The organism is Halalkalibaculum sp. DA3122, assembly GCF_043951865.1.
Lineage (GTDB): Bacteria > Bacteroidota > Rhodothermia > Balneolales > Balneolaceae > JAMQKA01.
In genome coordinates this window covers 115343-173013 of sequence record NZ_JBINJF010000004.1, presented here as the reverse complement: position 1 = coordinate 173013, position 57671 = coordinate 115343, and the positions used below count along the sequence as shown (strand labels likewise).

The 57671-nt window shown below is 49.7% G+C and carries 37 protein-coding genes (2 of these 37 running past the window's edge); 22 read left to right on the top strand and 15 right to left on the bottom strand.

From position 1 onward, the window contains the following. The 6 genes from ftsH to folE2 form a co-directional block, all read left to right on the top strand. Positions 1-1802: the 3' portion of an ATP-dependent zinc metalloprotease FtsH gene (ftsH, locus tag ACG2F4_RS04345; protein WP_395258859.1), read on the top strand. 256 nt of this gene lie to the left of the window's left edge; the window shows 1802 of its 2058 coding nt (coding positions 257-2058); its start codon lies off the left edge, out of view; its stop codon occupies positions 1800-1802. Between the two features lie 255 nt (positions 1803-2057). Next, entirely contained in the window at positions 2058-4805 is a 2748-nt protein-coding gene (locus ACG2F4_RS04340; protein WP_395258857.1) for a TonB-dependent receptor domain-containing protein, read from the top strand. 103 nt (positions 4806-4908) lie between these two features. Beyond that, positions 4909-6549, top strand: a complete 1641-nt coding sequence (locus tag ACG2F4_RS04335; protein ID WP_395258855.1) for an IPT/TIG domain-containing protein — start codon at positions 4909-4911, stop codon at positions 6547-6549. Positions 6550-6817: 268 nt separating this feature from the next. Then, complete coding sequence (locus ACG2F4_RS04330; RefSeq protein WP_395258853.1) at positions 6818-7426, top strand: protein-tyrosine-phosphatase; 609 nt, start codon at positions 6818-6820, stop codon at positions 7424-7426. Between the two features lie 236 nt (positions 7427-7662). After that, positions 7663-8097 (top strand): 6-pyruvoyl trahydropterin synthase family protein, encoded by a 435-nt coding sequence (locus tag ACG2F4_RS04325; protein ID WP_395258851.1) that lies wholly within the window; start codon positions 7663-7665, stop codon positions 8095-8097. A 30-nt stretch (positions 8098-8127) separates the two neighbouring features. Then, positions 8128-9033 carry a GTP cyclohydrolase FolE2 gene (gene folE2, locus ACG2F4_RS04320; RefSeq protein ID WP_395258849.1) on the top strand — a complete coding sequence of 302 codons (906 nt, stop codon included), beginning with the start codon at positions 8128-8130 and terminating at the stop codon, positions 9031-9033. Positions 9034-9618: 585 nt separating this feature from the next. On the opposite strand, the gene ACG2F4_RS04315 is transcribed toward folE2, so the two are convergent. Then, positions 9619-13278: a multifunctional oxoglutarate decarboxylase/oxoglutarate dehydrogenase thiamine pyrophosphate-binding subunit/dihydrolipoyllysine-residue succinyltransferase subunit gene (locus tag ACG2F4_RS04315; RefSeq protein WP_395258847.1), complete on the bottom strand. Its 3660-nt coding sequence runs from the start codon at positions 13276-13278 to the stop codon at positions 9619-9621. Positions 13279-13505: 227 nt separating this feature from the next. Here ACG2F4_RS04315 and ACG2F4_RS04310 point away from each other — a divergent pair, with 227 nt between their 5' ends. The 8 genes from ACG2F4_RS04310 (at position 13506) to ACG2F4_RS04275 (ending at position 26149) form a co-directional block, all read left to right on the top strand. Then, positions 13506-15314, top strand: a complete 1809-nt coding sequence (locus tag ACG2F4_RS04310; RefSeq protein WP_395258845.1) for a M3 family oligoendopeptidase — start codon at positions 13506-13508, stop codon at positions 15312-15314. A 10-nt stretch (positions 15315-15324) separates the two neighbouring features. Beyond that, on the top strand, positions 15325-16827 hold the full coding sequence (locus tag ACG2F4_RS04305; RefSeq protein ID WP_395258843.1) for a GAF domain-containing protein: 1503 nt from the start codon (positions 15325-15327) through the stop codon (positions 16825-16827). Then, positions 16828-17997 carry a phosphopentomutase gene (locus ACG2F4_RS04300; RefSeq protein ID WP_395258841.1) on the top strand — a complete coding sequence of 390 codons (1170 nt, stop codon included), beginning with the start codon at positions 16828-16830 and terminating at the stop codon, positions 17995-17997. Between the two features lie 481 nt (positions 17998-18478). Continuing rightward, on the top strand, positions 18479-19333 hold the full coding sequence (locus ACG2F4_RS04295; protein ID WP_395258839.1) for an RNA polymerase sigma factor RpoD/SigA: 855 nt from the start codon (positions 18479-18481) through the stop codon (positions 19331-19333). 103 nt (positions 19334-19436) lie between these two features. Continuing rightward, positions 19437-22304, top strand: a complete 2868-nt coding sequence (locus tag ACG2F4_RS04290) for a two-component regulator propeller domain-containing protein (RefSeq protein ID WP_395258837.1) — start codon at positions 19437-19439, stop codon at positions 22302-22304. Positions 22305-22454: 150 nt separating this feature from the next. Further along, positions 22455-23090 (top strand): response regulator, encoded by a 636-nt coding sequence (locus ACG2F4_RS04285; protein WP_395258835.1) that lies wholly within the window; start codon positions 22455-22457, stop codon positions 23088-23090. 187 nt (positions 23091-23277) lie between these two features. Next, entirely contained in the window at positions 23278-24588 is a 1311-nt protein-coding gene (locus tag ACG2F4_RS04280) for a hypothetical protein (protein ID WP_395258833.1), read from the top strand. A 73-nt stretch (positions 24589-24661) separates the two neighbouring features. Further along, positions 24662-26149, top strand: a complete 1488-nt coding sequence (locus ACG2F4_RS04275) for a hypothetical protein (RefSeq protein ID WP_395258831.1) — start codon at positions 24662-24664, stop codon at positions 26147-26149. Between the two features lie 185 nt (positions 26150-26334). Here the strand turns inward: ACG2F4_RS04275 and ACG2F4_RS04270 are convergent, their stop codons facing one another. The 5 genes from ACG2F4_RS04270 to ACG2F4_RS04250 all read right to left on the bottom strand — a co-directional run bounded on the left by ACG2F4_RS04270 (position 26335) and on the right by ACG2F4_RS04250 (position 32114). Further along, positions 26335-27231 carry a universal stress protein gene (locus tag ACG2F4_RS04270; RefSeq protein ID WP_395258829.1) on the bottom strand — a complete coding sequence of 299 codons (897 nt, stop codon included), beginning with the start codon at positions 27229-27231 and terminating at the stop codon, positions 26335-26337. 42 nt (positions 27232-27273) lie between these two features. Then, entirely contained in the window at positions 27274-28377 is a 1104-nt protein-coding gene (corA, locus tag ACG2F4_RS04265; RefSeq protein WP_395258827.1) for a magnesium/cobalt transporter CorA, read from the bottom strand. Between the two features lie 197 nt (positions 28378-28574). Beyond that, positions 28575-28739 (bottom strand): hypothetical protein, encoded by a 165-nt coding sequence (locus ACG2F4_RS04260; RefSeq protein WP_395258825.1) that lies wholly within the window; start codon positions 28737-28739, stop codon positions 28575-28577. Between the two features lie 102 nt (positions 28740-28841). Continuing rightward, positions 28842-31385 carry an ABC transporter permease gene (locus tag ACG2F4_RS04255; protein WP_395258823.1) on the bottom strand — a complete coding sequence of 848 codons (2544 nt, stop codon included), beginning with the start codon at positions 31383-31385 and terminating at the stop codon, positions 28842-28844. A 3-nt stretch (positions 31386-31388) separates the two neighbouring features. Next, positions 31389-32114, bottom strand: coding sequence for an ABC transporter ATP-binding protein (locus ACG2F4_RS04250; RefSeq protein WP_395258821.1), 726 nt, complete (start codon positions 32112-32114; stop codon positions 31389-31391). Between the two features lie 575 nt (positions 32115-32689). Here ACG2F4_RS04250 and ACG2F4_RS04245 point away from each other — a divergent pair. Both ACG2F4_RS04245 and ACG2F4_RS04240 read left to right on the top strand, forming a co-directional pair. Further along, complete coding sequence (locus ACG2F4_RS04245; RefSeq protein ID WP_395258819.1) at positions 32690-33325, top strand: arylesterase; 636 nt, start codon at positions 32690-32692, stop codon at positions 33323-33325. A gap of 192 nt (positions 33326-33517) precedes the next feature. Further along, the gene (locus ACG2F4_RS04240) at positions 33518-34432 is read left to right on the top strand and encodes a PIG-L family deacetylase (protein ID WP_395258817.1); all 915 of its coding nucleotides are present in this window, start codon (positions 33518-33520) and stop codon (positions 34430-34432) included. Between the two features lie 75 nt (positions 34433-34507). On the opposite strand, the gene ACG2F4_RS04235 is transcribed toward ACG2F4_RS04240, so the two are convergent. Beyond that, the gene (locus ACG2F4_RS04235; RefSeq protein ID WP_395258815.1) at positions 34508-34849 is read right to left on the bottom strand and encodes a hypothetical protein; all 342 of its coding nucleotides are present in this window, start codon (positions 34847-34849) and stop codon (positions 34508-34510) included. A 516-nt stretch (positions 34850-35365) separates the two neighbouring features. Here ACG2F4_RS04235 and ACG2F4_RS04230 point away from each other — a divergent pair. From ACG2F4_RS04230 to ACG2F4_RS04215, 4 genes are all read left to right on the top strand, one after another. Next, on the top strand, positions 35366-36388 hold the full coding sequence (locus ACG2F4_RS04230; RefSeq protein WP_395258813.1) for a threonine aldolase family protein: 1023 nt from the start codon (positions 35366-35368) through the stop codon (positions 36386-36388). Positions 36389-37249: 861 nt separating this feature from the next. Further along, complete coding sequence (locus ACG2F4_RS04225; RefSeq protein ID WP_395258810.1) at positions 37250-37552, top strand: hypothetical protein; 303 nt, start codon at positions 37250-37252, stop codon at positions 37550-37552. 53 nt (positions 37553-37605) lie between these two features. After that, positions 37606-37842 (top strand): hypothetical protein, encoded by a 237-nt coding sequence (locus ACG2F4_RS04220; protein ID WP_395258808.1) that lies wholly within the window; start codon positions 37606-37608, stop codon positions 37840-37842. 619 nt (positions 37843-38461) lie between these two features. Then, entirely contained in the window at positions 38462-38776 is a 315-nt protein-coding gene (locus ACG2F4_RS04215; RefSeq protein WP_395258806.1) for a hypothetical protein, read from the top strand. 379 nt (positions 38777-39155) lie between these two features. Here ACG2F4_RS04215 and ACG2F4_RS04210 read toward each other — a convergent pair whose 3' ends face one another. From ACG2F4_RS04210 to ACG2F4_RS04175, 8 genes are all read right to left on the bottom strand, one after another. Next, positions 39156-42224, bottom strand: a complete 3069-nt coding sequence (locus ACG2F4_RS04210) for an efflux RND transporter permease subunit (protein WP_395258804.1) — start codon at positions 42222-42224, stop codon at positions 39156-39158. Between the two features lie 12 nt (positions 42225-42236). Further along, the gene (locus tag ACG2F4_RS04205) at positions 42237-45509 is read right to left on the bottom strand and encodes an efflux RND transporter permease subunit (RefSeq protein ID WP_395258802.1); all 3273 of its coding nucleotides are present in this window, start codon (positions 45507-45509) and stop codon (positions 42237-42239) included. A gap of 50 nt (positions 45510-45559) precedes the next feature. Then, the gene (locus tag ACG2F4_RS04200; RefSeq protein ID WP_395258800.1) at positions 45560-46765 is read right to left on the bottom strand and encodes an efflux RND transporter periplasmic adaptor subunit; all 1206 of its coding nucleotides are present in this window, start codon (positions 46763-46765) and stop codon (positions 45560-45562) included. A gap of 952 nt (positions 46766-47717) precedes the next feature. After that, positions 47718-48902, bottom strand: a complete 1185-nt coding sequence (gene uxuA / locus ACG2F4_RS04195; RefSeq protein ID WP_395258798.1) for a mannonate dehydratase — start codon at positions 48900-48902, stop codon at positions 47718-47720. Positions 48903-48931: 29 nt separating this feature from the next. After that, positions 48932-49600, bottom strand: coding sequence for a bifunctional 4-hydroxy-2-oxoglutarate aldolase/2-dehydro-3-deoxy-phosphogluconate aldolase (locus ACG2F4_RS04190; RefSeq protein ID WP_395258796.1), 669 nt, complete (start codon positions 49598-49600; stop codon positions 48932-48934). Between the two features lie 164 nt (positions 49601-49764). Continuing rightward, on the bottom strand, positions 49765-50802 hold the full coding sequence (locus ACG2F4_RS04185) for a PfkB family carbohydrate kinase (RefSeq protein WP_395258794.1): 1038 nt from the start codon (positions 50800-50802) through the stop codon (positions 49765-49767). 28 nt (positions 50803-50830) lie between these two features. Continuing rightward, the gene (gene uxaC / locus ACG2F4_RS04180) at positions 50831-52231 is read right to left on the bottom strand and encodes a glucuronate isomerase (RefSeq protein ID WP_395258792.1); all 1401 of its coding nucleotides are present in this window, start codon (positions 52229-52231) and stop codon (positions 50831-50833) included. Positions 52232-52356: 125 nt separating this feature from the next. Further along, a complete protein-coding gene (locus tag ACG2F4_RS04175) occupies positions 52357-53382 on the bottom strand; it encodes a LacI family DNA-binding transcriptional regulator (RefSeq protein WP_395258790.1) in 1026 nt (341 codons plus the stop codon). A 563-nt stretch (positions 53383-53945) separates the two neighbouring features. On the opposite strand from ACG2F4_RS04175, the gene ACG2F4_RS04170 reads away from it, so the two are divergent. Together ACG2F4_RS04170 and ACG2F4_RS04165 are read left to right on the top strand one after the other, a co-directional pair. Beyond that, entirely contained in the window at positions 53946-57119 is a 3174-nt protein-coding gene (locus tag ACG2F4_RS04170) for a SusC/RagA family TonB-linked outer membrane protein (RefSeq protein ID WP_395258787.1), read from the top strand. A 36-nt stretch (positions 57120-57155) separates the two neighbouring features. After that, positions 57156-57671, top strand: partial view of a RagB/SusD family nutrient uptake outer membrane protein gene (locus ACG2F4_RS04165; RefSeq protein WP_395258785.1) — the beginning only. It continues 1395 nt past the right edge of the window; the window shows 516 of its 1911 coding nt (coding positions 1-516); its start codon is at positions 57156-57158; its stop codon lies off the right edge, out of view.

Below are 57671 nucleotides of genomic sequence, written 5' to 3'. Positions count from 1 at the left end.
CGGAAAAAGCGATCCAGGACGGAATCGTAAATCCTCCCGAGCAGGAGCAGGACTGGCAGCTGACGGGTGAAAGTGGACAACCCGCCTTTACTACCACCATGCTTGAGGGAGACCAGATCCGTTCGGTGCTGGATGCGAATAATGTAGAGTATGACGTCCGAATCGAAGAGGACTGGTTCAGCGGCATCCTGATCTGGTTGATTCCCATCGGTCTGGCGATAGCCTTCTGGATCTTTATTTTCCGGCGGATGAATCCTGGCCAGCAGGTACTGAATATCGGCAAAAACAAGGCCTCACTATACGATAAGCAGAGTGAGAACCAGGTCTCCTTCAAGGATGTAGCCGGTCTGCAGGAGGCTAAAGCTGAGGTGGAAGAAGTGGTGGAATTTCTGAAAAATCCCCAAAAGTTTACAAAGCTTGGTGGCACTCTTCCCAAAGGGGTCTTGCTGGTCGGCCCTCCCGGTACCGGGAAAACACTTCTTGCCAAGGCAACAGCGGGTGAGGCAGATGTACCGTTCTTTAGCCTCAGCGGCTCTGATTTTGTTGAGATGTTCGTTGGAGTAGGTGCGGCCCGCGTGCGTGACCTGTTCAAGCAAGCCAAAGAAAAAGCGCCCTGCATCATCTTTATTGATGAAATTGATGCCATCGGCCGAAGCCGGGGTCGGGGCATGGCGATGGGTTCCAACGATGAGCGGGAAAACACCCTGAACCAGCTTCTGAGCGAGATGGACGGCTTTAATTCCGATAAAGGGGTGATTATCATGGCGGCGACCAACCGCCCGGATGTGCTGGATACCGCATTGCTGCGACCCGGAAGATTTGACCGCCAAATCCTGATTGACAAACCGGATCTCAACGGTAGGGTGCAGGTTCTTGAAGTGCACTCCCGGAAGCTGAAGCTATCGGACGATATCGACCTGAAACTGCTGGCATCCCAGACTCCAGGATTTGCAGGAGCTGAGCTGGCCAACCTCTGCAACGAAGCCGCACTCCTGGCGGCCCGAAGAGGCAAGGAATCGGTGGAGATGGTCGATTTTCAGGATTCCATTGAGCGGGTAATTGCAGGACTTGAGAAAAAGAACAAGTTGATCAGTCCCGAAGAACGCCGTATCGTGGCCTATCACGAAGCCGGACACGCCATCGTGGGCTGGTACCTCGAGCACACCGATCCGGTGCTGAAGGTGAGCATTGTGCCAAGAGGGCTTGCTGCCCTGGGTTATACCCTGCAGACTCCCCTGGAAGATCGCTACCTGATGACCACCGAGGAGCTGGACGACAAAATTTGTGCACTGCTCGGGGGACGTGTGGCTGAAGAGCTCACATTTGGAAAAATATCCACCGGGGCACAAAATGATCTCGAGCGGATTACCAATATGTCGTTTGCCATGGTAGCTGAGTACGGGATGAGCGAGGAGCTGGGGTATATATCGCTCAAGGATTCGCAAAATCCTGAAAACAGTTACGGGTTCAACAAAAAATATTCCGAGCAAACCGCAGAACGTATCGATGAGGCGGTTCACAAGATAATACGCACAAACTACGAGCGTACTAAGAAACTCTTGACAAAGCACAAGGACAAGCTGGAAAAAATGGCGAAAACGCTCCTTGACAAGGAGGTCCTCAACCACAACGATCTCCGGGAGCTGTTGGGTGAACGACCCCAGGGGCGCTATCCCGAAGGCATTTTTGATTCTGATGAATCACCGGAAAAGGTAAATGGCAAACCCGGAAATCGTTCTCTGACCCCGGGAACGGATTATTCGGCGCCGCCAGATTCGAAAGCTGATTCCGAAGAAGAATAAGTACAGTTCGTTTGTCACAAAAGAGGAACCGATCCTGGTTCCTCTTCTGTTGATATACCGCCTTTCTATGTGCACCGACCCTCCCAAATTTAGCTACTGTTGTTAACAATAAGTTAACATTCACGCCATTCTGTTAACATTACCGTAAAATTACAGTAACCAAACCGTAAAAATGAATTAATACTGTTGCAATGTGAGTGTGCTATCCTTCGGGTGCAATGAAAGTTGAACCTTCAACAAAATCAGCACACAAACGTGATCAATAATAAAAGAAGCACACTTATAAAGGTTTGGCCCCTTTTTATTGCATGTATCTTCATTTCTCAACTCAGTTTTGCGCAGACAAAAAAAACAGCTACCGGTAAAATATCCGGCAAGGTTGTCGATGCTCAATCTGGGGAGACAATAATTGGGGCGAATGTAGTTATTGCAGGAACCAGCCAGGGAGATGCCACTGACATCGATGGTACATACACCATTAGCGGGATCAAACCGGGTATATATTCAATTTCTATCTCATACATCTCTTACTCTAAAAAAACGGTAACAGGGGTGGAGGTTAGTGCCGGTGAAATAACCCGGCTTAACGCCGCCTTACAGCCAGAATCAGTTGAAATGGGAGAGGTTACCGTAACAGCCGAAGCCTCGGGAAGCAGTGAGGCAGGGCTGTTGTCAATACAGCGAAAGTCGGTTCCCATGCAAGATGGCATATCGTCTGAGCAGATTTCAAAGATCGGGGCAGGAGATGTGGGAGAAGCAATGAAAAGGGTGACCGGGGTGACAGTCCGGGAGGGTAAGAACATCTACGTAAGAGGACTTGGAAACCGCTACAGCAATATTCAGCTAAATGGCTCACAGGTGCCTTCAACAGATCCCAATAAAAAGGAGGCGCCAACTGATTTATTTGGCAGTGGACTGATTGAAAATATTATGGTTCAAAAAACCTATACCGCTGACCAAATGGCTGAATTTTCCGGGGGGTCGGTTAAAATTTTGACCAAACAGTTCCCCAGTGAGAGGAATTTTACCGTGGGCTATTCAACAAGTTATAACACCTTGTCAACGTTCGAAAATACATATACGAGTCCCGGCAGCTCGACCGATTTTTTGGGATATGATGACGGCAAACGGAGTCTGCCTTCCATCCTGAACAATCAACGGGCCAGTCAATCGAATGCAAATAGTATTATGCAGGACTTGCATAACGACTGGAACATCAGCAACAGTTCGCAGGTTATTCCCTCGCAAAGCTTTAGCGTAAATTACGCAAACCAGTTAAATCAGGATGCGATGCCCATCGGGATTGTGAGCAACTTCTCCTACAAGTTTGATCGTAGCCTGGAACCCGGTAAAACTGAAAAATTTGTTCAGGATTTTAGAGATGACGGTACTCCTAATTTCAACTCAAATTTTGACAAAAGCGAAGGGCTGGAAACGGCAGTGCTGAGCGGTATGCTTAATGTCTTCATTAAACCATCTCCGGTAACCAAGTTTGGGCTGAAGACGCTGTATTCCAATTCGGCAACAGATCGTAATACAATCGTTGAGGGAGATGCCTTGAACTTTACAACGCGCCAGACGGTCTCGGATTTTGACCGCCGCACCGTATTTTCAGCTACACTGGAAGGCGAGACTTATTTTAAAGATTTCCTGCGGTCAACGCTTGAAGGTCATATCGGGTACAACAAAGCTCAACGTGTTCGTCCGGATCGACGCAGTACGCAGTACAATGAAGTAGCTACTGGAGATTTCCAATTTAGTCCGTTTGGGGATAATAACGGTCATTTTTTCTCCAATCAGGACGACAATAACTACTCGGGTGAGCTTAAATACAAGCTCAACCCGGCGAAATTCCTGGATGTTTCAGCCGGCGGAAATGTGACACTCAAGGATCGTAGGTTTACCTCGCGCCGCATTGCCTATCGAGATGTACTCTCCCCTTATGTTCCTGATGATCTAGCTGGACAAAGTCCCGGTACTTTGTTCAAGGATGATAATGTACTAGAATACCTGGAGTTGACAGAGACCACCCAGTTTGATGCAGATTGGTATGATGGGACACAAAATCTTTACGCTGCCTTCATCAGTACCAAATGGCAGGCACTTGATAATCTTTCGTTTGAGGTTGGATTGCGAGCCGAGCAGTCTACCCAGACGATTGAGACCCCGGACGGTCTGAATGGGGAGTATGAAGAAGTGTCAAAAGTTGACAGTACCAACTTTTTACCCGCCGTTAACGTCACGTATGGTATTGCTGACAGAACCAACCTCCGGTTTGCTTATTCTCGGACCCTGGCGCGGCCTGAGTTTCGAGAGATCTCCAACTTTTCTTTCGCCGATTATCTGGGAGGCCAGCGTGTGTACGGGAATCCGAAGTTGACGCAAACCAATATCACCAACTATGATATACGCTTTGAGAAATATCCCAGGGGCGGACAAATGATTGCAGTGAGCCTTTTCTACAAACAGTTCGAAAAGCCTATAGAAAAGTTTTACCGGCTGACAGAAGCCAATGAAGTTAGGTTTGATAACGCCAAAGAAGCAGATCTTTACGGAATTGAAGTGGAGGGACGTAAAAATATCACTGATCATCTTCAATTCGTGGCCAACGCTTCATACATCTATTCAGAAACCCGAATGAGTGAAACTGAACAAAACAGAGTTGCCAACATTGAACGACCGATGGTAGGGCAATCTCCATACATTATTAATGCATCGGTTTTTTATTCCATGCCCGATTGGAGAACGGACGTCTCTGTGAGCTATAACACCTTCGGAGAACGGATCGTAACCGTCGGGAAACGTGCACAGCGCAACGACGAATACGAGCAACCGTTTCATGACCTGGCTGTTAAGATAGATCATTCTATAGGTCGGTATGGTCTTAGCCTGGAGGTGAACAACTTGCTGAATGATACACGTAAATATTCGCTCGGTGATGTTACAACTTTTAAGTACAGTCCGGGTATTACCTTCAAACTTGGAGCTACGCTGACACTCTAGCAGAAAATAATTGTTTCCTTATTTCCGCTTAACTTTTTGTTAATGAACATCTTTTATCATCAACCTTCACTCAAATCAATCCAATACTCTAATCAACAATCATATGATTAAGTTTAATTTTACTAAAGCCGCAAGTTTACTAATACTTGCCTTTGCCCTGACCTTTGCCGGTTGCGGTGACGACAACCCAACTGGTACCAACGGAAACGGCAATGGTAACGGTAACGGAGAGGAGGGCACACCTTCTATCAATTCCTTTGAACCTGCCTATGCCGATTTTGGCCAGGAGGTAACCATTACAGGCGAAAATTTTGCCTCTGCTGCTGATGAAAATACGGTTACTTTTGCAGATGGTGTAGAAGCTACCGTCGAGTCCGCTTCCTCAACTGAACTGACCGTGACCGTTCCTGAAGGAGCTGTAGATGGTCCCATTTCGGTAGAAACAAATGGGGAAACGGCTACTTCAAGTGCTTCCTTTGCCATTGTTCCTCAGCTATACCAGGATTTCCCGGGTAACAAAACGCTCATATATGGCGACGAAACCTGGTCTAATGACACTACAGTTGCAGGTCCCCACTTTGTGCTTCCGGGCGCAACGCTTACGGTAGAACCGGGAGTAATCGTTGAGTTTGAGTATCACAATAACAATGCGGATGACGTGGGAACCATTATTACCATACCAGGAGACCAATCCAACTACACGAATGAACGTCCCTCCGGCAGGTTAGTCGCCGATGGTGAACCGGATGCTCCAATTGTCTTTACCTCTACCAGGAAAGAAGTTGCGAGCTGGGGCGGAATTATCCTGGCTGGCGAAGCCAGCAACAATGTTCCCGGCGGACAGGGTGAAATTGAAGGTCTCTCAGAAGGTGTGCAGTTTGGGGCCGACATTGACGGGGGACAATCCTTTAAAGACGACGATGACAGCGGTGTATTGAGTTATGTCCAAATCAACTATTCAGGATACAGTATTGCCGCGGGCAGTGAGCTGCAGGCACTTACCACGTATTCTGTGGGCAGCGGAACCCAGATCGATCACATCAGCATTTTCAGATCAGTAGATGATGGCATTGAGCCTTTCGGAGGCACGCATGATATCAAATACCTCGTTGTAGTAGACGCCCAGGACGACACCTTTGACGGTGATCTGGGATGGACCGGAAGAGGCCAGTTTTGGTTGGGGCTCACCACCCCGGGAACGCCATCAAACCGTGGGTATGAAAATGATGGTTGTGCCGATACCGGAGATTGTGACGGTGGAAATGGGCCGACGGAATACAAGGTCTATAACACAACTGTTTGGGGTAATGACAATGCCAATGGTGAAACAATCTATGGCACGATGCTCCGAGAAGGTCTTACCGGATCGTACTCAAACACCATTATTGCCAACTATGGGAACGCGGTTGTACCCATTTATGTGGAAACGGATGGTACAGAAGCTAACATTGGCAATACCTTAACTTTCGGTGGTAACTTCTCCTATAATAATGCATCCAACGACTACTCTGGCTTGCCGTATACACAAGAAGATGTAGGTCTTACTGTCGTTGACAGTTCTCCGTTCACCGATGCTGCAAGCTTTGACTTTTCACTGGTAGAAGGATCTGCACCTGCTACTGCTGGAGTCTCTGTTCCCAGTGACGACTTCTACACCCAGGTAGAATTCAGCGGTGCTGTTGGAGTTAAAGGGTCCGAACATGACTGGATCACTGGTGCTGAATGGATTAAGTGGACCGAATAATTTCACAGACTTCCTACACGATACGTCTCACGTAAGTGTGAGGTGTGCTGATCACAAAAGGGGACTCCGGGGAGCCGGGGTCCCTTTTAATTTGTCAGGTAAAATATGGAAGATTACGAGACTCAAATCCGGTATTTTCTGCATGCCCAGACGATGCCATTATTAAAACATTTTTGCCAGATATGATATTCCCAAGTTGCAACTTCAGCGTTCGGTGACCTGAAAATTTTTCAATTTCATTAATTTTATAATTTGTAGCCTTTTTATAATGTATTTAACACTACAGTCGTATATTAAATCTATCGAAAACGAGAAGCCCAAAATCGATGAAAAACGCAGGACGAAGCTGACCGCAATCGCCGAGTATATCCGGGAAAAAAGGGATTCCGGTTCCCCGGCCAGGCTTACCTTTATTTGTACCCATAACAGCCGCCGCAGCCATCTATGCCAGATTTGGGCAGCGGTAATGGCCGAACACCTTGGAGTGAACGAAATCGAAACCTATTCGGGGGGGACCGAAGCAACGGCTTTTAATCCCCGTGCCGTTGCAGCCATAGAACGGGCCGGGTTTAAAGTGCAAGGTATGAATGGGGAAAATCCCCGGTATAATGTATTTTTCGACGAGGATAAGGAACCGCTGGTTTGTTTTTCTAAAACGTTTGATGATGATTATAATCCCCAGGAACATTTTGCAGCTGTTATGACCTGTACCGATGCCGATGAGAACTGCCCATTTATTCCGGGGGCAGAAAAGCGTTTCTCTATACCGTACGTCGATCCCAAAGAGTCGGACGGTACTGCTCGAGAGAAAGAAACCTATGATGAGCGTTGCCGGCAAATTGCAATCGAAATGTATAACCTGATCTCTCAGGTTTGAATATTCCGCACAAATAATTACAAATAAAATGGTTGGAATACCGAAGTATACCGTTTGTTGCAGGTATGTGATAAAATAAGACGAGAGAATGCCGGGCATGTGAGTATATGCAGCTTTGGCTGAGAGGCAAAACAGCCTGATGCGATAACCTTCAATCAATATTTGGGTAGCAGGAACCCTGTATTTTGTAGAATCGTTATAGGTGGGCAATATTATAATCTGAAAAAAATAATCCATTGGTTTTTGTAAAAAGGAAAGCACACTTTAACGCCGCACACCGCCTTCACAATCCTGATAAGTCCAAAGAGTGGAACAAGCGGGTTTTCGGGAAGTGCAACCATCCAAACTGGCATGGGCACAACTACATTATTGAGGTAGTGGTGGCCGGAGAACCGGACACGGAAACCGGGTACGTAATCGATCTTTCAGAACTGAAAGAGATTATTGATCAACAGATTATTGAAAAGTGCGACCACAAAAATCTGAACCTGGATGTCGATTTTCTGGACGGTATTCTGCCGTCTACTGAAAATTTGGTGAAAGCTTTTTATAATGAGCTAAAAGAACCCATAGAAGAAACGTGTGTCGCGGGCGGCATTCTCTACGCTGTTATACTGCATGAGACCGAACGAAATTCCGCTAAATATTGTCCATATCTTCTGCAAAAGTAAGTTATCGATAAACGATTTTAACGAATTGTTATGAGCACAATTTCAACAAAACTGAAGCGCGTGTACGATCCCACATTTACAATATCTGAGGACTATAAAGCGAGTCTTCCGGATCTGCAAAATGGTCCCGCTTCCCTTATTGAAGGAGCAAATGTACCGATTCAGCAGGTCGGTATCTCCAATTTTAAACTTCCGCTGAAGTATCCACGACCGGATGGCGAACTGATTACTCTTGAAACCTCGGTTGACGGCTATGTAGGTCTGGAAGCCGACAAGAAGGGGATTAATATGAGTCGCATTATCCGTTCGTTCTACAAGTATGAGAAGGATGTTTTTCATCTTGAGAAGCTAAAAGAGATATTGACAACCTATAAAGAGGACCTGGATACACAATCGGGGTATCTTCGCCTTTCATTTAACTATCCCATTATGCAGGAAAGCCTGCGTTCTGACCTGGAGGGCTACCAGTATTACAGCATGGCACTGGAGGGAGCGCTGGACGGGAATAACAATTTTCGGATGTTCATGCATCTCGATTTTGAATACAGCAGCGCGTGCCCCTGCTCTTATGAGCTTTCGGAACATGCAAAAGAATCGCGCGATGTGGCTGCAATTCCCCACAGCCAGCGCAGCGTGGCCAGTCTTACCGTTGAACTTGATGAAGAACTGTTCGTTGAGGATCTGGTCAAGCGCTGCCGCGACGCACTGCAGACCGAAACACAGGTGATGGTAAAGCGGGAAGATGAGCAGGCGTTCGCTGAAATGAATGCGGCCTACCAAAAATTTGTAGAGGATGCCGCCCGCCTGATTTATGAGGAGCTGGATGATCACGAGAATATCCGGGATTTTGTAGTTCGCTGCGTGCATATGGAAAGCCTGCACAGCCACGATGCGGTCAGCCGAATTTGCAAAGGAGTTCCCGGCGGACTCCGATGAGTGTTAAGTCGTGCATTGATTTCAACCCTGCCAGGTACAACAACCTGGCAGGTTTTTTTGTTCTCCTCGGATATGACGATTTCCCCCCCTGTTCTATATTGACAGAGCTACTAAGCTGACCACCCCGCAAATCGCCTAGGTGTAATAGGTTATCGGGATATATATTTTTAAGTATATCTTATTATCAATAATTAGGTATAATATTTAGTTGTTATTAATAATGGTAAAACTTACCATTTTAAACAGGAGGTCTTTGTCAGGCCTTAAATAGAATTTTGGGGTTACAACAAATTATCAGACAATGAACGTGAGTAACAGCGATGAGTATGAACTGCTCTCACCAATTCTAAAACGTCTGCTATCTATGCGCAAAAGCAAACAATGTCCGGAGTGCGGGCGAATAATGATGCGGATTCATCGCTAATGGTGGCACCGGCTTGTAAGTAGGCTGATACATCCCGTCACGCGATGGAGGTGCTGCGGAAAAGTGGTTGGTGCTCTCAAAAAATCCAAAGGCAAAAGGAAAAAGACTGTCTCTCCTGAAAAAAGACAGCCCCTGACCGATCTGGAAATAAGTCGTTTCCCCTAACTTTCCAGGGCATTTTTGACAAGTCGATCCTGCTCGGCCTGGTGAATTTTCATTTGTCCGGCGGCGGGAGAGGCTGAAGCCTGCCGGCCTACATATCGAAGACTCTGGTTCTCCTCGAGTTGCTCCATAATCCGGGGAGCGATAAACATCCAGGCGCCCATGTTTTTAGGTTCTTCCTGGCACCAGACGATATCCTCCACATTTTCATATTCTTTCAGCGTACTGCTGACATTCTGGTCCGGGAATGGGTAGAACTGCTCCAGCCGGGCAATCGCAATATCCTCGATTTCATTCTCTTCACGGTATTTATATAGATCGTAGTACACTTTTCCGGAACAGATGACCAGCCTTTTGACGGTGGAGGTATCCCCGATTTCCTGGTCCGGAATGAACGGGCGGAACCGGCCGTTGACGAGGTTATCCGTTGACGAGGTAGCCATCGGGTGGCGCAGCAGGCTCTTGGGAGACATAATAATCAAAGGTTTCTTGTTTTCCTGCATCGCCTGCTTGCGAAGAATGTGGAAATACTGGGCCGGGGTGGTCAGGTTGGTAACCTGCATGTTGTCTTGCGCGCAAAGCTGAAGGAACCGCTCGAGGCGGCCAGAGGAGTGCTCGGGTCCCTGACCTTCATAACCGTGCGGTAGCGTCATTATCAGTGAGCTTTTTTGTCCCCATTTTGCCTCGCTGGCTGATACATACTGGTCTATCGGGATCTGGGCACCGTTTGCAAAATCGCCAAACTGGGCTTCCCAGATCACAAGTGCATCTTTTTTGGCAGCGCTGTATCCGAATTCAAAGCCCACGCAGGCAAATTCGCTCAACAGGCTGTTGTAGGGATAGAAGGTGGCCTGTCCCTCCTCAAGGTTGTTAAGGGGAATATATTTTTGATCTGTTTGGGTTCCATGCAGGATGGCGTGGCGGTGGGAAAATGTACCCCGTTCCGCATCCTGGCCGGTCAGCCTTACGGTGGTGCCGGTTTTGAGAAGAGAGCCGATCGCCAGCGCTTCAGCAAAGCCCCAGTCGATCTTGCTTTCGTTTTTTTCAACAATTTCGGCCCGTTTAGCCAGCTGTTTCAGCAGCTTTGGATTGGCGTCAAAATCTTTGGGAACCGTATTGAGCTTGAGGGCAATATCCTTGATCTCCTCCTCGGGGTAGGAGGTATCCGGAAATTCAGGCCAGTCTTTCTGCCTGGTCTCCCTGCGATTGATCATATCGTCGGTTACCTCCAGCGGAGAAGAGTTTTTGGCGTCCTCAAACGCCTCCTGCAGCAGCTGATCAAATTCTTCAAAGAGTTCCTCCGTCTCCTCTTCCGAGAGTTCCCCTTTGCGAAGCAGTTCTTCGGTGTAAATATCGCGTACGCTTGGGTGGTTGTCGATCTCTTTATACATGCCGGGTTGGGTAAAGGCGGGTTCATCGCCCTCGTTATGCCCGTGCTTGCGGTAACAAACAAGATCGATGACGACATCCTTGTTAAATTTTTGCCGGTATTCAAGTGCCATCTGAATGGAATGGACCGCCGCTTCCGGGTTATCCCCGTTAACGTGAAAAATCGGGGCCAAAATCATCTTGGCAAGATCAGAGGCGTATTCAGTGGAGCGCCCGTCTTTCGGCAGCGTGGTAAACCCGATCTGGTTGTTAATGATAATATGGATTGTGCCCCCGGTTTTATAGGCCTCGAGCTGCGACATGTTAAGGGTTTCTGCAACTACGCCCTGCCCGGAAAAAGCTGCATCGCCGTGAATAAGCACGGGTACGATCCGGTTGTTGGGATCATCTTTGTCAAGATGATCCTGCGTGGCCCGCGCTGAGCCTTCCACCACCGGATTGACAGATTCAAGGTGACTGGGATTTGGCAGTAGTTCCAGCTGAATATTCCGGCCGGTCTCTGATTTATGCTCGCCGTTGGCTCCAAGGTGGTATTTTACGTCGCCGGATCCCTGGATGCTGTCGGGATCGAGATTTCCCTCAAAATCGGCAAATACCTTGCGATATGGCTTGTTCATGATATTCACCAAAATATTCAGGCGGCCCCGGTGTGCCATGCCCATGAATATTTTCTCAATTTCGTGGTCGCCGGCCTGCTCCAGCATAAAGTGCATCATCGGGATCAGCGTGTCGGCCCCCTCCAGCGAAAAGCGCTTGTGCCCGATATATTTTTTGTGCAGAAACTGCTCAAATGCCATCGCCTGGTTCAGCTTGTGCAGAATCTGTTTCTTGTCGTCTTTGTCGAGCTCCGGGGTATTGGTGGTCGACTCCATCCGCTCGCGGAGCCACTTGCGCTCGTCGAGGTCGAGCAGGTGCATGAATTCGGCCCCGATTTTCCCGCAGTAGGTGTCGCGCAGCAGCTTGATAATAACGCGGAGCGGAGCCTTTTCATAACCGCCCAGCCCGGCACAGTAGAATTCACGGTCGAGATCCCAAAGCGTAAGCCCGTAGTAATCGAAATCGAGCTCGGGGCTGTGGCCGGGTTCGTCACTCAGCGGGTCGAGGTCTGCCAGCACGTGCCCGCGGGTCCGGTACATGTTAATGAGCCGCATAACGGCGATGGCCCGCTTGTTATCTTCGAGCGTGGCCCCGCGCCCGTCAAGCTGGCCCACGTAATTGTCTTCCCCAAAGGGAATAGGTTCATATGGAATCTCGAGATCGGCAAAAATCTGGTCATAAAAATCCTCTTCGCCGTTTAGCAGGGTATGCATCTTTTTGAGGAAGGCACCCGATTCAGCACCCTGGATCACCCGGTGATCGTAGGTGGAGGTGACGGTCATTATTTTACTGATACCCAGCTGGTTGAGCACCTCCTGCGACATCGACTGGTATTCGGCCGGGTACTGAATGGCCCCGGTGGCGATGATGGTGCCCTGGCTCTTCATTAATCGCGGGACCGATTGTACCGTGCCGATCATTCCGGGATTGGTGAGGGTAATGGTCGTTCCCTGGAAGTCTGAAATTTCCAGGTTGCCACTGCGCGCCTTGTCGATCAATTCTTTGTAGGCATAGAGAAACTCCTTGAAATTCATCTTATCTACGCCCTTGATGTTGGGAACCAGCAGGTTCCGGGAACCATCCTTGTTTTGAACGTCGATCGCCAAACCCAGGTTAACCTGATCCGGTTTCACCTTGTAGGGGCCGTCATCCCTGCGCAGGTAGGAGTTGTTCATGTTCGGGAATTCCTCGAGCGCGCGTACGATCGCCCATGCGATAAAATGGGTGAACGAGGCTTTCGGATCCCCCCGCTGCAGCAGGTGCCGGTTGATGATTGTCCGGTCTTCGATAAGCATTTTCATTGGCAGGGTGCGTACTGAGGTAGCCGTGGGTACCTCAAGACTCTCATCCATGTTTTCGGCGATCTTCTCGGAAATGCCCTTTATTTTTTCGAGGCTGGCACCCTTGGGAATATCTGCTTCCGCTTCTTGCTGGTCCTTCTTCGGCTTCTTTTTAACTTTTTGCTTTTTGGGAGCTTTTTTGGCTACAGCGGGCTCCCCGTTGGTCGGTACCGAAGGTTTCTCTTCTCTCTTATCAGTCGTGGTATCCTCTTCGGTCTCATCAAAATATTGCTTCCAGTGATTCGGAACAGATGAGGGATCTTCCTTGTATTGATTGTAGAGTTCCTCGACAAGAGCAGAATTGGGACCAAATACAGCTTCTAAAGACTTCAAGGCGATGCGGATATATAAGTTCTAATTAATGTGTTAAATCGCTTATCGTATTAATAAACAGATAAAAAATTATTTAATTTAGGCAAGTTCAACAGCGGTTAAAATTAACCATTGTTTTGGTAAAATACGATCCTTGAAAAAGGTTTATTTTGATACGATAAAATCAGTATACTTTTAAAATAAATTAGAAAATTCCAACACGAACTATATAAAAAAGGTTTCTTTAAATGCCTGATACGAAAAAAAAGAAACAATCTGGAGCCGAAGAGGTCAACTGGGATCTTTCGGACCTCTACAACGCTATCGATGATCCCCAGCTGCAACAGGATATGCAGAAAGTGGTTGAGCTTGCGGACCGGTTTGCGAACACCTACAAGGGGAAGATCGCCCAGCTGCCTGCCGCCCAGCTGTGCTCCGCCCTTGAAGAGTACGAGGAAATTCTGGAACTCATGGGAAAGATCGGATCTTTTGCCCACCTGACATGGACCACGAATACGGAAAAGGCTGAATATGGCAAGTTGATGCAGCAGACGAAAGAGCTTTCTTCCGACATCAGGCAGAAGCTGGTGTTTTTTGATGTGGAATGGCTGCAGATCGGGGAAGAGGAGGCTGAAAAACTGGTGGAGGCTCCGGAACTCTCGCACTACCGGCACTACCTGGAGAGTTCGCGCAGGTACAAAAAGCACGTGCTCGGAGAGAAAGAGGAGCAGGTGCTTTCCGCAAAAAATGTAACCGGCCGCAGCGCGTGGAATCGCTATTTCGAGGAGACCCTGGGGGCAGCGCGATTTGAGCTGGATGGTGAAGAGCTGACGCAGCAGGAGATGCTGAGCAAACTTCACGAGAGCGATCGCAATCTGCGGGAACGGGCTCATGCAGGCCTCACAAAGAAGTTCAGGGAACTGAGCAGAACGCTTACCTTTATTTTTAACACTCTGCTGGCCGACAAGCACACCAACGACAAGCTACGGAATTACGACAGCTGGATCTCTTCCCGTAATCTCGCGAATGAAATTGACGACCAGACCGTCGAAACGCTAATCGCAGCGGTGACTTCTAGATATTCACTGGTGCAGCGTTTTTACGAGCTGAAACGGAGCCTTCTGGGGTATGAACAGTTGTTCGACTACGATCGCTACGCTCCGCTGCTTGAAAGCCAAAAGAAAGTGAAGTGGGATCGGGCCCGCCAGATGGTCACAGGGTCGTATTCGGAGTTTCATCCCGAGATGGGTACTATAGCCGACCAGTTTTTTGAGAAGCGCTGGATCGATGCCGCAATCAAACCGGGCAAGCGCGGTGGGGCCTATTCGGCCAGTACGGTGCCATCGGTCCATCCCTATGTGTTTATGAATTATGACGGCAAGCTCAGGGACGTGCAGACGCTGGCCCACGAGCTGGGCCACGGCGTCCACCAGTACCTCTCGCGGGAACAGGGGGCGCTCCAGGCCGGAACCCCGTTGACCACGGCGGAAACGGCCTCGGTATTCGGAGAGATGCTGGTGTTCCAGAATTTGAAGAAGCAGCTCAAAGATCCCAAAGAAAAGCTGGCCCTGTTGATCAGTAAAATTGATGACACCATCGCTACGGTTTTTCGCCAGGTTTCGATGAACCGGTTTGAACACGCCATCCATACCAAACGTCGGGAGGAGGGGGAGCTGACCACGGCCGAATTTTCAGAACTCTGGCGGGAACAACAGGAGGCGCTGTACGGCGATTCCGTCGCCCTCACGGAAAGTTATGACTTGTGGTGGTGCTACATTCCCCATTTTTTGCATACCCCGGGATATGTATACGCGTACGCATTCGGGGAACTGCTGGTACTGGCCCTTTATGAAGAGTACCGGCAGCGTAAAAATGGGTTTGCAGATCAGTATATTGAGATGCTCAGGGCCGGGGGTTCTGAGTGGCCGGAAGAGATCGTTGGCAAGGTAGGGCTGGATATCACGCAGCCGACCTTCTGGTACAAGGGACTGGAAGTCTTCAGGCAGATGATAGAAGAAGCGGAAGCTTTGGCGGAAGAAATTAATAAATCCAACTAATTCAAAGGAAATGGAATCATACGCAGAGGCACGCCAAAGAGATCGTTCTAACGCCGAAATTATGGGACAGAAGCGGCAGGAGAAGTCGCTCAGGGAATTTAAGCAGGTGTTGAACGACCTGATTTTTTTACTTCGGAATTCATCGGGTGTAGAGACCTGTTACCTGTACTGGGTGAATCGGTCACGAGAACAGTTTGTACTGGAAACCAAGGCGACGGTGCTTTCCAACGTGATGTTCCAGGATCGGGTGTCGTTTTACGACCATTTCCTGAACCAGTACAAGGACATTGCCGATCCGGTGAGTCTGCGGCTGGGTGAGCATATCGATCCCAATGAGTTGTTGCACTACTACAACCAGATTCCGATACGCCACATCACACTGTTGCCTTTTATAAACAACGGCGAAACGGTTGCCATTACGGTTATGGAATCGAGTGAAGATACCCTGGATGAGGAAAAGAGTGAGATCGTATACTCCTACTCCGATGCTCTCCGGAATGTGCTGAATACCTATCTCGAGATTAGTGATCTCTATGAAAGCCAGGAGGAGTGGGTTGATTATGAAAAAAGCCTGGAACAACTTGATATACGGTCGCACCGCGGAGAGCTGGTCTACCAGATGGTCAGTGAAATGCAGAAGTATGTTCAAACCGGCGGTGTCTCTTTTGTCGGGCAGGGCATGCAGGGGTGGAACAACCTGCTTAATGCAGCCGGTGCCCGGGGCGCTCCTCCCGTGGGCATGCCGCTCAAGGAGGGCACTATGGCGTACGAGGCACTGCAGAAAGGTCAACCTGAATTTGCCATCCATTTTAATGACAACCCGAAGCGGATTTCGCCCCGCGAGCAGAATACGGAAGGGGCCACGCTGGCCGTTCCGCTGAAGTTCCACGACCATCGGCAGGGAGTGGTGCTGGTGTACGACAAAAACCCGCTGCTGTTTAAGGAATCGACCAAGCACAAGTTTATTAATTTTGTTCGCCAGGCCCAACTCAAAATTTTGGCCAACAATCCGAAGCTGGATAAAACGGCCCCGTTCCTGAATAACCAGTACCACGCCCTGCTGCCCGATATATGGGAGCGCGTGGTCGATTGTGAACTTGAAACAATTGCCGGCCACTCAACGCAATACCACACCTGGTTCGGATTGGTTACGATGGAAAATCTGCCCGCGCTTCGTACGCAGCTTCGTATCGAAGATCTCGAACACATGCAAAAAGACCTGGTGAGCTTGTTTAACCCCGTGCGGTACGGAAAATCGGGTTTTATCGGGTCCCACTCCGATTACGTTTACACCTTCCTGATCCAGAGCCGTGCGGAAGATGCGGCAAAAGAGTGGATTCAACTGCTGGAACAGCGACTGCAGGAGCCTGTGGAACTTACAAATGGCGTTCAGATCGAAACGTCGATCAAGGTTGGGTTTACTAAGCTGAATGCGGATCAGGAAGACAGCTACCAGGTCTTGAGCCAGGCAAAATCGGCACTTTCAGAAGCTATGAAGGGGAGCTCAGTATAAATGGGCAATTTTTATCTGCTGGTTGTTGACGGTTTGGGAGTCGGGGCCCAGGAGGATGCCGCGGAATATGGGGATGAATCTGCCAATACGCTGGTCCATGTCTGTGAACAGACAGGCTGCCGGCTTCGCAACTTCCAGAAACTGGGTCTCGGGAATATTGTTGATTTGAAGACCGTCGCCCCGAACGAAGCTCCCCTGGCTGCCACCGGAAAAATGCGTGAGGTTTCTGCAGGAAAAGATTCCACAACCGGACACTGGGAACTTGCGGGCCTCCGGCTTGACCGGCCATTTCCTACCTATCCGGAGGGATTTCCTGATGAAGTGATCGACTCTTTTTGCCGTCAGATCAACGTGGAGAAGGTCTTATGCAACAAGCCGATCTCAGGTACAACAGCCATCGCCGAGTTTGGAGCGGAGCATCTGCAGACAGGATCTCCGGTCGTGTATACCTCCGCCGACAGCGTGTTCCAGGTGGCCGCCCATATAGAGCAGGTACCGCTGGAAAGATTATATGAGTGGTGTCGACTTGCACGGAACCACGTGATGGTGGGTCAACACGGGGTAGGGCGGGTCATCGCACGGCCGTTCCGGGGACCGCCCGGAGCGTTTGAACGCATTTCTGAACAGCGGAAGGATTTTTCGCTCTCCCCTCCGGAGCATAACGTGGTTTACCAGCTCTATCGAAACGGGATTAAGACCTACGGCATCGGCAAGGTAATTGACCTGTTTGCCGGGAAAGGATTTACCCAGTACCGCAAAACCAGGGCAAATGCCGAGGGTATCTCGCAGATGCTGAGCCTGATGTCGGCTGCCGAAGATAGTTTCGTATTTGTCAACCTGATCGATACGGATCAAATTTACGGCCACCGGCTGGACCCCGACGGCTACGCCCGCAGCCTGCAGGAGATCGACCGGGCCATCCCCGCCATGGCCAGTAAAATTAAGGATGATGATCTGCTGGTCATTACTGCTGATCACGGCAACGACCCCACGGTCCAAAGCACCGATCACAGCCGCGAATTTGTTCCACTGCTGGTCTTCCCGGGTGAAAATGCGAAACGACTGAATCTGGGAATCCGGGCCACCCTTGCTGATGTGGCAAGTTCAGTCGCAGAATATTTCGGATTGGAACAAAACTATCCCGGAAGTTCTTTTATTAAGGTGAAGTAATATTACAATGGATCGAAGAGGGCTTTGCAGAACCTTTAATTCCTCGTTTTGAGGGAGTAATATTCCCGTTTAAAAGATTAGTAAGGTCTATGGTACAACCACTTCCCAGTGAAAGAGGAGGCGCTGAAAAGGTCCCTCAAAGATTATGGCTTCTTCAGGAAGATCTTGTTCAGGCCCGCGTATTGTGCGCTCACTAATTTTACTACATGGCGAGGTCAGCGTTGTAGTTGCATAAAATATCAGCCTGCACAACTGCCTGAGGAGGGGAAACAAATTATTGATTAGAATTCCTGGCTAGAAAATGATATATTATAGAGATTTGTTGACTAGCCTAAGCAACAAAATTTTAACGATCCCGTTATCATGACGTACAAAGAAGGTAACAGGCATACGAATTAAACATACTTGTTATTATTTCTTTATAGCATTTCTTCATTGAAATCATCACAAATGTTAATCCCAATTTAACCCAGCAAACACCGTGGCAAGAAGTTCAGGAATTTCTACCAGAGAGTCAGAGTCATTAGATCGCTATCTACAGGAAATCGGAAAAGAAAAACTCATTACCCCAGAAGATGAGGTAAGGCTTGCAAAAGAGATCCAGAAAGGGAGCCAAAAGGCGCTTGAAGAGCTTACAAAAGCGAATTTGCGTTTCGTGGTTTCTGTAGCCAAGCAGTATCAAAACCAGGGCCTTTCGTTGGGCGATCTTATCAACGAAGGGAATCTCGGACTGATCAAGGCAGCAAAACGTTTTGATGAGACCCGCGGTTTTAAGTTTATCTCATACGCTGTTTGGTGGATTCGCCAGTCTATCCTGCAGGCGCTGGCCGAGCAGAGCCGGATAGTACGCCTGCCGTTGAACCGGGTGGGAGCGTTAAACAAGATCGGTAAAGAACTTTCCAAGCTGGAGCAGGAGTATGAACGCGTACCTTCTGCCGCAGAGCTGGCCGAAAGTTTGGATATGACCGTATCGGAAGTTGCTGATACACTTAAGATTTCCGGCCGGCACCTCTCGGTGGATGCCCCTTTCGCCCAGGGAGAAGACAACCGGCTGCTGGATGTACTGGAAAATGAGGAAACCCCTGACCCTGACAATGACTTGATGGGTGAATCGCTCAAAGTCGAAATTGAGCGGGCCCTTTCCAAACTGACAAACCGGGAAGCTGAAGTGATTCGGTTGTACTTTGGGATAGGCCGAGAGCACTCCCTTACGCTGGAAGAGATCGGAGAACGGTTTGATCTGACCCGCGAACGTGTGCGCCAAATTAAAGAGAAAGCCCTTCGAAAGCTTCGTCATCACAACCGAAGCGCCGCCTTACGGGCTTATCTCGGTTAACATGTTGTATGATTTCAAATGATGAAAGCCCCGGCTGTAAGGTCGGGGCTTTTTATTTTTAGGTTGTATAACGTTTGCAGGGCTGTTACGTTATTAAACCACTATGAAACGATTTATCTGCATACTGTCAGTTGTTGCTGCGGGTACCTGTGCCGCCGAAAGCCAGGTGCTGCCGTTTCGTTCTTATTCCATTGAAAACGGGCTGAGCGAAGCGGTCGTCAACGATATGCTCCAGGACAGCGACGGGTACATATGGATTGCAACCGGGTACGGGCTGAACCGGTTTGACGGGATAAAGTTCGAAAATTATTACCAGGAAGACGGACTTGCCGGCAACAAAATCCAGTCGCTGCATGAGGATACCCGGGGGCGCATTTGGGTGGGCACCGAGTCCGGGATAAGCATCATCGAAGATGACAGCATCAGTACGGTTCCGGGCATGGAGCCGCTGGAGTCCACCACTGTACTCGAGGTTTTTGAGGATGAAAACGGAGATTACTGGTTCGCCACCGATGGCGATGGAATATGGCATCAAGAGGAATCCGGGAATCTCATTCAGTACACCACGGTCCACGGACTGGCGGGCAACCGTGTTCGGGATATCATCGAAGATAAAGAGGGCACTCTCTGGTTTGGGACGCGTGATGGGTTGACCAGCCTCAGCGGAGGGAATTTCAGGAGCTACAGGACCAGGCACGGATTGCCGGATGACAAGATCCGGGATCTTGAAACGGATCCCACCGGTGGATTTTGGATCGCCACGCGCGGTGGACTCAGCCATTTTCGACAGGGAGAGTTTACCAATTACACCGAGGCAGACGGCCTGGTGAACAACCGGATCCGCTCAATATCTCCCGATGCGAAAGGAGGACTTTGGCTGGGTACCGAGGAGGGCGCCAGCTATTACAACGGCGATTCGTTCCGGAACTATACGATTGATCATGGTCTTTCAAATAATATCATCTACTCTACACTCTACGATCGGGAAGAAAACATCTGGTTCGGAACGTTTGGAGGCGGAATAAACCTGTTTCTGGGAGAACAATACAGGAATTTTACTATCGAAGAGGGGTTGCCAAATAATGTAATCACTTCCATAACGCAGGAGCCGGGGGGCGCTTATTGGATAACCACATACGGCGGGGGAATTGTACGATATACCGATTCGGGCTTCGAAATCTTCAACCAGCGCGACGGCCTGGTGGATAACAAGGCCTATACCTCGATGGTCGACAGCAATGGGAGACTGTTTGTGGGTACCCGGTGGGGCATCAGCATTTATGACGGCGAAAAATTCCATAATTTTGATGAAACGGAGCTTCCCTACCGGAAGATACGTTCCATTGTTGAGCGGAGCAGGGGCGGTGAATACTGGATGGCCACCTATGGAGAGGGTGTACTCCGGTTCCGTGAGGGCGAGTTTACGCTCTACAAAGAGGAGGACGGGCTCGCTAATAATACCGTGCTTTCAGTCATTGAAGACCGTAACGGTCAGTTGTGGTTTGCTACATACGGGGGCGTAAGCCGTTATAGTAACGGCGAATTTACCAACTACAGCATCCGGGATGGACTGCCGAACAACGGGGTGCTGGATATCCTGGAGGATCGGGCCGGCCGGCTTTGGTTCGCGACGTTTGAAGGGATCGCCCGCTACAATCAGGATGGATCTTTTGAGGCGATCACCCCCCGGGATGGTCTGCCGGATGAGGTCTGCTACTTTATTATTGAGGATGACAAGGGAATCAAGTGGATCGGCACCAACAAGGGAGTCGTGAAGTTCGATTATGAACAGTACCAGTCGGGCAGCGGAGAAATAAGCGGGGCTTTTACACTAATTACGCAGGACCAGGGAATTGTTGCAAACGAAATGAATGCCGGTGCGGGATATACCGACAGCAGTGGCGATTTGTGGTTTGGTTCGGTAGGGGGACTTACCCGTTATACGCCCGGTACCGACGAACCCAAAAGAGTACCTCCCCGTGTCCACATTGAGGATGTCCAGGTTTCGGGAGAGTCTGTTGGGAAAAAGCACACAGTGCAGATCGAAAGCGATGACCAGAATGTGGTTATCAACTTTATAGGAATCAGTTTTACTGCCCCCGACCAGGTGCGTTATGAATACAGGCTGCGGGGTTCGGGAGAAGGCTGGCAGCAGACAAACCAGCGATTTGCCCACTATTCAGCACTACTTCCCGGCGAATACACGTTTCAGGTGCGGGCCCAAAGCAGTGACGGGATATGGAGCACGCAGGCCGCATCCCTTGATTTTACCGTGCAGGCACCGTTTTGGATGCGCTGGTGGTTTATTCTGCTGGTGGCGGCCGCGATCGGGGGCGTCATCTATTTTATTTATCACTACTACAAGGTCCGGAAGATGGTCGAGATGGAGCGAATGCGCGTACGCATAGCGAGCGACCTGCATGATGATGTGGGGTCCTCGCTCACCGAGATAGCTCTTCAAACCGATTTCCTGCAAACCACAGACCTGCAAGACGAAATAAAAAAGTCGCTTTCCCAGATCGGGGAACAGAGTAGAAAAATTGTGTCGAGTCTTGATGATATCGTTTGGTCCATTGACGCGCGCAACGACACGCTTGGTGATCTCACAGATCGCATGCAGGACTATGTCAACAGCGTGCTTCCGGGCAAGGAGATCTCGTACCGTTTCGAGGCGCTGGACATGGACAAAAAACTGACGGTACCGATGAAAGAAAATATTTATTTAATTTTTAAAGAAGCGATCAACAACATCGCCAAGCACGCGGAAGCCACCAAAGTGGAAATTGAGTTGCGCAACAAGAACGGGTCGATCGACATGTATGTTCATGACAACGGGAGCGGTATAAATGCAGAAGCGCGAAAGTCGGGTCACGGGCTCAGGAATATGAAGATGCGGGCACGGCGGATTGACGCGAACCTTGAGTTCGAAAATGAAAATGGATTTACCGTGTACCTGTCTGGGAAGCAGTGATATTCGAAAATAATGAGTACTTTAACTCGTGATGCATTACCAAGCAGCCTTGCTCTTTCACATGTCATTCGCTGTCAAGATACTGTTCTCCAAAACAACTTTTACGCGGCTCATAAAACAAGACATCTGATAACTGAGAAATGATATATTATGCCTTCAACAGTCGGAATAGTAGAAGACAACAAAAAGATAAGGGATCTGATTCAGCGTTATCTGGATATGCAGGATGAACTCTCCTGTCCGGTGGCGGTAGACACGGTGGAGGAGATGATGGAGTACCTGGAAGAGCACAAAAAGCCCAACGTGATTTTGATGGATATACAGCTTCCGGGCATGTCAGGTATTGAGGGAATCGGGCTGATCAAGGAGCAGTATCCCGAAATCGAAATTATCATGCTCACTGTCTACCACGATTCCCACAAAATATTTAACTCACTTTGCGCCGGCGCTTCGGGATATCTGCTCAAGCATACCTCGTTGCCGGAGATCAGGGACTCCATCCTGAACCTGCTGGACGGCGGGGCGCCGATGTCGCCGCAGATTGCTCGAAAAGTGATCAACCATTTCCAGGATCAGCAGCCCCGGAAGAATTCCGAGTCCGACCTGACACCCCGCGAGCATGACATCGTAAACGGGCTTGTGGATGGACTCAGTTACAAAATGATAGCCGATCGGTACGATATATCAATCGACACGGTACGGGCTCACATCCGCAACATTTACAAGAAGCTGCACGTAAATTCAAAAGCTGAGGTCATCGCAAAGTCCCTGAGAGGGGAGATCTGAAATCCAAGGGCAACGCAACAAAACGTTGTTGAAACGGTTGTTAATAATAGCAACAAAGAGTAACATGATAATGTTATTGAACAAATACCTGTAAATAGTGCATATTGAAACAGAAGTTAGCAAAAGCCGTTAATATGCCGATTCAGCTTAATAGCTACGTTGAGCAAACCGGCAAATGGAGAAAGCCATGAAATCCCGAATACCGTTTACACTGCTTATCGCTTCATTATTCTTTTTGACGGGCTGCTATACGCAACTTCAGTATTCACAGCGCATCCACAGGATTACGGATGAACCACAGAAGTCCGATACCTATACCTACGAGGGGGAGCAAACAGAGCCGCGGGCTGAAAGTGCACCCGGGACCGATGAAGATGAATTTTATTATGAAGAAGGGTATGAAGACGGCTACTACGACGGTACCGAAGATGCGTTCTACTACAAGGATTACAAGGCCGCCGAATGGTATGCCCGACATGGATTCGGAAGTTTCTACCATGATTATTACTTCCATCGGTATGGCTTTCCGCAGCGCAGCTTTTACAGCAGGTATCATTTCCATGATCCCTTCTTTTACGATTATTATCCCGGAACATTCGCCACCTTTAGTTTAAGCCTGCACTTTGGGCATTCGTTTGGGGCGTTTTATGGATATCCGCACCACTGGTACCGATATCGCGCGTTTCACTACTGGGATCCTTATTATGGCTACGGTTATCGACCTGTATTTGTGAACAACTACTTTTATTCGGGTTATGCCGGGTATGTTGGGGTAGGTAAAGACAAAAAAGACCGTACCTACGGCCGAAGAACAGTAACAGGCACCAACAGGGTGCGCTCCGGAGCATCATCGGATGCGGCGGTACGCTCCGCACGTACGGCCTCCGAGGTCAGGGAGAAGGGGCGAACCAACACTACGAGGTTGAGAACCCGAGACAACGGAAATACCGTACGAAGCCGGGGAACGGTCCGCACCCGCTCCAGTTCAGATACTCCCCGCGTACGCTCAACCGGTCGATCGAGTACCGGCAGGTCGAGCAGCGGCAGTACTACGCGTCGGTCAAGAGATAATGAGTCTAACCGTTCGGCGGTAGTAACAGGAACAGAGAACGATAATTCTCGAGCGCGACCTGACTACAGGGATTACAGCAAAATGGAAGAGATGAACCGGGAACGGATCCGGAACCGGATAAAAAACAGCCGGACCTCTCAATGGGGAATGGATAGAAATATCAGGGATCTGCTGGATTTAGATCGTCCAGATCGTTCCGGCAACCGTATTCGCATCAATTTTGATAACAGTAACCGGTCTTCCGGAAACTCCATTTATAACAGGAAGTCAAGGTCTTCATCCAGTAACAGTTCATCCGGAACCCGGGTCAGATCCCAATCCTCGTCCTCCTCCAGCCGTGGAAATGTGTCCTCTCCCAGAAGTCGCAGTTCCAGTGGTGACAACTCATCCAGCGGTTCTTCCAGCCGAAGGAGCAGGGGCAACTAAAGCGCTGTTGCAATCCAGTATTCATTCCAGTCAACGGAAACTGCAAGAATATTAAATATCAGGTACCCCGCGTATGTCCAGATACAAGAGAATACTACCCCTGCTGCTAAGCCTGTTTTTACCGGTTTCACTGCTGGCGCAAAGTGCGGAAGATGTCCTGCGCTATAGCCTCGAATATCCCTCCTACGACGCCCAAAGTTTGGTTATACCCGGTATCAGCGATAACGCCGGTTTCGGTAGTTTCCAGGAAAATCCTGCCGCTATGGGTCTGTTCGAAGATAGCTTTACCTCGTTCAGTATCAGCATGAGGAACGTAAATGAAAAAACCACGTTCCAGAATGATACATTTAGTTTTGATGATTCGCAGTCGAATGTAGGGGATTTCGGACTGGTCTACAAGATCCCAACCGTGCAGGGCAGTTTTGTAATTGGGGGCGGATACAGCCAGACCACCGACTTCAACCGCGCGATGGGAGTCAATCACCAGAATAGCAGGAGTTCTCTAAGCGATTTTTATAATATTACCAGCGACGATGCCCTCTACGATGCCGCCTTTAATGTATATGCACTTGACTGGGCGGATGTAGACAGTACTTATACGCAGTCCATATTCAGAATAGGATTTGCACCTGAAGACTGGCCCGGCGTGCAGCAAAATATGGAGCTGACGGAACGGGGACGGATGGGGGAGTATTCGGCGTTTTTTGCAACGGAGTTTCAAAAGAACCTGTACATCGGTGCCTCCCTTGGGATTCTGGTCGGGGAGTACCACTATGAACGACAGTTTTTGGAATCGGATCCCGACAATATCTATGATGGTTCTCTGATCGACAGTGACGGCGACGGGACCGGGGAAACCGACATTGATCGGATACTCAGTGTGGATACCATCGATTCGGAATTTACAGGGCTGTCGGCTCGAATCGGCTTGTTATACCAGGTCAATTCCTTCCTGAGCATAGGCGGCAGCTATGAAATTCCATCGCTGCTTTCATTTGACGAGGAATTTAATACGCAGTTAACCTCAACTTTTGACAACGGGGCTGGATTTGAAGAGGAGCTGCCCGGCGAATTTTCTTATAGAATCGAACGCCCGGCGCGTATCAATGCGGGCATTACCCTTACAGGTCTGAATGGGGTCAAGCTTTCACTTGCTGCTGAACAGGTCGATTATACGACTGCTGAACTGGATCTCGAGGGAGAGGACCTGGACTACCAGCAGCAGGAGAATGATTTTATTGACCAAAATTTCAGGGAAGTAACCAATCTGCGTGGAGCAATTGAATTTAATTTCAATGAGGGGTTCTCTCCCCGCTTCGGGTATGCATGGTTCCCCAGCCCCCGGCAGAACGGCGGCACGGAACGTCAATTTTTCAATGGTGGATTCAGTTCCAGGTTTTCTGAGAATTTCTGGTTTGATTTTGGAGTGCAGTACTCTATCTGGGAGGATCAAAACCAGTTATACAGCTATGACAACGGCAGTCGCATCGTTCCGGAAGTGGCCGAAGAAGAGATTCGGAGGCTCCATTTTATGGCAGGAATTCGAATCGGATTTAATTAGGCCCTAATTAGTGTTCAGTGCCCCACAAAAATTGTGAAAATCCCTAAGCGTAATCATGGCTCTTTGAGCAAGTCCTGACTATGACCGCTTTCCCGCGGAAGAGAAATTTTACGGGGCGGTTCTCCTTGAATCGCCCCGTTATCACCCGTTTTAATATTAAGGGCTCCAAACCGCTGTTTCTCCGCCTATTCTGCATCGAGAGCTTCCACCTTTTTCTTGGGATTGACGCTGAGAACCGGGGTTTTTACATGTCGTACAATGTTGGTGGTGGTACTGCCCATCATCAGGTAGTCGATACCTGTTCGGCCAACTGTTGCCATTACGATAAGATCTGCCGGTTTGTTCAGGTTGTAATTCAAAATGGTTTCGTGCGGTGTATCCTGCGAGACGATGACATTGATCTTAAGTCGATCGCTTATCTCGTGCAGCTCCTCTTTGGCCAAAATTTCCAGCCTTTTTTTACGGAGTGATATTTTCCCCTCATCCGGTTTTTCGTCATGCTGGGGATCATAGCTCATCACGTTCAGCAGTTCCACTTCGGCGTCCGCTGCTTCGGAAATCGACTGTACCAGCGGAAAGGCCGCGTGCGAATTGTCAGAAAAATCGGTCGTGGTCAGGATCTTCTTGATCGGTCCGATCTCAGACTCCTTGTCAATCACGAGCACGGGTACGTGAGAAATGCGCAACACTTTTTCCGCTACGGAGCCCAGGAAAAAACGGCTGAATCCCGTACGCCCGTGGGTACTCATTATAATCATGTCGTATGCTTTTCCCTCATCCGCAATAGCATGGGCGGCGTTGCCCACCGACACAATCGATTCATCAAGGTAGGCGGGATCCACCTGCTCGCGGGCCACCTCTTCCAGTCGTTCTTTCAGCGACATCTCTATCTCGTCGTAATCTTCGGTTGGGGTGGTGCCGTAGCCCAGCATATAGGGTCCTTCCATCTCGCTGATCGGAAGGTAGGCGTGAAACGGCGTGACCCGTCCGTCAAAAAGCTTGGCAAACTGTTGGGCGGCCGTTAGCGCGCGCGTGCTGAGATCTGAAAAATCAAGTGGAACAAGTATTTTTATGTTTTTCATCGTCTTTCCCGTTTTAGTTGTCGTTGATTGAATAAAATGGTTTCACAGCCATCCCTTTTTCCTGAAATAGACCATCATGACTATCGCCATGATAAACATGAGAAGCATCACCAGGGGGTAGCCCCAGTACCATTGCAATTCAGGCATGTTATAGGGACTTGCAGCCGGATCAAAATTCATCCCGTAGATGCCTGCAATAAACGTCAGCGGGATGAAGATGGTGGCAATGATGGTGAGCACTTTCATGACTTCATTCATCTTGTTGCTCACATGGCTCATGTAGATGTCGTGCATGCCGATTACCATATCGCGGTAGTTTTCTATATTGTCGATAATCTGTACCATGTGGTCATAGACATCTCGCAGAAAAAGCTTGGTGCGCTCCTCAATAAAGGGAGATTCATCACGAATCGTGGAGTTGAGCATATCCCTCAGCGGCCAGACCGACTTTCGAAAAAAGATGAGGTCCCGCCGGAGGGCATGGATTTGATGTAACGTTTCCTTGTCGGGATCGTCCAGCACCAGGTCCTCAAGGTGTTCAATACGGTCGGCCAGGTGTTCCAGAACGCTGAAATAATGGTCCACGACCGTATCAATCAGGGCATAGGCAAGGTAGTCCATCCCATGTTTCCGAATGCGCACATTGCCGTACATTAAACGATCCACTACCGGTTTGAAAAAGTCGTGGTCGGATTCCTGGAAAGAGAGCACGTAGTTGTCACTAAGTACGATACTGACCTGCTCAGATTCAATCTGGCCCCGTTCCTCTGACCAGGTGAGCATCCTGATCACAAAATAGATGTTGTGCTCATACAGCTCGGCCTTGGGTCGCTGAGTGGTGTTTACGATATCCTCCTGTACAAGGGGATGAAGGTCAAAGTAGGACCAGATCGAGGTAAGCTTTTCAATATCGTGTACCCCGCAAATTTTTATCCATGTTTTGGATGGATTTTCCAGGTAGGGTCGGCTCTCTTCTACATTCTCAATTGAAACCTGATCCATATGCTCTGCATCATAGTCGTAGATGGTGAGTTGAACATCATCCAGCCGCTGCTCCCCGATGTGCTCAATCGTACCGGGTGCAGATCCCGGCTTTTTCTGTTTTCGCTTCGAAAAAAGTTGTAATCTCCTGGAATTTTTAGTCATAGCTTTTTTGCCGGCGTGGATTCTGACGTATCACTAATCTGACGTATCACTAATATGATGATCCACGTAACGACAAACAAGCCCGGATAGATGAACAGGTTATAAAGATGGGACCATACATAATGCCTGTTTTCAAAGGTAGGTATGAAAAGTCCTCTGTAATTATTCAGCCAGGGGTGAGAGCCATTGCCGGCAAATCAGGACCGTTGTTCTCTTCTCTTCAAGATCCAGTGAACCACCGGCGGGGCAAAGATGATGGCGATGAAGACGATGCCGGTAAACAGGTAGATGACGACTGCCAAAAGGATACAGACAACCAGTACCAGCAGGGAGATTGCGTTGGTTTTTTGCTGAATATCCATGATTCCGACAGGTAGTCTAACTTAAGTACGCAGAAAACGCAAGGAGTCTTACCCCATTTTGATGAGTTTATCGCAATAGCTGGGTGAATTCCCCGTGTCCAATTATGCCGTTTCCAGCCGCAGCACCTCCAGCGGGGGACGTTGATACACGCTTCGGCTGTTGAGCATTCCGATAAGGATTGTAAGCCCCGCAATGGCAAGCGTGCCGATGATGATGACCCAGATATTGGGTATAAACGTGAGATCGAAATAAAAGTAACCGAGCAGCCATGTGGAAAGCACCGACAGGATAAGCCCCGTAAATGCTCCCAGCACTCCAAGAAAAAAGTATTCGATGGAAAGAATCTGGATGATCTGCTTTTTGCTGGCTCCCAGGGTGCGCAGCAGAACGCTTTCTTTAATGCGCTGAAGCCTGCTGATGGCTACCGAACTTGCAAGAACAATAAGGCCCGTAAGAATACTGAAGAGTGCCATAAACTGGATGGCGAATGAAATTTTATCAATAAACTCGTTGATCGTCTGCAGGATGAGCCCCACATCGATGGCTGAGACGTTGGGGTATTTTTGTACCACCTGCTGCTGAATTTGGGCCGACTCATCCCGGCCGGAAGTCCGGGTAACAATTACACCGATCTGCGGTGCCTGCTCCAGTACACCCTTGGGAAATACCATGAAAAAGTTGGGTTGTACGCGTTGGAAGTCAACCTCCCTTATGCTTGCGATGTAGGCTTTGACCGGCAGACCCTGAACATTAAAGGTGAGCGTATCACCGATCCCGGCGTTCAGGTCTTCTGTAATTTCTTTTGCGGCGGAAACCGGTATCACGTCGGTTTCGGGGTCCACTTCGCCAATCCATTTTCCCTCCACGAGTGTTTCTGAGTCGAGCAGGGAATCGCGGTACGTGGAACGGTATTCCCGGTCGAGGGCCCAGCCCCGAATATTACTGGAGGTGTCTTCCCGGATCTCCTCGACAGTACGTCCCTGGTAGGAGGAGATCCTCATCGTTACGATAGGCACATTCTGTAAGATGGGAATTCCTTCTGCCTCCATAATTTGGCGTACGCCTTCGTTCTGGTCGGGCTGGATATCAAACAAGATCAGGTTGGGCGAATCATCACGGGTGGCAAAATTGAGTTCACTCATAAGCATATCCTGGCTGAAGTAGAGCGTGCTTATCAGCAGCATACCAAGACCGAGCGAGAGCAGGAGCGTAGCCGTTTGGTTATTCGGGCGATATAAGTTGGCCAGTCCCTGCCGCCACACATACGAGAATTCAGAGGGAAAATAACGTTTTACAAACCACATCAGCCCCCGGGCCACCAGCAGCAAAAGGCCAAAGGCCACAATCATGCCAATGGTAAAGACGCCCCCGACCATCCAGTCTTCGGTGATCAGGGTGGCATAACCGGCAACAGTGAGTACGATAATGCCGTAGATGCTCCATTTCGTTTTACGTCCCAGTAGGTTGGTAAGCGTTTCATTCATCGTCCGCAAGGCGTAAAGCGGAGAGGCCTTGCGCAGCGAAAGCAGCGGCATCAGGGCGAAAACCAGTGCGACCCCTGTGCCGGTGAGCAATCCGAGAGCCACCGCAAGCCATGATATCGTCAGGTCGACATCAACCGGTAAAAAGTCACTGACAAGTTGAGGCAGCATATACTGGATACTCACACCGAGTACAGTGCCCGCCAGCGCGCCCGTCAGTCCCAGCACCAACGCCTGTATCAGGAATATGGTCATCGTTTGGTTGGAGGTGGCTCCAAAACAGCGCAGGACGGCGGCGGTGCTTATCTTTTGCTTGATATACAGGTGGATGGCACTGGCTACCCCGATGCCCCCCAGCAGCAGCGCAACAAACCCTACGAGGTTCAAAAACTTGGCCAGGTTGCCCACTGCCTCTCCCATCTCTTCACGCCGTTCGGCCACGTCATCGTACCGCAGGTCGTGTTCATCCATGAACGCCTCGGTATTCTCCCGCATCTGGGCCATGTCGCGGCCATCGTCAAACTTGAAGTACATCTTGTATTCCACAAAACTGCCGCGCTGAACCAAACCGGTGGAATCCACCATGGAGTAGGGAATAAAGATGCGGGGTCCCACCATGGAGACGGCCGCCGCTTCGCCGGGAACCTGTTCTATTCCACCTGAAATTTCAAAAGTTACGTTACCGATTCGCACAGAATCTCCCACTTCGGTGCCGAACTGTACCATAAGGGCGTTATCCAGCAGTGCGGTATTATTTTGCCGGTAAGTGCGGACAGCCTCTGGTGGATTTGTGAGGATCTCCCCGTAAAAGGGAAAATCTCCCTGTATGGCGCGAATTTGTGACAGGCGGGTACCCCCGCTTTCCGGAAGGTACGCCATCGAGTTAAATTCGATCATTTTTGACTGTTCGCCCCCGAGGGAATCGAAATAGGCCAGTTCCTCGTCGGAAAAGGGGCGTTCGGCCTCGATCTCAAGGTCTGCCCCCAGCAGCTCGCGCGACTGGTTGTCAATGGTATTGGTCAGGCTTTCCCGGAACGAGGTAATAGCCACCTGTGCCGCTACACCAATAATGATAGCCGAGATGTAGAGAAACAGCCGCTTTTTGTTGGAGCGGGCATCGCGCCACGCCATTTTCCATGTCCATGAAGACCAGAAGGGAGCCATCGGTTACGCCTCTTTAATGTTAACGGTAGCTGTTTCCCTGATCCATTCGTCCGAATCGATCTTTCCATTCTTAAGCTGTATGACGCGATCGCACTTGTGGGCCAACTCAAGATCGTGGGTTACAATGACCAGCGTGGTTCCGCTGGCCCTGTTCAGGTCAAAAATCAATTCTTCAATGGTTTCACCGGTTTCCGCATCCAGGTTGCCGGTAGGCTCATCAGCAAAAAGGATCTGCGGTTTGTTGATAAAGGCCCGGGCAATGGCTACCCGCTGTTGCTCTCCCCCAGACAGCTGCGTGGGATAGTGGTGAAGGCGATCCCCCAGTCCCACTTCCTGTAATAATTCCCTCGCGTATCGATTCACTTCTTTGGTCGCTTCTCCCCTCAGCTCCAGCGGAACCATGACATTTTCGAGTGCCGTGAGCGTAGGAATAAGCTGGAATGTCTGGAAGACAAACCCCACAAAATCGTTACGGGCGGCCGCGCGTTCATCTTCACTCAGATCGCCCAGCCTGATACCGTTCAGGATGACATCTCCACGGGTAGGGCGGTCGAGTCCGGCACATAATCCCAGCAGCGTGGTTTTTCCACTGCCGGACGGGCCCACAATGGAGCAGATCGTTCCTTCGGTGACAGTAAATGACACGGAATCCAAAACGGTCAGTTTTTTATCTCCGCTCGTAAATTGCTGCGTCAGATTGTTGATTTCAAGTATGTTTGGTGATTCCATGCCGGATATTATGGTTAAATTTGTACTGTGAATATAGTCTGTGGCTGTGAAACTCAATCAGTTACCGACCCGTGAAGCTGTTGGTTCATCAATTTGCAGGTGACAACTCCAGATACCGTTTAGATCAAGAGTTGTTCGTGAATCGGTTCTCAACGCCACATCTGCCGGTTTTAAAATGCGGCGAAACCAACGCTGTTGCACCCGAAGATCTCGATAACGGTATAGCTGAGCCTCTGTGCTCAACTCTCTGCCACACTGTGTTATTGTTTCAAAATCAGTTGATATGTTAAGAGAACACTATTCGGGACATTCCCAAATGAGCCCGGTTAACTTATAACATGAATTTGTAGGAAATCTGAAAATAGATGGCGTTTAGCAATATTATTACGAATCTTCCATTTTTTAGTAGATCTTAAAAACCCACCTGCTTAGCAGGTGGTAATGTACTACATTCTGTTTGTGTAATTAAGATGGGTATAACTAAAAAACAGTGATCCTCCATTCCAACGGTAAACGGATTTATTGCTGCCTGCGTTAGTCCAATGAATACAGCTCACAAAACAACCATAGAATTTATGAAGCACACGATTTTACTGACGATTATTGCACTTTTTTTTACCTGTAATCCCGGATACTCTCAGGATGAGAGTGCCAATATTCTGTTTTTTGGGGATAGTATTACCGCCGGAAACGGGGTAGACCAGGATGAGGCCTTCCCGGCTCTTATACAGAAAAAGATAGATTCGCTCGGGTGGAACTTCGAGGTTCAGAACGGCGGGTTGAGCGGTGAAACTTCGGCGGGGGGACTGCGGCGCATTGACTGGATGTTGAGCAAGCCGGTGGATGTGTTTGTGCTGGAACTGGGAGGCAATGACGGTCTGCGCGGCATTGACGTGGGCTCCACCAAGGAGAACCTGCAAAAAATAATTGACAAGGTGCGCGAAAAATATCCGGGGGCGCAGATCATTTTGGCAGGCATGCAGGTGCCGCCGAACCTGGGACAGGAATACACGAACAGTTTCAGGCAGATGTACACGGATCTGGCTGAAACGAATAACATCCCCTTGATCCCTTTTATCCTGGAGGGAGCGGCACTCAACCCCGATTTGATGCAGGATGACGATATCCATCCGAATGCAGAGGGTCATAAAGTAGTGGCTGACAATGTGTGGGAGGTCCTGAAACCGGTTCTTCAGAAAGTGAGAAGCTGAGCTTTACGCGTTCTCCTCCCGGATAGACCCCGTGAAGCTGTTTGCAGGTGTATCAGAAAATCTTGAAAATCGGGGTAAAAACAACTCTACTGCAGAATACTGGAAAATTTAAATTCTTATTTTATCTTGATTTGGTCGTGCTTCTGACGAGCGTGCCCTCAAATAACGTTAATCAGCAATTTCCCGTACGTGATGAAATCTTTATATCTTCGATATTTTTCTGTTTTGTTACTCTTCCTGCTTGGTCCGGTATCTTCTGCGGATGGACAGCAGCTTGACTACCAACCCAAAGTGTTGCTGGTGACGGCCCACCCCGATGATGATGCCATATACGCGGCAACGGTTTTTAAAACCACGCACCTGCTGGATGGCGTGGCGGATCTGGCCATCATGACGAATGGAGAGGGCGGCTACCGCTATTCCACACTGGGGAACTATATTTACGGCAGGCAACTGGACAAAGAGGAGGTCGGCCGCGCCTATCTTCCCGGAATTCGTAAAAAAGAGGTGATGGCCGGTGGAGAGATCGTGGGGATTCGAAACTATTATTTTCTGGAGCAGAAAGACAAGGAGTATACCGAGGATGTTCAGGAGGCGCTCGATATGTGGGACGCATCCTGGATTGAACAGCGACTGCAGGAGATTCTCGAGGAAGAGCAGTATGATTTTGTGCTCACAATGCTGCCCCAGCCTGGCACGCATGGACATCACAAGGCGTCGGCCCTGCTTGCACTGCGTGCTGTTGAAAATATGGAACCGGCACGGCGACCGGTTATCCTCGGCACGACAATATTTCGGGAAACGGACGGGGAAACCGACTACGAGATGCTTGAAGGATTTCCGTTAACCCGTGTGAACCGCGATCATCCACCCCTGAAATTTGACCGAACGCAGACATTCGGCTTCGAGGATCGCCTGAACTACAATATTATCGCAAACTGGGTGATTGCGGAACATAAATCACAGGGAACCATGCAGCTGTTTATGAACGGGGTTAAGGTAGAGGCGTATCTTTTTTACGATATCAACAAGGATGCCGAATATGACAGGGCTAAAGCATTTTTTGAAGCCGTCAACGCCGCCGAGATGTATACCCTGGATCAGTAGCGGTAAACGGGTGACAATGCCCGCTGTCAAATATTTATTGATAACGGCTGTCTCATTTGACGGTGGTCCGTGATCTTACCAAAATTTCCACCAGGTGATATATCCTTTTAGACGATCTATGAAATAACGGCCGTGAAACCAGCCCAACAGCCCGAAAATGGCCAGAAATGTGAGGATCAGGATGTTGGTTAAATCCCCGACAAAGGATGTAATGGAATGGGAATATGAGAAGATATACAATCCCCCGACGCCGATTCCCGGGAACATCCAGAAACCGATAATCTGCACCAGGACGAACCCGATCAGTATCGCTTGCAGGCTGTGAACTGCGCGTTCGCCGGCGGTGGGTATGGGCTTGTGGGAGGTTTCATCAATCTCAATAAAATCATCTTCACCGGGCGTTCTCTGTTGATCCATTGATTTGTAAATGTAAATATGAGCGCATGAGCATGTTATGGAAGTGAACACCCACCAATGACTGTTGGGATCGTCAATTTGGTGGCTGTCAGAGTCCAGAAAATAAGGTCTGATTTCCTGAGATACATATATTTTTACGACCAGCGGGCCAGTTATCGAAACCGATACTTCTCCGGTTTAAAAATCATGCTAGTTATTGTGTGTACCTTCTGTGAAATCTTTATGCAAGTTCTCGTTGATACTTTAAACTGTTAGCCCGGATTTCTCACGAGTATGTTGGATAAAATCATGTAACTTCATGGATGACAATAACTTAAACTTATACCATTTTTTACTGCCAAATTATCATTACAGTCTGTGACAGGCTGCGAAAGTGGCCTTTCAGCTGCGTTGAAGGACAAATCACCTGCTCAACGTACCAACGTACGTCTGCGCGGTCATTTGCCCTTCGCCTTGCTGAAAAACAAATTTCTTGGTAAGAAATCCGGGTTAGCACGTTAAAAAATATAGACAAATATGAGTATAGATTTACGCAGCGATACGGTCACAAAACCGACGTCGGAGATGCTCCGGGTTATGATGAACGCCGAGGTGGGGGATGATGTATTCGGGGAGGACCCCACCGTAAATGCGCTGGAGGACAAAGTCGCCGAGTGTTTTGGCATGGAGGCCGGACTGTTTGTGCCCAGTGGAACGATGGGAAACCAGTTGTGTATCAATGTGTTGACCCGTCCCGGGGATGAAGTGATGATCGAGGAAAAGGGGCATATTTTCAATTATGAAGGGAGCGCCGCTGCAATATTTTCTTCAGTTCAGCTGCATACTGTAAAAGGGCAGCGAGGTAAATTAAGCGCGGATCTTCTTAGGGACAGGCCCCGGGGGCAGTTTGACTGGGAACCCCGCACGAGGGTTATCTCTCTGGAAAACAGCACCAACAAGGGAGGAGGGGCCTGCTACACCCGGAAGGAGCTGAATGCCCTTCGGAAATTTGCTGACGAACATGATCTCAGGATACATCTTGACGGGGCCCGCCTCTGGAATGCGGTGATCGCGACCGGTATCGACCCCGCTTTTTTTGGCCGGGTGGCCGATACCATCAATGTGTGTTTTAGCAAGGGACTGGGTGCCCCCGTAGGCTCCATGATATTGTCTTCAAAAGAGCATATCCGGCGGGCCCGCCGGTTTCGGAAAGCGATGGGCGGAGGAATGCGCCAGGTCGGTATTCTGGCAGCTGCGGCCAACTACGCCATGGACCATCACTGGAGCAAGCTGGAGGAGGACCACCGGCGCGCAAAAGAGCTGGCATCGACGATCAATACCTGTGGCGGGCTCTCCATCGATCCTGATTCAGTAGAAACGAATATTGTAATCTTTGACCTGCTGGAAGAAAAGGCGGAAACAGCCCTGCAAAAACTCGGCCAGCACGGCGTACAGATGGTGCCCTTTGGTCCCCAAACGGTGCGTGCGACCCTGCATCACCAGGTGACCGACGATGATGTGGCTAACGTTCAGCAGGTGCTGAAACAACTGTTTGACTGATTTGCCGTGCCGGCCATCACGCACTTGACCCGCAGTTCCCTGGAAATCAGTTTTGCTAAACTGTGCCCTGTCAACGATGAAGATTCAGCTCTGCTGGAACGCAGATCACACTGATGTTGCAGATCACCACGGAATAATCGCTATAACAGCATCTTTCCAGGCTGCCTGCGCAGATCGGTATAATCGGTGGTTTATCCGAGCTCGTTCAGAAACGACCCGAAATCCAGGATTTGACGTAACCCCAAGCTCCCCTATGTGTCGGTATTCCCTGCCTTCTGCTATCTTTTAAAGCGGGATCAAACCTGTCCTGAATTTGCCCTGCGTTTGATTTCGTCTTTGTAATATAGTGGCCGCCTCGCACAGACGCCGATAAAAAGTATTTTCAGGTGTTCAGGTTGCAACAACCGGTCATTCATCCATTCCAACTTTGTTGGTTCGAGCTGCTGGGCATCCGGGATATATTCTCCTGATGTGGTAAGTGGCTTCTATCAAATACTGGCAAAAACGGGCAATAAAAGCTGTGATAGGGGATTGGCACTTCAAAATTTCTACTCTTCTTGATGAAAGATCTTGGGCATATCGAAAATATATTACCGCAGATTTTCCGGTAAACACCGCACTTTTTTAAATCCCGAAAATAAAGGTAAAAGCCTACAGAACGATTTTATATGTAGGGAAATCCCTTACGCGTTTATAAGGGATTGACCCACAAGATGCAGAAATGTATTTTTAATAAAGTATATATCGGCTTTAGGAATGCATTGGGAACGTTTTAATAATATTATCATATACAGGCTAGCATAGTTTGCTGCTTATCAACATTGACAGGTGGATGAACTACGGTGAAACTTCTTTGGGATTATGGAAAACTACATACTGAATAAAGAGTTGAAGAGTCTACAGTTTACGGTATGGAATGAAGGGGTAAGAGAAGGACAGGCACATTTTGAGGGCAACCTGAAAGAAACCCTGGCCTATCTGCAGGAAAATTCAAATAAAGGTATGGAAGTTTCAGCATTTGACCCGGAGTATATGCATTCCCTGGAACCGGTACCTGCCATGCAATGGCTTATTTGGTATTACCGTACGGCCCTGACCTTTTTGGAGGAAAACGATTTTGAAACGGCTGAATTGATACCCTATCCCTCCAATTCCAGTTCCTAACCTGTTTACAAATTTGAAGAGTTGCGTCATAACGTCAATAAACCATCTTTTTTATGTCAACAGAGGAAATGTTCAAGGTTAAACAAGATTTAACTCCATTGGCAAATGCAAGCCTGATAAATCAAGGTTTTCTGCGAACCATCCTTGAAACACAATCTAAAATATTAGCCCATATTGAAGGCCGGGAACAAGAACAGGTCATTGAAGGGCTGTATGATCGTGTGAATGAAAATATATGTCACGCGGTGGAGCAGCACAGGGAAAAATTTCCGGAAGTATACCTGGATTGACTGCCGGCCGGGGAGCTGGAACCCGGTGGTATTCTGATTTTTGGGGCGCTTTATATTCATCGAGTGTCGCTTTTTTTGGATACAAACCTTCGGAACCGGTGACTAGCTGCTTGTGATGAGCGGTACCGGTCCCGAATTTTCTGTCTGACCAGGCGAGGGGAGTACTCTTCCCAACGCGGTGTGCTTAAAATGTCGCAATGAGATTCATTCTCAAGTATTGGTTGCGTGGATATCTGGCAATTTCCTGCATGCCAGGTGGTTCCCGGAAAGCCTTTTGACCTGAATGTGGTTAGCAGGCTTATTTTACCATTCTGTGAGAAAATTAAGGGGTACTGATTCAAAAGTTATTTACAAATATTATCTATCTTTAATTATTTGATATTTATAAATTTATAGCTAAAATTAGGAAAGCATTTGGGAGGAGACATAATTCTGGTATCATCCTTTCAACAATCATATAGATTTGAATAGGTTTAAAATTGATATCAGGATAGAGAGAGAAATAGATTTACAGGCGTTGTGAAAGTAGTATCTGCGACATCAATCCATCTCTTCCTGAACAGAATACACATTTAATCATCTATATTAATCATCTATAAGACAAAAAGAGGGATAAATCATGGAGACGACGTACATTTTGAACAAAGAACTGAAAAGCCTTCAATTTTCAGTATGGGACAAGGATAGTTACCGGGGACATTCGCATTTTGTTGGCGATGTGGTAGAGACTGCAAAGTTTCTTCGGGAGAACGAAACCGATGACATGGAGGTTTCAGCGCTCGACCTTGAGTACATGCATTCTCTTGAACCTATTTCTGCCGTAAAATGGTTGATCTGGTACTACCAGACAGCACTCACCATATTAGAGGAGAATGATTTTGACGAGGCGGTGCTGGTACCCTATCCAAGCAGTTCGCTGGAACTGGTGAGCTGAGCTACGGGGTAGCAGCAATCCCAAACGGGTAGCTCTATTCGGCTCCTGTTTCCGCCAGTTGTACTGATTGGCAGGAGACAGGAGCGCTTTTCAAGGTTCATTTTTTCTTCACTCAAAAAATGAACAGGGAAAGCTGATAAACGGAGTTGTACACAAGAGCGGGGACATTTCACTTCCTCCCGGAGGGAGATGATCGACTTCAGCCGTCCTAGCGTCGGTATGAGGGGTTACCGATCGCCAAGCGAACTCTTGCAGTCAGGAGAACACCTCCCCGGTACATTCCGTTAAAACACGGAATTCAGGTACCCTCCTCAAGGAAGGACGTTACATCAACGCTGTTTATCCCAAGTTGACATTAATAAAGAATAAAGATAGAGAATCAAGATCTTTCGGCATTAATGGCTTCTCGTCGGCGCTTGCTTATTCCCATTACAAAGATCGGGACGACGTAGAGGGTGAGGATGGAGCCAAAGAAGAGTCCCCCGATCACTGCGCGGGCCAGGGGCGTCCAGATTTCGGCACCGGTACCGATTCCCAGCGAAAGGGGGATCATCGAGCAGATGGTGGTCAGTGCGGTCAGCAGAATTGGGCGCATTCTGCGCTTGCAGGCCTCAATAACATTGTCGAATTCAGTGTCGGAATGGGCATTATTCTTGGTATACAGGTGCATGTAATCCACCAGCACAATTCCGTTGTTGACGATGATACCCACCAGCATAAACATGCCGATAAACGCAGTGGCGCTCAATGGGGTCAGCGACAGCCAGAGTCCCACAAGTGCTCCGAAAAAGGCCAGCGGAATAGAAAACCATATGACAAACGGATCGCGGAAGTTTTCAAATAGCGAAGCCATGATCATGTAGGTTAGCGCAAGGGCAAAAAGAAGTGACCACATAACCTCGTTAGCCCCCTCGTCAGCATCGCTGGTGCCGCCGGTAAATTCGTACCGGTATCCTTCGGGAAGAACAACCTCCTGTTGAATCAGGTCGATGACCTGCTCCCGATACTGGTTTGGATTTCCGGCGACCTGGATGTTAACATCGAGCACCGTTTCCCGGTCGCGCCGGGATATCTCATTGACCCCCTCGGTGCTTTCAAAACGTCCCAGTCCGGCCACGGCCACGCGCTGGCTGTCGACTTGAATCAGCTCGAGGTCGAACAGCTCTTCACGACTGGTCAGCGCCGCTTTTTGAGCACGCACCTGAATGGGAACCTCCCTGCCTTTTTGTCGAAGATATCCTACCCTCGTGCCCTGCACCTGGGTTTTGAGCGAAGTGGCCACTTCATTCAGCGAGCTGCCCATGCGACTAATCCGCTGCCGGTCCACATGAAACTGCATTTCAGGCGTGGGATCGGTGCGGCCGTTATCGACAGAGATGACGCTGGAATCAGCAAGCATCTCCCTCTCAATTTTATCTGAAATCGCCTGCAAAATCTCAATATCAGGACCGACGAGACTCAGCTGTATTCCGCCGCCAAAACCGCCAAAGCCCCCTCCGCCACCGCGTATATTCAGCTCAACACCAGGAGCCGAAAGTTGCTGACGAAGGCGCGCTGAAAATTCATTCGTCGTTACCTCCCGCTCGCTTTCGTCAACCAGGTTGACCGTAATTTCTCCTATATTGGTGCGGCTGGTAAAACCACGCTGACCAATATTGGTGATAACCGTTTCAACTTCAGGATACTGTTCAATCTCTGTTCCAAAGCTTCGTATCACCTGTGCCGTGCGTACCAGTTTTGTACCAGATGGCAGCTCCACCGTCATGGAAACCTGGCCGGAATCAGACTCGGTAAAAAATTCAAATTCAAGTGTATTGTAGAGTGTATATGTTCCCCCCAACAGGGCGGCGACGAAAATGAGAACAATCCACTTCCGAAACATCAGCCAGCGCAGGGTACCGGCATACCAGTCTTCCAGCTTGTGAATACCCTTGAATGAACCACTGTGTCGCTTGAACTCCTCTTTATTCAAAAATAGCAGGGAGAGCACCGGAACAAGGATAATTGAGGCGATAAATGAGATAATAATGGCAATACTGATCGTGAGTGCAAACTGGGCAAAAAACTGACCCTGTACTCCTGAAATACCCACAATAGGTACAAAGACGCCCAGTGTGGTCAGGGTTGCGCCGAGCAGGGCCCCGATGACTTCATTGGTCCCCTCGAGGGCGGCCTGCATTTTGGGGAGATCCTCTTCCAGTTTTCGGGCAATGCTTTCGGAGACTACGATTGCGTTATCCACCAGCAGCCCCACGGCCAGTGCGAGCGCGGTGATTGTAAGGATATTGAGCGTAAGTCCGGCGGCGTACATGGCGGCAAAGCTGGCAGTTACAGAAACCGGGATCGTAGCTGCCACCACCAGTGAAATGCGCCACCCGCCCATAAAAATCAACAGCACAATAATAACAACGATCAGCGCCGCCAGGGCCGACTGGGTGAGATTGGAAATGGAGTTTTCAACATTTTCGCCGTCATTGGTGAGAACCTGGAGGTTTACGCCGGGAGGTAGGTTGGCGTTGATGGAGGGCAGTTCAGCCAGCACCGCGTTGGTGACATCCAGCGTGTTGGCGTCCGATTTTTTTTGGACTTCAACCGTGACGCTGTTTTTGCCGTTGATCTCGACCAGGGTGGTAACCTCGGCGTAACTGTCTTCAACTTCGGCCACATCCTTGATCCTTACCGGAATCCCGTTGTCGGAGATCTTGATGATGGTTTGTCCGATCTCCTCCACATTTTGGTACATTGATTCGGCAACCAGGCTAAAGTTGTTTTTGCCGGTGATGATATTTCCCATCGAAACCTGGGCGTTGTTAGACCGAAGTACGGATTCGATATCAGCAGGTACCAGCTGGTGCTGGGCGAGCGACATGGGGGAAACGTTGACATAGATCTGGCGCTGCAGTCCCCCGCGGGTATCGGCCGAGGCTACCCCCTCCAGGCGCTCGATACGGGGTTCAATAAACTCTACCCCCAGGCGGCGCAGCTCATCCAGTCCCTTGTTTTCGGTGTCAAGGCTGAGCCGCATAATCGGGAAGTTGTCGGGATCAAACTGGAAGATAACCGGTTCTGCAGCCTCTTCGGGCAGTTCATTCCGGATTCGGGCAATCGCTTCCCGCACTTTGAGCTCGGTGTTGCGGATATTGATGCCGGTTTGGAGTTCCAGTATTATAAAAGCGCTTCCCTTGCTGATATTGGCCCTCATCTCATCAATCCCTTCAATTGAAGAGATGGCGCCCTCCAGCGGCTCCACAACCAGTTTTTGCATATCCTCGGGGGCCACATTGCTGTAGTTCGACTGCACCGCAAGGATCGGGATATTGAATGAGGGATAGAGGGTTACCTTAAGGTTGGAAAGCGAAAATACACCAAAGCCGATGACAACCAGGGTGATCATGATAACGGAGATGGGCCGGCGGAGAACCCGACCGGCGACAGTGAACTTTTTCATAATACGGTCTTCTTAGGTTTCATCGGTTTCCGTTAGGGGGTCGACTTTGTGTACGGCATCGAAGCCCAGCTTTTCTACCGTGCGGTTGATCAGCATGTAGAGGCAGGGTACGACAAAGAGCATCAGTACGGTCGACATCGTCAGCCCTCCAATTACGGTCCGGGCCATCGGACTCCAGGTTTCGGACCCCGAACCGAGCTCCAGGGCCAGCGGCACCATCGACAAAATAGTGGTAAAGGCAGTCATCAGGATCGGCCGCAAACGTCGTCCCGCGCCCTCTACGATGGCATCGTGGCGCGACATTTTCCTTGCCTGCAGGATTTTGATATAATCGATCATCACGATTCCGTTATTCACAACAATACCGGAGAGCAATATCAATCCCACCATCGACGTAACGCTGACAGAGGTGCCTGTCGCCCAGAGTACCAGCAGGACGCCCGTGAGTGCCAGCGGGATCGTCAAAATAATGATAAACGGTTCCACCAGGCTTTCAAACTGGGAGGCCATGACCATGTAGGTGAGGATACCCGCAATGATAAATGCAATCAGCAGGTAGTTAAATGAGTCTTGCTGGTCTTCGGCCGAACCCGCAATTTGGTAGCGATATCCCTCCGGCCAGTCAATAGTGTTGAGTTGTTCACGGGCGCGGTCGGAGGCGGTTTTCAGATCGATGCCGGAGAGATCCGCGGAGACTTCAGTGACACGCTCCTGGTTGACGCGAATGATATTTGTCGGCCCGCTGTACCGCTCAACACGCGTCAGGTTCGAAAGCGGAACCCAGTCGCCCGAAGGCGTTTCTACCTGGATATTGCGCAAGTCGCTGACAGAAGCCTTGTCGGTCTCTTCCAGCTGCACGCGTACTTCGAACTCGATACCCTGGTCAACGTAGGTTGTGGCCAGGTTGCCCTGCACTGCATCGCTGATAGCCGAGGCCACCTGCGAGGTGTTCATCCCTATACGCGAGATGCGCTCCCGGTCCATTGTGATGCGCAGTTCCGGGCGTCCCTGGTCGGCGGTACTGAATACATTTACAATCCCATCGATATTATCCAACCTTGCTTTAACTCCATCGGCCAGCTCCTGTTTGGTGGAGGCCTCAAATCCATAGACCTGCACAATCAGTCCGTTTTCCGCTTCCGGGCTCAGCGGGTCTTGTTGCACTTCTTTAATTTCGGTGCCCGGTACGATTTCGAGAGCATCCAGAAGGCTGGAGGTTATTTCGGCCTCGGGGCGCTCCCGCTGTTCCTGCGGAATCAGTTCAATGCGGACGGTGCCCTGGTAGCCCCCGGGGTTGTCGGCCCCTTCGATTCCCTCTTTATCTCCAAAATCCGAAACAACAAGCCGGGCTTCCGGCACTTCCCGGTCGATAATTGATTCGACTTGCGAGATCGAGCGTTCCAGCTCCAGCAGGCTGACCCCGGGCTCGCGCTGGACATCCAGAATAAACCGGTTGTCATCCACCTTCGGGAAAAACTCTCCGCCCAGGAGGCCAAATAGAGGAAGAGTAGCCAGGAAAAGGACTACAGCAGATACTATGACAAGCCCGCTGCGGTCAAGCAAACCGTCCAGGGTATTCTTGTAGGAATTTTCCAGCCGCTGCAGGTAATTGCTGATCGCCGGTCCCACTTTTTCTGAAAAGAATGAGCCGGTTTTTTTACCGATAAACCTGGCGCTGATGTACAGAGGGTATACCAGCGCACCCAGCAGCAGGAGGGGAGAAGCCGCAATTCGCTTGTAGATATTATCCCGGCTCCAGTCCAGCAGTTTTTTGAGATAGTTCCGGGTATCCCGATCATCTTCTTCATCGGTGTCGAGCAGCTGTGAGCTCATCATGGGGATGATGGAGAGCGCGACCAGGGACGAGACGGAGAGGGCAAACGAGATAGTAAGAGCCAGGTCTCTGAACAGGAAGCCGGCAATACCGGGAACGAAGAGGATCGGGATAAAGACCACGAGGGTCGTCAACGTTGATATGACCACCGGCACGGCTACCTCCTGGGCGCCAAATACTGAGGCTTCCTTGCGATTGTGTCCCTCCTCCTTAAACCGGAATATATTTTCGAGGACAACCACGGCATCATCCACCACCATGCCTACCGCGAGCGTTAGTCCCGACAGCGATATGATATTGAGGCTCAGGTCCGCCCAGTCCATGATGCTGAATGTGGAGATGATGGAGACGGGAATGGAGATCGCAATAATGAGGGCTGAGCGACCGCTGTGGAGGAAGGCAAGCAGGATAAGCACCACCAGGATTACGGCCTGCAGGCCGGTCCACAACAGGTTGTCAATCGACATTTCGATGAAGTTCGCCTCGTTGGTGAGCACGTCGATGTTGACGTCTCCGGGCAGAATCTCCTGCAGGTCATCGATACTCTCCACCACGGCGTTGGCTGTAGTCACAACATTGGCATCGCTCTGGCGGTAAACATTGATGATGACCCCTTCATTGCGGTCGACATGCACATTGCCGATCGGCTGGGCCACCCCGTCTTCCACATCAGCAACATCTGCCAGCCGCAGCGGTTCGCCTTCACGTTCGGCGATAATCGTATTGCGGATCTGCTCCACGTTTTCAAACTCCCCAATGGTGCGAAGGGAGTAGATGGTTCGGCCCTCGACGAGTTCTCCGGCGGGAACCTGGATGTTTTCCTGCTGCAATTTGCCGGCGATGGCTGAAATGCTGAGATTGTACGAGCGCATCTCCTCATTGCTGATATCAATATTTATCTGGCGTTCGTATCCCCCCGATGTTTCGCTTGACGCCACCCCTGGTATACGCTCCAGGCGCTGTTCCAGCTGCTGCTTTGCGATCGTGCGAATTTCGCGGGGACTCCGAATATCGGAGGTCAGGGTGAGCACGATGATCGGTTCCTGGTTGGGATCGTAGGAAAACACAATCGGCTGTTCGGCATCGTCGGGGATGGTACGGCGCACAAAATCGAGCTCTTTCCTTACATCCGATTCTGCGATATAGAGGTCGGTACCCCAGTCAAACTTCAGTTTAACCACCGAGGCGCCCTGGTTCGAGATTGAACGGACCCTGCGCACGCCGCTGATACTTCCTACCGCTTCTTCTATTGGGCGGGTGATAAGGGTTTCTATATCGCCGGGCGCTACGCCCTCGTAGGTGGTATACACGGTAATCGTGGGGAAGGATACATCCGGGTATAGATTTAATCTCAGGTTGGAGAGCCCGAACAGACCAAAGCCAATGACAATAAGGCTGGTCATGAAAAAGGTGACCGGCCGCTCAACCGCTTTTCTGGCTAACGCTTTCATATTGTTGGATTGTGATTCTTGGCTGGAATTTTAGTGTGGCTGAGCTTTTCTTAATCTGTTTCTTGTGTTTCCGGTGTTTCAATGGGTATTGCTTCCGGATCCTCGAAGTCCTGCTGATCCGCAACCCGAACGCGGGTACTGTCATCCAGGCTGTTTTGCCCGGTAATCACTATTTCATCACCCGGCTGAATGCCTTCCAGTACCTCTATGCGGTCGCCCTGTTCAATTCCCAGTTTTAGTTCACTGCGGACTGCAAGCGTATCATTCCGAACAACAAATACAGAGTAACTGCGCTCCAGCTGAATGGTGTTCGACTCCGGTTCAATGAGGGTTTGTACATTTTCGACAAGGGCGGCCCGCGGTATGACGACCGCATCTTCATGAGTTTCAACGTTGATAGTGGCCTGAACCAGCACACCCTGGTATATATTCTGGTCCTGCTCGGTCAGGCTGATTACCACTTCCCCGAGTCCTGTTGAGGGATCCAGACGGGGACTAATCTTGGAAACTCTCCCTTCTCCGGTTACATCCGGGTGATTTGAGACGCTAAATGTCACTGGCTGTCCTATCTTTACGTTGCGCCACTCTTCAAACGGGAGGTATACGCGACATTGATACCCGGTTAGGTTGGCAATCTCATAGGCTGTCTGCCCGGTTGTGGCAAGATCGCCTTCCGATATATTTCTCGTGAGTACGACGCCATAAACCGGAGATCGGATTTCCGTGTTCATCAGGTTTTCACGGCTCTGTGTCAGGTTGGCCCGTGAGGCTTCATACTGCGATCGGCTGTTTTGAAACGTTGCCCTGGCATTGTCAAATTCGGTGGAACTGATCAGCTCCTTTTTAAATAGTTCCTGCTGGCGCTGAAACTGCAGGCTGTCGCGTACATAGGCGGCCCGGCTCTGTTCCATCTGCGCTTTGGCCTGCTCAAACTGATCTCTGAACGGCACGTCATAAATTTTGGCAAGCGGGTCACCCGGTTGTACCGTATCCCCGAGGTCCGAGTGAATCTTCGTGATCCTGTTTGACACCTGGGGAACGACATTGACGATCTCCTGGGCACGGATATTTCCAAATGATTTGATCTGCTGGGAAATATCACGGGTTTCTGCTGTTATTGTTTCAACGCTCGTTGCCGGAGGGGGAGAATTGAAGTTTTCCCCGCCGGGATTTGCGCCTCCCCCGCTACAGGCTTGAAGTAACAGGAGAGCTGAAAGTATTACAAATATTGATAAATTCGTTTTCGTTTGAATCACGTTAACTCAGGTTTTGATTTTGATGTCTGCGGAATTGGGGCGGCGCCATGCAACTTGAAGGTTCAGATATGGTTCCATTCATTTCGCCCCGAGATATTGAGTGTTACCCTAATGATTACGGAAACCCTACGAATAATGAGTGCCTGGGTTACAAACTTTTAGATATTAGCATACCTTGCTGTTATTGTCTCGGTTAAAAAGTTATAAAGGTTGGCTTGATCTACAGGGCGTGATGGTATCACCTCTCCATGAAATTTGATTTGTGCATGGATAATCGGTTTTAATCCAATCATAACGGGTAGCGACAATTTGATCGCCTAAGGGAGAATAACAAGCAAAACTGAATGAAATTTGAGGGACTTGACGAAATCTGTGCCTTACCTGTCCCAGCCAATTCACTCATTTACAGAGGATTTGAAAAACCAGCAATTTTGTTCAGAGTCAAGGGCCTGCCCGAAATCAAAACCGCAATTAATACTCCATACATGAGGATTTCGAATGCGTGAAAATGTCGGGACTGGATAAAACATTCGAATCACCGTTCGGAAGGAGTTGTATTCCCGCCTTACTCTGCTATATGAAGTCGGTGGTACAACCACCTCCCAACTAAGCTTCAGGTTCTGGAAAGGTCTCTTGATGAATGTGTCTTTGAGTAATCAGGTGAGACGAGAACACCAGTACAATCATTATTAGGGCTTTTATGAAAAAGTCTTGCAGATCTTTGCCTTGGCAGAGGTATTCGTCGTATTAATTGAAAAAATGCTTCTCGTACCAAAGTCACCACTTGCAACGTGTTCAGGAGACCAATATTGGAACCCTCAACCTTCAACCTTCAACCTGCAACCTGCAACCTGCAACCTGCAACCTGCATGCCCTATCTGTGAAGGTGGTAGCTCCGGGCCGAGGGGGATTACGTGCCCCCCGTACTAATGATTTGTGGAATTTGTCGGTATTAGCGCTCCAGCATGTTGCGTATTCCCACCTCGAGGCCGCGCAGTTCCGCAAGCCCGCGGAGCCGACCAAGGCCCGAATATCCGGGATAAGATTCTTTCTGAAGGTCATCGAGCATGCGGTGGCCGTGGTCCGGTCGCATCGGGATATTCAGATCCGTTCGCCCTTCCTCCCTGCGGCGGTGCTGTTCCCGGATGAGTGCGTACATCACCTCAAACATGCCGGCATCGCCCTCCAGGTGATTTGCTTCATAAAAGCTGCCGTCGTCCTCGCGTTGCACACTTCTCAGGTGGATAAAGTTGATGCGATCTCCCAGTCGCTCAACCATTCCGGGCAGATCATTGTCGGCCCGTGCCCCGTAAGACCCGGTACAGAACGTAAGCCCGTTGAATGGGGTGTCGATCACGTTGGTAAGCTCCCTGGCATCGGCTTCGGTGCTGACAATACGGGGGAGCCCGAACAGCGGGTAGGGAGGATCATCCGGGTGTATCGCCATGCGGACGCCGTGCTCCTCGGCCACGGGGATAATCTCTTTTAGAAAATCATGCAGGTGTTCGCGCAGTTGCCGATCGTCGATATCGTCGTATTCGGCCAGAAAATCACGGAACTTTCCCACCGTCATCTTTTCGTCGCCCGGCATTCCCAGCAAAATGGTTTCGGTCAGCTCCTGTGTGGCGGATTCATCCAGGGAATCCAGGTATTTTTGGGCTTTTTCCTGCTCTTCTTCGGAATAGTCGTTGTTCGCTTCTTCGCGTTCCAGGATGTAGAGATCAAACGCCGTGAAGGCGGTTTTGTCGAAACGAAGAGCCGTGGAGCCATCCGCCAGCTCAAAATCTATATTGGTGCGGGTCCAGTCCGTCAGCGGCATAAAGTTGTAACAAACGGTGTGGATTCCACACTCGGCCAGATTTCGGATCGACGCTTTATAATTCTCGATCCATTTTTCATATTCACCGGACTGTTTTTTGATATCCTCATGCACCTGGATGCTCTCGACGACCGACCAGGTGAGGCCCTCATCCTCGATCTCTTTTTTTCGCTTAGTAATCTCTTCAACGCTCCATGCCGCGCCCGTGGGCAGGTGATGCAGGGCGGTAACGATGCCCGTCGCTCCCGTTTGTTTTATTTCAGGCAGCTTAATGGTGTCGTAGGAGCCGTACCAGCGCCATGTCTGTTCAAATTGCATAAATTGTCGCCTATAAAATTAATTAAGTGTTAGTTTCGTACTGAGCTTACCAGCTCGATCGTATTTCGCACATGCTCCTCGAGTCCCTCGAAATCCCTGTTTGCCAGGTGCTCTTTGGTTATCAGGTCGGAGCCCATGCCAACGCAGGCAGCCCCGGCGTTGAACCAGCCCGAAAGATTTTCTTTGGTAGCTTTAACACCGCCGGTCGGCATCAGGCTGGTCCAGGGACAGGGAGCAGTCACGGCCTTGATGAAGCCGGGACCGAGTTGGCTGCCGGGAAATATCTTCACAATTTCGGCGCCCAGCTCTTCCGCTTTTGATATTTCGGTCAGTGAACCGCAGCCCGGCGACCAGAGCACTTTTCTGCGGTTGCAGACTTTGGCGACATCTTCTTTCAGCATGGCCGAAACCACAAAGTTGGCTCCCATCTGCATGTAGAGAGAGGCGGTGCCGGCGTCGGCTACCGAGCCCACACCCATGATCAGCTCCGGCAGTTCCTGTTCAGCGAACTTATTCAGCTCTGCAAAAATTTCATGGGCGTGATCCCCGCGGTTGGTGAACTCCAGCAGCCGGGCTCCGCCCTTGTAGCAGGCCTCCAATACGTTTTTACTTAGCTCAAGATCATTGTGGTAAAACAGCGGAACGAGTCCTTCCGCCTTCATGGTGGTTGCTACTTCAATTCGGGTAAATCGTGCCATGTCAAGAATTTTTTGATATTGAAATTAGGAATCACAAGCGGATTGCCAGGTATAGAAACCAGAGGCCCTTGCTGATTTCGGTTTCACAAAGGCCTCTGTTGATAATAATTGTTAAATACTGGTCAGGGCATTCTGTGTTATATATAATACAGGAATTCGCCCTTTTACCGGGATACCCGTCCGGAGGCGTCGCCCTCCATCAGCTTTTCGACCTCTTCGACGGTCGAGAGGTTGGCATCGCCGTAGATGGTGTGCTTCAGGCAGGAAGCGGCCACAGCGAAGTCAAGGGCTTTCTGGTCGTCTCCGTCAAAATTGATCAGCCCATAGATCAGTCCCGCCATGAACGAGTCGCCCCCGCCCACGCGATCCACAATATGGGTGATGTCGTAGGTGGTGGTATCCAGGAATTCCTCCCCGTTGTACAGCACGCCCGACCACGTGTTGTGGGAGGCGCTGATAGAGCCTCGCAGGGTCGTGATAATTTTCTTGGACCGGGGGAACTGCTCATAGAGTTGTTCGCAGACCGAACGGTAGGCTTCCGAATCCACGGTGTCGCCCTTGGTCACATCTACGTCGGCCGGGTGAATTCCAAAATGTTTTTCAGCGTCCTCCTCGTTTCCGAGAATGATGTCGCATCCTTCCACGAGTTCCGGCATCACGTCTCCGGGCTCTTTACCGTAGTTCCAGAGTTTGGCGCGGTAGTTCAGGTCGGTGGAGACGGTCACGCCCAGCTCGTTGGCCGCTTCGATAGCCTCTTTGGTGGCGTCGGCGGCCCCTTGTGATATCGCCGGGGTAATGCCGGTCCAGTGAAACCACTGTGCCCCGTCAAAGACCTTTTCCCAGTCGATCATCCCTTTTTTAATCGTGGAGATGGCCGAGTGAGCGCGGTCGTAGACCACTTTGCTTCCGCGGCTGACGGCCCCGGTTTCCAGGAAGTAGATTCCCAGCCGTTCTCCCCCAAAAATAATGTTGTCGGTTTGAACGCCCCGTTTCCGCAGTTCGCCGAGCGCGCAGTGGCCGATGTCGTTGTCGGGCAGCCGGGTCACGAACTCCGCCGGCATTCTGAATGTGGCCAGGGAAGAGGCTACGTTCGATTCGCCTCCGCCATAGACCACATCAAACGAGGCGGCCTGTGAAAATCTTAATTTTCCCGGTGGTGAAAGTCGCAACATGATTTCACCAAAAGTGACTACTTTATCCATATCAATCCCTTCCTTGTGTTAGCTTTATTTAAAATTCGAAATATGAGTTTGCGTTGTGGTAGCAGATATCGGAAATAATTTTACCGGTCCATTCGATATCATCGGGCATCTGGCCGTTTGCCAGGTCAGCGCCGACAAGATTGCAGAGCGTTCGCCGGAAATACTCGTGCCGGGGATAAGACAGAAAGCTCCTGGAATCGGTCAGCATCCCTACAAAGCAGCTCAGGATTCCCATGTTGGAAAGTACATTCATCTGCTCTTCCATGCCATCTTTCTGGTCGAGGAACCACCATGCCGATCCGTACTGCATCTTGCCGCGGACCGTCCCGTCGTTGTAGTTGCCGGTCATGGTGGCAAATATCGCATTATCTGCCGGGTTGAGGTTATAAATAATGGTTTTCGGCAGCTCCTTGGTTTTGTCCAGCGTGTCAAAAAACTGCACCATGCTTTCTGCCTGGCTGTAGTCGCCGATGGAATCGAACCCGGAATCGGGGCCAAGCTGTTCCATCATGCGGCTGTTGGCGTTGCGCAGGGCACCGAGATGAAATTGTTGTACCCAGCCTTTCTGCGCGTATCGACGTCCCAGTTCAAGCAAGATGGCATATCGCAGCGACTGCTGCTGTCGCAGACTAAGATCTCCGCCGCTGCGGACAGTATCAAAATATTTTTCAATTTCCTTCTTTCCAACCGGCTCCCCCTGCAGCGTTTTGATCCCGTGATCGGACAGTCGGCAACCATGATTTTCAAAAAAGTCCATCCGGTTGAACAGCGCCTCCAGCAGGTCGTCGTAATTGGTTATGCTGATGCCGCTGGCCGACTCCAGTTTCTGCAGGTAGTTGTTGTAGGTATCGGGATCGCTGAAATTGTAGGCCGCATCGGGGCGGAAGCCGGGCAGAACTTTTACCTCAAAACCATCCTGCTTGATTGCCCGGTGATGTTCAAGTGAGTCGGCGGGGTCATCGGTCGTGCAGATCACCTCCACATTCATGCGGGTGACCAGGCTGCGGGCGCTGAATTCGGGTTCCTGCAGCATTTCCGTACACCGGCTGTAGATCTCATCAGCCGTATCGGGGGTCAACAGCTTGTCGATCCCGAAATACCGCTTCAGTTCCAGGTGACTCCAGTGATGCAATGGATTGCGCAATGTGTATGGGACGGCTTCGGCCCACTTGTCAAACTTGGTTTTGTCATCGGCCTCACCGGTGATAAATTTCTCATCCACACCCAGCGTCCGCATGGCCCTCCATTTGTAGTGGTCGCCGCGGAGCCATATGTCGGTCAGGTTTTCAAACTTGCGATCGGCTGCCAGGTCCCCCGGCGGAAGGTGGCAGTGGTAGTCAATAATCGGTTGGTCAGCCGCGTAATCATGATATAGAGTTTGGGCGGGTTTTGAGTCGAGAAGAAAATTTTCAGATATAAAATTACTCATAATACTGTTCCTAAATTAAGACTGTAGAGGCAGATGCAATCGTTTGCAGAAATAAATATTTGTTTTAAGAATTGCAAAAAAAATCATTCATTTTCATAAAAAGATGCGACCATGCCGGGATGGTGTTACCGTTTCTTCAGTGTGGAGGCCCTGGTTATGAGTTTGGGTTCCAGCACCTTTTGCTGAGGTTCGAACTCCTGCTCCTTCGATTTCATCTGCTGGAAAAAAAGTTCAGCGGCCATTTTCCCCATCTTGTTAGTCTGCTGGTCGATGGTGGTCAACGGGGGATCAACCAGGGAGGTGAACTGCTCGTTACTGAACCCGGCGACGGCGATTTGTCCCGGCACGTCGATATTTTTCTCTTTCAGCACCTGGATGGCGCCGATGGCCGCGTAGTCACTTGCCGAAAAGATCGCATCCGGGGGATTCGAGAGGGAGAGTAACTGTTTCATCGCCTCCGATCCGGAGTCAAGCTTGAGTTTGTTTTTAATGATGAGCTGCTCATCGACCGGCATATCATGTGCTTTTAATGCGTCCTTGTAGCCTCTTAACCGCTCCTGGTAAATATTTATATGCTGTTCTCCTGCAAAATGGGCGATCCGGCTGCAACCCTGGTCAACCAGGTGCTCAACCACCTGGTAGGCGCCCCGGTAATCGTCTACGACTACGGAGCTTGTGTGAAGGGAGGGGTTGACCCGGTCATAAAAAATAAGCGGAATATTACTGTCCAGCACCTTTTGATAGTGAGCGTAATCAGCCGTTTCCATGGCGATGGATGCGAGGATGCCGTCTACCTGGGCTTCCAAAAGAGCATTGATATTTTTTTTCTCCTTTTCAAACGAATCGTATGATTGGCAAATGACGACGTTGTAACCGGTGTCGTTAGCCAGCTCTTCGACCCCCCTGATGATTGAGGAAAAAAAGTTTCTGTCTGCGGTGGGGACCAGGATTCCGAGCAGGTTGCTGGTGCCTTTACGCAACGCAGCGGCGATATTGTTGTACTGGTAGTTTAACTCCTCCGCTTTTTTTACCACCGCTTCCTTGGTTGAATCACTTATGCGGGGATGGTCCTGCAGCGCCCGGGAAACGGTTGAAGCGGTCACTCCCAGTTCGTTGGCAATATCACTAAGTCGAATTTTTTTTTCACTCATATAAATTCAGGACAAATCTTAATTATATAGCTAAAAACACTCCCGGTAATAAATTGATACGGGTATTTATTCCCTTTATTCTAACAATTTTTTATGGACTTAGTGAACTTCTTTTTTTATTGGCGGTCCTTGCAGTGGGACTTCAACCAACGTTTGCAAAAGCATTTGCAATGAAAATATTATTGTAGTAGGTTATTGTTCAATCGATTGCACAAAATAAAACAAATCTGCCTTAATAGTAATTATTATCGCAGAATGTTCTGTTAAATTTAATCAGGCAATAACCTTTTATCGTTGAAATGAGCTTATAATTCGTTTGGCAGCCGGCTTGACTGCAAAAATGGATCTATTTCATTTTGACCTGACTATTGTGGAAAATACTGGGGAAGTATGGGATAAGTTACGATACAAGTAACAGGCACATCTTTTGTCGGTAAAGGGGATAAACTCACATTTTTAAATTAGACAAGGAGTATGTAATGGGAGGAAATATGGATAGGTATATCTTATCAATTCGAAGTTCAACGGTGGTTCAAGTTTGTTGTATCGCTGTCTTGTGTTCGATGCTGACTGTTTCTGCGGCATTTGCGCAAGGGACCGGATCTTTTGAGGTATCAGGTACGGTAACGGAAAGCGAGACGGGCGCTCCGATTCCCGGGGTCAACGTGCTGCTTATCGGTACAACTACCGGAACAACCACAGATGCGTCGGGTGCATACCAGATCAGCGTTAACAGCGAGACCGACACCCTCCGGTATTCTTTTGTAGGGTTCCAGGACCAGGTAGTGCCCATAAATGGTCGCAGTACCATTGATATCGCTCTGGAAACAGAAACGTTTGCCGGTGAGGAACTGGTCGTCGTCGGGTATACCACCCAGGAGCGGCAAAATATTTCCGGTTCTGTCTCAAGTGTTGATGTTGAGGGACTCACCGAGGGCACCACGGGCCAGGTTACGAAGCAGCTGCAGGGACGGGCTTCCGGGGTTTCGGTCGTTTCATCTGGTCAACCGGGTGAGGAACCGGATGTCAGAATACGGGGAATCAATACGTTTGGAAATAACTCTCCCCTGTATATCGTCGATGGTGTTCCCACACAGAGTATCAACTCGTTAAATCCCAGCGACATAGAATCGATGCAGGTTCTGAAAGATGCCTCCGCCGCCTCAATCTACGGCGCCAGAGCGGCCAACGGGGTTATTGTTATTACCACAAAAAGAGGGCAGGGAGATGTAACGGTAGAATACAACGGGTATGCCGGGTACAGTATCCCCAAAAGCGGGAATGTATGGAACATTTTGAGTCCCCAGGAGATGGCGGAGTTGAAATGGACGGCTATTCGGAACTCGGGTGGAAACCCCGCCCCGGATCCCCAGTATGGAGACGGGCCGGAACCGGTACTGCCGGACTACATTCGACCCGCCGGAGAAATGATCGGCGATGTTGACGAAGAAAATTACTTTGTGAAACCGGAATATAAAGATCCTGCCGAGCTCAACACGTTTAACCAAATTGTACGGGCCAACAAGCAGGGAACCGACTGGTACGATGAGATATTTTCTCCAGCAATGACAATGAACCACGACCTGTCGGTCAGTGGCGGCGGCGAAATTGGCAACTATATTCTCACCCTGAACCATTTCAATCAGCAGGGTACGCTGGACCGGACGTTTAACGAGAGAACTACCGTCAGGGTCAACAGCAATTTCAATATCAGTGATAATGTTACAATCGGGGAAAATCTTTCGTACTCTCATTCCGAGAGTCCCCAGGTAAATGCTCTTAGTGAGGGCAGCGCGATAGGGATGTCTTACCGCCAGCAGCCAATTGTTCCGGTGTATGATATTGCCGGCAACTTCGCGGGATCAGCCGGACAACAGCTCGGGCAGGCCGTAAATCCGGTGGCGCAGCAGTACCGAACCCGAAATAACCAGGCGCTCAACAACCAGTTGTTTGGAAACCTCTACGCCGAGATAGATTTTGCGGACAACAAACTGCAGTTTCGTTCCAACTTCGGTGGCGAAATTGGCTCCTGGACGAGCAAGTCTTTTACCTATCCCACCTATGAAAACGCAGAAAACAACTCGGTAAATGCGTTTGACCAGGATGGATCCAAATCCTACAGCTTTACCTGGAGTAATACGCTGACCTACAAAGATGAGTTTAATGATGTTCACTCATTAGAGTTGATTGCGGGTACGGAAGCCTACCACAACCAGGGAACCAATTTCGGGGGATCGTCTCAGGGATATTTCTCCTTCGATCCGAACTATACAAATCTTTCTACCGGATCGGGTAACCGGACCAACTACAGCAACGAGTACCGCGACGGGCTGTTGTCCTTTTTCGGGCGCGTTGATTACAACTACGACAGCAAGTACATCATAAGTGCAACGCTGAGACGTGACGGCTCCTCGCGATTTGAGAATTACCAGTGGGGCATGTTCCCGGCCGGTAGTGTGGGCTGGCGTGTTTCCCAGGAACCGTTCATGCAGGACATATCCTGGCTTTCGGAGCTGCGTGTACGCGCCGGTTACGGGGTTATGGGGAATCAGCTGAATGTAGATCCGAACAACCCGTACAACCTGTATGTGGGTGACAATTCATCCTCATTCTATCCCATCAACGGCAGCAACAACAGCGTACAGCAGGGATTTGAGCAGAGCCGTATCGGAAACCCGGATGCCAAGTGGGAAAAGAACATAAGCGGCAACCTGGGTATTGAGACCATTCTTTTCGGCGACAGACTCGAAATTGTAGCCGAGTATTACTGGAAAGACGTCAAGGACCTGTTGTTTAATCCACGGTTGGTGGGTACCGCCGGCACCGCCACACCCCCGTATGTGAATGTGGCCAATATGAAAAACAGGGGGGTCGATGCCATGGTGACTACGCTCGGAGATATCGGCAACGATTTCAGCTATAATGCGAGCCTGACCTTTACCTCGTATCAAAACGAGATCGTGAAGATCTCCGAAATCAGCGAGTATTTTAGCCAGGACAGCCGCCGATTTGGCTCGGATATCATCCGCAATGAGGTAGGTCAGCCGATCTCCTCTTTCTACGGGTATCAAATTGTGGGCTTTTTCAACAGCCAGAGCGAGCTGGACGAGGCCAACAACAGTGCTCCCAACGGCAACTACCAGACCGATGCGGATGTGGGAACTTTCCGGTATGCCGATATCAACGGCGATAATCAGATTACTGCCGACGACCGCACCTTCCTGGGTGACCCAAACCCGGATTTCACCTACGGGCTTGACCTCGGGCTCAACTACAAACGTTTTGACCTGAGCGCCTTCTTCTACGGCTCGCAGGGCAACGACATCTGGAACCAGGTAAAGTGGTGGACCGATTTTTATTCCAACTTTGCCGGTGCCAAAAGTCATGCGGCTCTGTATGATTCCTGGACGCCGGAAAATCAGGATGCCTCTCTTCCCATGCAGACCACCGGGGGCGGCGAAAGTACATCTACCGTACCGAACTCCTATTTTGTGGAAGACGGGTCATATCTGCGGATGAAGGAGCTGGTTGTCGGCTATACCCTGCCGGAAAGCCTGATCCAGCGAATATCAGCCTCCCGCCTGCGAATCTACCTGCAAGCTTCCAATTTATTTACCATTACCGGCTACAGTGGTATCGATCCTGAAATTGGAGGGGGCAATACGAATTTCGGTATTGACGAGGGAGCCTATGCAAGCACGCGCCAGTTCTTGCTCGGCATTAATCTTTCGTTCTGATAAATGAAATTATTTAACAACAAAAAGGATTGTTTTATGAACTTTTCAAGCAAAACACCAAAAATATTGGGTCTGGTTATTCTGGTCGGACTTATATATGCATGTGATTCCATTATTGAAGTTCCTGCAAAAGGGGCGTTAAGTGAAGATGTACTGGCCAACCAGGATGGGGTTGAAACACTCCTGGTCGGAGCCTATGGAGCCCTCGACGGGCAACAATTGAACTCCGAACGCAGGGAGGCCACCGACGTCAGCAACTGGGTGTACGGGAGTCTTGCCGGTGGTGACGCCCACAAGGGGGAATCGCTGGGTAACACCAACGGGTATGTCCAGATCGGAAACGGTAACTCCTCGGCCAGCATCAGCTTTTTCGACGGCAAGTGGACCGCGCTCTATGAAGGTATCAAGCGTACCAACTCGGTCCTGGAAGTGCTTCCCGAAGTGGAAGATATGAGCGAGGCCGCCAAGCAGCGGATTGCCGGTGAAGCCCGGTTCCTGAGAGGGCATTATTACTTTGAACTGAAGAAGATGTTCAATATGGTACCGTGGGTC

Coding starts and splice junctions, on each gene's coding strand:
- folE2 (WP_395258849.1), top strand. CDS start 8,128: ATGAGCACAATTTCAACAAAACTGAAGCGCGTGTACGATCCCACATTT.
- ACG2F4_RS04185 (WP_395258794.1), bottom strand. CDS start 50,802: ATGGATAAAGTAGTCACTTTTGGTGAAATCATGTTGCGACTTTCACCA.
- ACG2F4_RS04330 (WP_395258853.1), top strand. CDS start 6,818: ATGTATTTAACACTACAGTCGTATATTAAATCTATCGAAAACGAGAAG.
- ACG2F4_RS04275 (WP_395258831.1), top strand. CDS start 24,662: ATGTCCAGATACAAGAGAATACTACCCCTGCTGCTAAGCCTGTTTTTA.
- ACG2F4_RS04175 (WP_395258790.1), bottom strand. CDS start 53,382: ATGAGTGAAAAAAAAATTCGACTTAGTGATATTGCCAACGAACTGGGA.
- ACG2F4_RS04210 (WP_395258804.1), bottom strand. CDS start 42,224: ATGAAAAAGTTCACTGTCGCCGGTCGGGTTCTCCGCCGGCCCATCTCC.
- ACG2F4_RS04245 (WP_395258819.1), top strand. CDS start 32,690: ATGAAGCACACGATTTTACTGACGATTATTGCACTTTTTTTTACCTGT.
- ACG2F4_RS04280 (WP_395258833.1), top strand. CDS start 23,278: ATGAAATCCCGAATACCGTTTACACTGCTTATCGCTTCATTATTCTTT.
- ACG2F4_RS04250 (WP_395258821.1), bottom strand. CDS start 32,114: ATGGAATCACCAAACATACTTGAAATCAACAATCTGACGCAGCAATTT.
- ACG2F4_RS04205 (WP_395258802.1), bottom strand. CDS start 45,509: ATGAAAGCGTTAGCCAGAAAAGCGGTTGAGCGGCCGGTCACCTTTTTC.
- ACG2F4_RS04310 (WP_395258845.1), top strand. CDS start 13,506: ATGCCTGATACGAAAAAAAAGAAACAATCTGGAGCCGAAGAGGTCAAC.
- ACG2F4_RS04285 (WP_395258835.1), top strand. CDS start 22,455: ATGCCTTCAACAGTCGGAATAGTAGAAGACAACAAAAAGATAAGGGAT.
- ACG2F4_RS04230 (WP_395258813.1), top strand. CDS start 35,366: ATGAGTATAGATTTACGCAGCGATACGGTCACAAAACCGACGTCGGAG.
- ACG2F4_RS04300 (WP_395258841.1), top strand. CDS start 16,828: ATGGGCAATTTTTATCTGCTGGTTGTTGACGGTTTGGGAGTCGGGGCC.
- ACG2F4_RS04240 (WP_395258817.1), top strand. CDS start 33,518: ATGAAATCTTTATATCTTCGATATTTTTCTGTTTTGTTACTCTTCCTG.
- ACG2F4_RS04260 (WP_395258825.1), bottom strand. CDS start 28,739: ATGGATATTCAGCAAAAAACCAACGCAATCTCCCTGCTGGTACTGGTT.
- ACG2F4_RS04290 (WP_395258837.1), top strand. CDS start 19,437: ATGAAACGATTTATCTGCATACTGTCAGTTGTTGCTGCGGGTACCTGT.
- ACG2F4_RS04215 (WP_395258806.1), top strand. CDS start 38,462: ATGGAGACGACGTACATTTTGAACAAAGAACTGAAAAGCCTTCAATTT.
- ACG2F4_RS04335 (WP_395258855.1), top strand. CDS start 4,909: ATGATTAAGTTTAATTTTACTAAAGCCGCAAGTTTACTAATACTTGCC.
- ACG2F4_RS04190 (WP_395258796.1), bottom strand. CDS start 49,600: ATGGCACGATTTACCCGAATTGAAGTAGCAACCACCATGAAGGCGGAA.
- ACG2F4_RS04270 (WP_395258829.1), bottom strand. CDS start 27,231: ATGAAAAACATAAAAATACTTGTTCCACTTGATTTTTCAGATCTCAGC.
- ACG2F4_RS04170 (WP_395258787.1), top strand. CDS start 53,946: ATGCTGACTGTTTCTGCGGCATTTGCGCAAGGGACCGGATCTTTTGAG.
- ACG2F4_RS04305 (WP_395258843.1), top strand. CDS start 15,325: ATGGAATCATACGCAGAGGCACGCCAAAGAGATCGTTCTAACGCCGAA.
- uxuA (WP_395258798.1), bottom strand. CDS start 48,902: ATGCAATTTGAACAGACATGGCGCTGGTACGGCTCCTACGACACCATT.
- corA (WP_395258827.1), bottom strand. CDS start 28,377: ATGACTAAAAATTCCAGGAGATTACAACTTTTTTCGAAGCGAAAACAG.
- uxaC (WP_395258792.1), bottom strand. CDS start 52,231: ATGAGTAATTTTATATCTGAAAATTTTCTTCTCGACTCAAAACCCGCC.
- ACG2F4_RS04255 (WP_395258823.1), bottom strand. CDS start 31,385: ATGGCTCCCTTCTGGTCTTCATGGACATGGAAAATGGCGTGGCGCGAT.
- ACG2F4_RS04225 (WP_395258810.1), top strand. CDS start 37,250: ATGGAAAACTACATACTGAATAAAGAGTTGAAGAGTCTACAGTTTACG.
- ACG2F4_RS04235 (WP_395258815.1), bottom strand. CDS start 34,849: ATGGATCAACAGAGAACGCCCGGTGAAGATGATTTTATTGAGATTGAT.
- ACG2F4_RS04220 (WP_395258808.1), top strand. CDS start 37,606: ATGTCAACAGAGGAAATGTTCAAGGTTAAACAAGATTTAACTCCATTG.